Origin of the sequence: Pelagovum sp. HNIBRBA483 (genome assembly GCF_040931995.1) — a bacterium.
Taxonomy (GTDB): Bacteria; Pseudomonadota; Alphaproteobacteria; order Rhodobacterales; family Rhodobacteraceae; genus JAEPMR01.
Genome location: NZ_CP162412.1, coordinates 1,518,349 through 1,574,304 on the forward strand (window position 1 = coordinate 1,518,349; position 55,956 = coordinate 1,574,304).

Below are 55,956 nucleotides of genomic sequence, written 5' to 3' on the forward strand. Positions count from 1 at the left end.
CGGTTCAGGCCTTCGAGGGTCATCGGAACCATTCGTTCCGCGCCTATGATATTCTGAACCATAGCAATAGAGCGGGTATAGCCCCAGTGCTCTTCGCGGGTGGGGTTGATCCAGAGGAAATTGGGCCAGTTCTGCGCGATACGGTTGAGCCAGACCTCGCCGGCCTCTTCGTTCCAGTGCTCATTGGCGCCGCCGGCGAAGGCGATCTCGTAGGGGGACATCGAGGCGTCACCGACAAAAATGCAGGTGTAGTCCTGCCCGTAGGTCCGCAGCAGATCCCATGTGGACAGGCGCTCGTTCCAGCGGCGTGCGTTGTCCTTCCACATGAACTCATAAGGACAATTGTGGAAGTAGTGATGTTCGAGATGTTTGAACTCTGCGCGCGCGGCGGAAAAGAGTTCCTCGACAGCGCGGATGTGAGGGTCCATACTGCCACCAACATCCAGAAATAAAAGCACTTTTACCGCGTTGCGGCGCTCGGGGCGGGTCTGAACATCGAGGTAGCCATGTTCGGCGGTTGCGCGGATCGTGCCGTCGAGATCAAACTCCTCGGCCGCCCCATCGCGGGCCCAGCGGCGGAGGCGCTTGAGCGCGACCTTGATGTTGCGGGTTCCGAGCTCAACCTGATCATCGAGGTTGCGGAATTCGCGTTTGTCCCAGACCTTGACCGCGCGTTGATGGCGGCTGGTGTCCTGACCAATGCGCACACCCTCGGGATTATAGCCGTAAGCCCCAAAGGGAGAGGTTCCCGCAGTGCCGATCCATTTATTTCCACCTTGGTGGCGGCCCTGTTGCTCTTTGAGCCTCTCGCGCAGGGTTTCCATTAGTTTATCAAAGCCGCCAAGGGCTTCGATAGCGGCGCGCTGCTCGGCGGAGAGTGTCTTTTCAGCAAGTTTCTCAAGCCATTCGGCGGGGATGTCGAGGGACTCGATTACCTGATCGGTACTGATGGTTTCTATGCCTGAGAAGGTCGCTGAAAAGGCGCGGTCGAACCGATCGAGGTGGCGTTCGTCTTTTACCAGTGCGGTTTGCGCGAGGTGGTAGAAGGCGTCAATGTCGTAGGTGGCAAGGCCTGCCCTAAGCAGGGCCAGGAAGGACAGAAATTCCCGCAAGCTGGCCGGAACTCCTTGCTTTCGGAGGTTGCCGAAGAACGGGAGGAACATCGCCCTAGCTGTAGCTGCGCTCGATCAAGACGAGGGCGAAAAGTCCAAGAACGCCACCGATCATCGCACCGACGGCTGCCCATTGGGCCAGATCAAGTGCCTTTCCTTGGCGTCTGCGTGCGCCAAAGCCGCCGATGATCGCACCCAATAGCAGACCGGAGAGCGGATAGATCATGTCGCATGCCTCTAAATGGCCGGGTTCAGCGCAGAGATTTCTGCCAGCTTTCGCCGGACGGTGTCGTCACTGCCAAACCCGTACCGCGCCCAACCGAGACTGTCCAGTCGTTGTTCGGCCGCTTCTTGCGGACGGCCCAAGAGATCGAGGGCCTCGGCGCGGAGCATCATTAGCGAGGCAAGGATGGCTGCGTTTTGATGTGCATAGGCGACAGGGATCGCTTCGTCCGTGAGGCGCAACGTCGTCGTGGCATCACCGGCCGAAAGAGCAAAGCCTGCGAGTTGGACTTTCACATGTGCGCTTTGGATCGCGGTTGATTGCTGTTGGCTATATATCCCGTCCGCAGCGCGGAATGCGCCATAGGCAACGCCGGGATCGCTTCGTAATTTTAGTTGCCCCAGCGCGAAGAGTGAGAACGCGCGCGACTGCGCCGGCAGCGTGGTGCTGTTGGCAAGGCGGACCGCATTTTCGGAGGCGTTGGTGCGCCTTGAGAACGACAGCGAGCCAGTCATCGAGGCGTTGATCGCCGCCTCCCATGCGGAATTTCCGCCGATGATCGGGGTTGGCCTGAGAGCGGCACCGGCGGGGTTGAGTTGCGCAAAGATCGCGGGAAGGCGGGTGGCTACGTCGTCGCGCGTCATGCCATTTGCGAGAGATGGATGGTAGTATGCCCTGAGCATCAGCATGTCATAAGGGGTGAGAACGGAGTGGAAGTTATCGTCGTTGAAGACGCTGTTTTCCAACCGGAAGAGGTCATTGAGCGGGCCAAGACCTTGCGCCAGTTCCTCGTGTAGGCAGTCGCGCACCTCTTGTGGTGGTGCGTCGGAGGGGACGAAAACGGTAGCGGTGGTGCGGCTACGAAGGGTTGTCCAGTCGAGGCGACCGCTATTTTTTGCCTTTTGAAACTCGGCCCAGCCGCGCACATTGGGAACAACGAAACAAGCCGCGCCGGAGACGGTGGACTGAATGCGTGCACGGGGGATCGCCTCAATAACAATCCGTGCATCGGAGCTGCGTGATAGGGTGATGGACAGTCCTGCCTCTGAGCGGAAACGGGCGAGCAATTGCTGGAGATCGCGCTGGCCGATCTGGTTGAGGCTTGGTGCAGCGTAGACCGTAATCGGACCATCGAAGCGGGTGAAAAATGGGAGAGGTCGTCCGCTTTCCAGTTGAAAGGAGAGCTCTATGAAATCGCGGGTCAGATTGGCATTGGCGAGCACAGGGGTGGCAAGTTGCGGCGTGGCGCTGAAGAGCTTAACTGGGGGAAGCTCCAGCGTCATCGGCATGGCGCGCGTGGCTTGCATCATAGGTGGATCTTGCGGGGCGCAAGCAACAAGGGCGAGGAGTGAGCCACCCAAAAGAAAGCCGCTGCGAAACGCTGGGGCGTTGGGGCGCGTTAACCGTTTGTTATACTTTTCAGAGAGGAAATCTCGCCAATTTGCGCGAAAAATGCGCGCGGGCCTCATTTTCGAAACTTGGATTGGCCGCTGACGCAATGGACGTCCTGCCTTTTCAAAAGAATGAATCATTTCTCTTACCAAAATACTCTTACGCCGTGCAGCGTTGGTGGGAAATGTGGCGCCCTAGGGGGCGAATTAAGAAAAACTCCGGAATATTCAGCGGCGCGGCGCCCCCTCCCGCCGCGACATAAAGGCGAGGCGTTCGAAAAGCTGGACGTCTTGTTCATTCTTCAGTAGCGCGCCGTAGAGCTTGGGCAGGGCGTTTTGGGCGTCGGCGCGGAGGTCTTCGGCTTCAAGATCTTCTGCAAGCAGGAGTTTCAGCCAGTCGAGCACCTCGGATGTGGAGGGTTTCTTCTTGAGGCCCGGCGTTTCGCGAATGTCGTAAAAACGGGTGAGGGCGGTTGCGAGCAGCTCTGCTTTGATGCCGGGGTGGTGGACATCAATGATCTGTTTCAGCGTGTCGGTATCAGGAAAGCGGATGTAGTGAAAGAAACACCGCCGCAGGAAGGCATCGGGCAGTTCTTTTTCGTTGTTCGATGTGATGATGACGATGGGGCGGGTTTCGGCGCGGATGGTTTCGCCGGTTTCGTAGACATGGAATTCCATGCGGTCGAGCTCTTGCAAGAGGTCGTTGGGGAACTCGATGTCGGCCTTATCGATTTCGTCGATCAAAAGTACGCATTTGCCGGTATGGGAGAATGCCTCCCATAGTTTGCCTTTGCGGATATAGTTGCGCACGTCATTTACGCGCTCATCGCCGAGCTGGCTATCGCGCAGCCGGCTGACTGCATCATATTCATAGAGTCCCTGCTGCGCGCGGGTTGTGGATTTAACGTGCCATTCGATGATCGGCAGACCGAGTGCAGAGGCTACCTGCCGCGCCAGCTCTGTTTTGCCCGTGCCTGGCTCGCCCTTCACCAAGAGCGGCCGCTCAAGTGTGACGGCAGCGTCGACCGCGATTCTGAGTTCGTTGGAGGCGACATAGCTCTCGGTACCAGTGAATTTCACGCTTTCTCTCCGAAGTTTGATAACGCGGACAGTATGTTGTGCGACGTCGAGCTTCAACAATCTGTTTTAGGGTTTTTTGGGGGGTGACACTTCTCCCGCGTGGGAGTAAACGGACCGAAATGTGAGGGAGAGCCGTATGGTTGACGCTCAAGACGCCCTAACCGACGGCGCAGAGAAGGGTCACAAGATGAAAGCTGAAGTCTTTCTGCCGGACGACTACCGTCCTGCTGATGACGAACCATTTATGAACGAGCGGCAGCTTGAATATTTCCGCCGCAAACTGCTGGACTGGAAGGCTGATCTTCTGGAGGACAGCAGGGACACTATCGAACATATGAAAGACGGCACGCGCAATATCCCTGATATTGCCGACCGCGCCTCTGAAGAAACCGACCGCGCACTTGAACTGCGGACCCGCGACCGCCAGCGCAAGCTCGTCAACAAGATCGACGCCGCGCTGCGCCGGATCGATGAAGGCGAATACGGCTATTGCGAGATCAGCGGTGAGCCTATTAGCCTCAAGCGCCTCGATGCACGCCCGATCGCGACGATGACGCTGGAAGTGCAGGAGCGCCACGAGCGCCGCGAAAAAGTTCATCGCGACGACTGATCGTCCGATGCAGCAAAGTTTGAAGGGCCGCTCGGTTGCCGTCATTGGCGGAGGACTGGGCGGCCTTTCTGCGTCTTTGAGCCTGCGGGCCTTCGGCGCGGATGTCACCGTTTATGAGCAGGCCGAAGCGCTGCGCGAGGTTGGTGCGGGTATTCAGCTGACGCCGAACGCCGTGCGGGTGCTGAATGCGCTGGGGCTGGCGGGAGCATTGGAAGGTGTGTCCGTCCGCTCTAAGGCGCTGGTGCCGGTTGACGCGCATTCTGGGAGAGTGCTGGCGCGGTTCTCACTTGATAAGGTCAGTGCGGATGCGCCGTATCGCTTCATTCACCGCGGAGCGTTTCTGGCGCTTATGGCAGAGGCCGGGCGGGCACGGGGCGTGGTGATCAAGACGGGGCAGGCGGTGCAGGCTGAAGATCCCGCTTTGGCAGGGTATGATCTGGTCATCGGGGCGGAAGGACTGCATTCAAAGAGCCGAAGCCGCCTGAATGGTGCTGATGAGCCGTTTTTCACGGGTCAAGTTGCGTGGCGGGCGGTCTTGCCTATTGCAGCGGCACCTGAGGCGCGGGTCTGGATGGGCAAGGGCAAGCATGTTGTGAGCTATCCGTTATCATCCGACAGCCTCAATATCGTCGCGGTGCAGGAGCGCACAGATTGGGCCGCGGAGGGTTGGCATTATCGGGACGATCCTGCGCATTTGCGCGTGGCATTTGATGATTGTGGGACTGCGTTGCGCGAGCTGTTGGCGCAGGTGGAGAACGTGGCGCTGTGGGGCCTGTTCCGCCATCCTGTTGCGGCGCGGTGGCATGACGGGGCGCGGCTGGCACTGCTGGGCGATGCGGCGCACCCGACGCTGCCGTTTCTGGCGCAGGGGGCGAATCTGGCCATCGAGGATGGCCATGTTTTGGCACGGTGTCTGGCTGGGGAGGAGGCGCAAGACAAAGCGCTTGCCATCTATGAGGCGCAGCGGAAACCCCGTGTGAGCCGCGCCATTGCCGAGGCCAATGCCAATGCGAAACGCTATCACATGGGGCCTTTGATGGGGATGGGTCGCGCTGTGGTGATTGGCGCGTTCGGGGCGCTGGCACCGGAACGGTTTTTGGCGCGCTATGATTGGCTCTACGGCTTCGACGTCACTGCTTGATCAGGCGTCGAGATCGACCCAGACCGGCACGTGATCGGAGGGTTTCTCGCGGCCGCGCATTTCGCTTTCGATCCAGCAATCGCGCAAGAGGTCTGCGCATTGCGGTGTCAGCAGGAAATGGTCGATGCGGATGCCATCATTACGCTGCCACGCACCTGCCTGATAATCCCAGAAAGAGTAATGCCCGGGGCCGTGTGTGCAGGCGCGAAAAGCTTCCGTCATTCCAAGGTTCAAGATCTCTCGGAAGGCGGCGCGGCTGGCGGGGCGGAAAAGTGCATCTTCGCGCCATGCGTCAGGGCGGGCGGCGTCTTCGGCTTGGGGGATGATGTTGTAATCGCCCGCCATCAACGCGGGCATTTCGGCGGCCAGAAGCGCCTCGGCGCGGGCTTTCAGACGGGCCATCCACGCCAGTTTGTAATCGTATTTCGGACCCGGCACCGGATTGCCATTGGGCAGGTACAACCCGCAAATCCGCAGCGCCTGACGGTCTCCCGTGACGGTCGCCTCGATCCAGCGGGCCTGCTCATCCGTATCGTCCCCCGGAAGGCCACGGCTCACATCCTCGAGCGGATATTTGGACAGGATCGCCACGCCGTTGAAGCTCTTTTGTCCATGAGTTTCAACGTTGTAGCCCTTATCCTCGATCTCCTGACGGGGGAAGTTCTCGTCCACCGACTTGATCTCCTGCAACAGCGCAATGTCGGGCGCGGACTCGTCGAGCCAGCGCAGGAGTGTCTCGTAACGGGCCTTGATTCCGTTGATGTTGAAGGTCGCGATTTTCATCGGGGTCTCCGCCTGTTTGCCCCTTTGTGGACGGTCCCGCCGCGCGGCACAAGGGGGATGCGACGCGACGGGCTGACCGAGGGGCATCGGAGCACCACGCGCCCCGTGCCGCAGCGCAGAAAAAGAGGGGAATCTGCGGTGAAATTCGGGGGCACAAGTGATGCACAATCCATGCACATCCTATGCATATCGCACCCGCAGAAAGTTAACGGAAAATTTAGCTGCACTGCGGCGGGGCGATGCTGATACACATTCCAATATTGGAGAGGGCGGAAACCGGTCGTTCGCTGCGACTGCGAAACCCGCGATGACGGGACATCATAGCCGACCTTCAATTCCAACAGATTCAGCGTACATTTGTGCAATTCGAAGATGGTGACCGAGTTTTGTAATTCCGATAAGAAGTGGCATGCTAGATCAAACCGAGAAATCATCTTTGATGGCATCATTGAGCGCCTTGGGCCAAGATTTGATGCAGCAAGCGCATGACGCGCAGGGACAATTGTTGAGTAAGACCCAGCACGCGGTTTCAATTTCTGACCCGCAAGTTCGTCAAAGCGTGCAGTCCAAACTTGACCATTCAGTCAATCTGCTCGCCATTGCGAATATTATGGCAATTTTCGAATATCACTTTCCTCGAAAGTATTGGGTTAAGACTTACAACGACCCTAAGCTGACAAAGCAATTGAGGGCGTTCAAGCACATGCAACATTGTGCAATCTACGGCTTCACCGGTGTCCGCGCTACAAACAACCGGGTCGACTTCGACCGCGTATTCTCAGCGTCTTCAAAACCCAACTGGATAGCGAGCCTATCGGACGACGAATTGTTCCTTAGCAACGGAGCCGCCGCGCATGTATATCAGGTCGTTCGAACTGCATGGGAGCGTGCCATCGTGGCCGTCCACCAGATGTGATCATGACTGTCGACCGCAACATTACAAAGTACTTTGGATTTTGGCCGGCCCCACCAAATTACTTTGAACCTGCAGAACTCTCGACAAACAGTGAAGGGTACATTTCGGATTCGACCAAGTCTCAGCTTCTAGAAAAGATCGTCGAGATCGAAAGACCTGGCTGGAAAATTGCGGTGACGGGAGACTATCTTTGTATGCTTCACTTGGACGAAATTGAAAGTGCCCTGCGAGCAGAACGGGAACACAACCAATCAGCGGACATAGCAAACTTGCGGCTGGGCGTCTCTCGAAGCGCCAGATTTGAATACGTTGAAGCACTCAGCGCTCTGAACTTCCTATTGTTTTGTGCCCGCTTTACCGGTCGAGGCGACTACACAATCCATGACTACTTTGAGCTCACCACTTGGCTTATCAGTCGGTTTCACTATGGAAGTGACGGTCTGGCTATTAAAGGAGGTGCGTTTAGCAGACCTCCACAACAACAACTCAGGCGTATTCGCGCGCTGAAAGTTGAAGCGCCGCAAGATCGCTTCCCGATAGACCTGAATGTCTTTCGCGATGCAATTTCGTATTGGGAAGTCTTGTATGATGCTGATCTTTTGTCGACCGCATCTGTTGGTTCAAAGCTGATTTCGGAGCACAGAAAAGAAGATTTTCGGGCTTGCGTGGGCCTTACTTGGTTCGAAATTGAGAAATGGCTTACCCCATTTGCCGAACATGCTGGCCTGAACGTGTACCAGTATCGACAAGGCAATGTCCGTCGAGACCGCAGAACTGGTCAGCCAATGTACAAAATGATCTCGACAGTCATCGATGACTTCCCAGAAGGGACTTGGATTTATGCCAATGCCGATGACTTGCGGAATGTCGCGTGGCTCCGCAACCAAGTTGCGCACAAAGGTTACATGCCCTCTCGTCCAGAGTCTGCGAACGCGATCAACGTATTCATGAGAGTTTTGAACTTTCGATCGGGACTATGTTTGAGGGCCGATACGAACCCAACCCCCACATCTGGCGTCAGTTGAATTGACCAAGCAGTGAGCTTTATTTTCCGCTTCAGGGATGCTGCGCCGCCGAAATGTGATGCTTCGCAGAGTTCCGCATGGGGCCGTCCATGACCACAAGCTCAAACTAACGCCCGCAGCGCCCCCAACTCACCCCCCATCCCGAAACCCGCCATATCTCCCACCGTGGAACACCAGCCCGTTGCCTTCTCTCGTGCGCACGTCAGTCACCCGTCCGACGATGATCAGGTGATCTCCGGCGTCGTGGGTGGCTTCGCGGCTGCAGATAAACGTGGCGAGGCAGTTTTCGATGATGGGGGTTCCGTTGGCGCTTTCGTGCCACGCGAGCCCGTCGAAGGCATTCACGTGGCGTGTGAAGGCGGCAGCGATGTCGCGTTGGGCTTCGGACAGCACGTGGATGGCGTAGTGGGGGGCTTCCGCAAAAATCGGGAAGCGGCCCGCGCTTTTGGCCGGCGACCAGAGCACCAAGGGCGGGTCGAGTGACACCGAGGCGAAGCTGTTGGCGGTGATGCCGGCTGGCCCCTCCGGCCCTTGTGCCGTGATCACGGTGACGCCCGTTGCGAAACGGCCCAGCGCATGGCGGAAGGCCATCGGGTTCGTCGCCGGATCGAATGCGGTGTCGTCGGTCATCAGGGCGGTGTCCATCATTTAGGGAACGGGGTGGCCGAGGGCGGAGGTGTAGATATCGAACCATGCTTCGCGGTCCATCGGGACATCGAACGCTTGCGAGAAGCTTTTGATCCGAGAAATCTGGTTGCTGCCCATGATCGGCATGATTTTGGCGGGGTGGGCGAGGAGCCATGCAATTGCCACGGCACCGCTGTCAAATCCGGTGCGGACGGCGAATTTGCTGATGGCCTGACGGAGGCGCGCGGTGGCGGGATCATCGCCAAAGAGCGCGCCGCCAGCAAGGGGGGACCATGCCATGATCGGGGTGTCGTTCATCTGGTGGAAAGCGACATCGCCGTTGGTGAAGCCGTGATGGGCGACGACGCTCAGCTCGATCTGGTTGGTGGAGAGCGGGGTGCGCATGGCCGATTGCAGGAGCGACCAGTCATGCGGCTTGAAGTTGGAGACGCCGACTGCGCGGACCTTGCCGGAGAACACCAGAGCATCCAGAGTGGCGCCGGTTTCGTCATGGTTCATGAAGGGATCGGGGCGGTGGATGAGCAGCAGGTCGATGTAATCGGTGCGCATCGCCATCAGCGAATAATCCACCGACTCGAGGATATGGGCGCGGCTGCTATCGTAATGGGGCACGCGCACGCCGCTGTGACGGGCGGAAGGCGCGACGATGCCGCATTTGGTGACGATCTCGATCTTGTCGCGCAGGTGGGTGCCTTCGAGCGCGTCACCGAGCGCGGATTCGGCCTGATAGCCGCCATAGATCGCGGCTTGGTCGATGGTGGTGATTCCCTGATCGAGGCAGGCGTCCAGCTTGTTGCGGATACGTTCGGGCGAGGTGTCGCTGTCGTCCAGCACGCGCCACATCCCGTAAATCAGGCGCGAAAGGGCGAGGTCACGGGTGATATTTATGCGCTCCATCGAGGTCTCCTGCAGTTGCCGCCATTCGGACGCATCCTTGTAGCGCCTTGGGGGGCGCTGTTCAAAACCTCATTTAGGACTATGACTGGCGGCGGCAAACAGGCATTCTGCTGGAGAAATAAATGTCTGAAATTGTTGATGAGATGTCGCCAAGGGAACAGTTTTCGCGGGGGCTATCGCAAGGCTGGCGGAAACGGAGGAGATAACATGCATTACGGTTTTATCGGGCTGGGGAATTTAGGCGGTCATTTGGCGGCGAGCCTGCGGCGGGCGGGGTTCGCGGTGACGGCGTTCGATCTGGACGCATCGCATCGCGCGCGGATGGAAGAATGCGGCGCGGTGTGGGCCGAGAGCGGCCTTAGCGTGGCGCGGGCGGTGGATGCAGTAATCACCTGCCTGCCGTCGCCGCAGGTATCGGAAGCAGTGCTTGAGGAAATCCTGCCGGAAATGGAGGCGGGCAATCACTGGATCGAGATGTCCACCCTCAGCCGTGACGAGATGAAACGGCTCGCGGCGCGGGCAGCGGAATTTGGTGTGCGGGCGATGGAACTGCCGGTGACGGGCGGGGTGCATCTGGCGGCGCAAGGAAAGATCACCATGCTGGCTGGGGGTGATGACGACCTCTTTGAAGCGCATAAACCCGCGCTGGAGGCGATGGGCGACAAGATCTTCCACATGGGGCCATTGGGCAATGCGGCGATCATCAAGGTGATTACCAATATGCTGGCGTTTATCCATCTGAAGGCCTGCGGTGAGGCGTTGATGCTCGCCAAGCGTGGCGGGCTGGACCTTGGGCAGGCGTGGGAAGCAATTCGCGCGTCATCAGGCAATTCCTTCGTGCATGAAACCGAAGGTGCGCTGATCCTCAACGGCTCTTATGACATCGCGTTCAACATGGACTTGGCGCTGAAGGATCTGGGCTTTGCGATGGGCTTTGGCCGCGAGTTCGGGGTGCCGCTGGAACTGGCGGGTGCAACGCAGCAGACCTATGTGGCGGCGAAAGCGGCCTATGGCGGGGATGCGCAATCACCGATGATCGCGAAACTGTTGGAGGACTTGCTCGACACTGATCTGCGGGCGCCGGGATTCCCTGCGCGGCTTGAATAGCGGGTTGACGTGGCTGGGTCTGGGGTGTCCAACAGAGGAAACGGACAAACGGACGGACCCATGCCGAAACTGATAACGATCCTCAATGGCCCGAACCTCAACCTGCTGGGCAAGCGCCAGCCGGAGGTTTACGGCCATGAAACGCTCGACGATGTGAAGCGTGCTTGCACGGCGTTGGCCGCCGAGCTGGGCTATGACATCGACTTCCAGCAGAGCAATTACGAGGGCGGATTGGTCGAGATGATCCATGCGGCGCGGGAGACATCGGCCGCGATCGTGATCAACCCTGCGGCCTATACGCATACCTCTGTTGCCATTCTGGACGCGCTCAATGCGTTCGACGGGCCAGTGGGCGAGGTGCATATCTCTAACGTTCACAAGCGCGAGGCGTTCCGGCATCATTCCTATGTGTCGCAGCGCGCCGACTTCGTGATCGCGGGGGCGGGCACGGAAGGATATTTACTGGCGCTGCGGCGGGTGGCGAGCCTTGTGGGGGGCATGTGATGGAATTGCCGAAGAACGCATTCAAAGCCGCGCTGAAGGCAGGTGAGCAGCAGATCGGGCTATGGAACACGCTGGGCGGCAACACCGTGCCGGAAGCGCTGGCGGGGATCGGCTATGACTGGATCGTGGTTGATACCGAGCACGCTGCACGGGGCGTAATGGACGTGCTGCCCGCTTTGCAGGCGATGGCGGCCTATCCGCGCACGACGCCGGTGGTGCGGGTTGTCGAGAACAGTGCCGCAACCATCAAGCGGGTGCTGGATTTTGGCGCGCAGACGATCCTTGTTCCTTATGTGCAAAACGCCGAAGAGGCCGAAGCGGCTGTGCAAGCAGTGCGCTATCCGCCCGCAGGGATGCGCGGCGTGGCCGGTGGCACGCGGGCGGGGCGCTACGGACAGATCAAGGATTACCATGCGCGGGCCAATGAGGAGATTTGCTTGATCGTTCAGGTGGAAACGCTGGAAGCGGCCGATCATCTGGAAGACATCGCGCTGACGGACGGGGTTGATGGTGTGTTCATCGGGCCTGCCGACCTGTCGGCCAGCATGGGCTATCCGGGCCAGGCGGGGCATCCGACGGTAAAGGAAAAGATCGCCGAATTGATCGGGCGCTTGAACGCGGTGAAAGTGCCTGCGGGCATTCTTGCAACCGATCCGGCCTATGCGAAAACCTGTATCGAGCTGGGCACTGCCTTTACCGCTGTTGGTCTGGACCTGCCGTTGATGCTGAACGCGGCGCGTGGGCTCGCGGCGGAGTTTGGACGAGGGCCGGCGGATGGCACGGCTTAAGGACAGGATTGCCCAAGGGCGCGGTGATGCGCCTGCCGATTTGGTGCTTAGGGGTGGGCGGGTCTTTGACCTGATCACCGGCGCGTTCCTTGAAGGGGACGTGGCGATTTGTGGTGATACCATCGTTGGCACCTGTGGTGCCTATGAGGGCAAAGAGGTGGTGGATGTTACCGGCCTGACGCTGGTGCCGGGGTTCATCGACACGCATTTGCATGTGGAATCGAGCCTGATCACGCCGTTTGAATTTGACCGCTGCGTGACGCCACGCGGGATCACCACGGCGATATGTGATCCGCATGAGATTGCCAATGTGATCGGGACGGCGGGCATTCGCTACTTTCAGGAGGCGAGCCAGCATCTGTTGATGGATTTGCGGGTGCAGCTTTCCTCCTGTGTGCCATCGACCGATATGGAAACAGCTGGTGCGCGGATCGAGGCGGAGGATCTGGCGCCGTTGATGGGGCATCCCTCTGGCATCGGGTTGGCGGAGTTCATGAATTACCCGGGTGTGATCCACCGTGATCCGGCGGCGCTGGCGAAGCTGCGGCTGTTTGAGGGTGGGCATGTGGACGGGCATTGCCCGATGCTGAGCGGCAAAGACCTCAATGCCTATATCGCGGCGGGGATCAGCACCGAGCATGAGGCGACCACCGCCGAGGAAGCCCGCGAGAAGCTGCAAAAGGGGATACGCGTGCTGATCCGCGAGGGATCGGTGAGCAAGGATTTGGAAGCGCTGGCGGAGGTGCTGACCGAGACGACCGCGCCCTATATGTGCCTTTGTACCGATGACCGGAACCCGCTGGATATCGGAGAGCATGGGCATCTGGATTACATGATCCGGCGGTTGATCGAAAAGGGCGTGCCGCCTCTGGCGGCTTATCGCGCGGCGTCGCTTTCGGCGGCGGAGGCCTTTGGCCTAAAGGATCGCGGTGTGATCGCGCCCGGCAAGCGGGCGGATATTGTGGCGCTTGGGTCTTTGGAGGCCTGTGACGCGCAAATGGTCTTTGCTGGCGGCGTGAGGGCCGATGCGGCGGCGTTTGCGGCACGGGAGGTGATCCCCGTGGTGGGGCGCGGCTCGGTCCATGCGCCGAAGGTCAGCGCGCGGGAGTTCCGCCATGGTGGAAACCATGTGGATACGGATGTGATCGGGGTGATCGAGGGGAAGATCATCACCGATCACCTGTATGTCGATATCGAGATCGAGGATGGCGACAAGCGCCCTGACCGGACGCGCGATCTGGCGCGGATCGCGGTAATCGAGCGGCATGGCAAGAACGGCAACATTGCCACCGGCTTTGTGCGCGGCTTTGGGATCGAGGACGGGGCGATTGCCTCGACCGTGTGCCATGACCATCACAACATCGCCTGCGTGGGGATGAATTACGACGATATGGCGGTGGCGGCGAACCGGCTTTCGGAGATCGAGGGCGGGTTTGTCGTGGTGCAGAACGGTATGGTGTTGGCCGAGCTGGCGCTGCCGGTGGCAGGGTTGATGAGCCTTGAGAGCTTTGAGGTGGTGCGCGAGCGGCTGGTGGCGCTGCGCACCGGCGCGCGGCGGTTGGGGGTGCGGCTGGAGGAGCCGTTCTTGCAACTGGCGTTCCTCGCGCTGCCGGTGATTCCGCGGCTGAAGATCACGGATCGTGGTATGGTGGATGTGATGAAGTTCGAGATTATCGGATGAGTGGAATTCTCATCAGGGATGCGACCGAGGCGGATATTCCTGCGCTGACGGTGATCCATAACTGGGGCGTGCGGGAAACGACCGCGCTGTGGACCACGCAGGAGGTCGATGCGGGCGAGCGCCGCGCGTGGCTGGAAGAGCGCCGTCGCGCGGGATTGCCTGTGCTCGTCGCGGAATCGGAGGCGGGGGTCTTTGTGGGATATGCGGCCTATATGCCGTGGCGGGCGAAGGACGGCTACCGACTGACGGTGGAGCATTCGGTCTACGTCAGTCCCGGATATGCGGGGAAAGGAATCGGCCGGGCCTTGATGCGCGAGCTGGTCGAACGGGCGCGGGCGCAGGGCCTCCATGCGATGGTTGGGATGATCGAGGCGGAGAACGCGGCCTCTATCGCCTTGCACGAGCGCTTCGGATTTGAGATCGTTGGGCAGATGCCGCAAGTGGGCCAGAAATTCGGGCGGTGGCTCAACCTGACGATCATGCAGTTGACCTTGGATGGAAGAGAGACGCCAGAAACGCCTCTTTAATTATCCACAAAGTTGATTTATTACTTCCGCGCAAACAGAAAAGGAGAATGATCATGTCCGCGACTTACCGTTGTGACAAATGCGGGATGGGGGTGAATGCCACCTGTGCCGACTGTAACGAGCCGCTGGTGAATGACACGCTCACCAAGGATGATGGCAGCACGGTGCAGATTTCGCGCTGCCCAAAATGCGAGGGCAAGATCAAGTCTCCGATGTGCTGCGGGCAGGATATGACCTGCGCGATCTGAGCTTGCATTGAATAACCCCGGCGCGTGGGGTAGCACGCGCGTGTGCGCCGCCGGTGGGGCGGCGCAAGACCCCGGACAGGAGTAAGAGAATGGCCAGCAGCCTGAGCCAGTTGCGCGAAATGACAACCGTTGTGGCCGATACCGGCGATGTGGATGCGATCAGGGCGTTGAAGCCGATCGACTGCACCACCAACCCGAGTATCATCCTCAAGGCGTTGCAAAGCCCGGCTTTCGAGGCGCTTGTCACGAAGGAGATCGAGGCAGGCAAGGCGGCAGGCAAGAGCCCCGAGGACATCGCCTTCGCGCTGACGATTGGCGTGGGAACGGAGCTGGCAGGCTTGGTGCCGGGGAAGGTATCCACCGAAGTGGACGCGAACCTGTCGTTCAACACCGAAGCCTCTGTCGCCAAGGCGCGGGCGCTGGTGAAGGCGTATGAGGAAAACGGCGTTGGCCGTGAAAAGATCTTCATCAAGCTGGCCTCTACTTGGGAAGGCATCCGTGCCGCCGAGATCCTGCAAGGCGAGGGCATCGAATGTAACCTGACGCTGTTGTTCTGCATGGCGCAGGCAGTGGCCTGTGCGGACGCGGGCGCGTCGCTGATTTCGCCTTTTGTGGGCCGGATCACCGATTTCTATGCGGCACGCGATGGCAAGACCTTCGGGCCGGACGAAGATCCGGGCGTTTTGTCGGTGCGCAGCATTTATGACTACTACAAGTCCAACGGCATCAACACGATCGTGATGGGCGCGTCCTTCCGGAATATCGGGCAGGTCAAGGCGCTTGCGGGCTGCGACCGCCTGACGATTTCGCCCGCGCTGCTGGAAGAGCTGGACGCCGAAGACGCGCCGCTGGAGCGGGTGCTTGCGCCGGAGAACGCCTCTGGCGTGGCGAAAATTCCGATGAGCGAAGCTGATTTCCGCTGGGCGCTGAACGCTGATGAAATGGCGACGGAGAAGCTTTCGGGCGGTATTCGCCAGTTCGACGCGGACCATCAGAAGCTGCTTAAGCTGATCGCGGAGCGGCTGGCTTAAGCCTTGGCCTAAGCCAGACAAAGTAGACTGTTCAGGAGGCGCGCAGGCCAAGCAGGCTGCGCGCCTCTTTGCATGTAGCGACGGGCCTATCGTGCGCCGCGCAGAGTTCGGCGGCGCGGGCCACCAGCGCGGCGTTTGAGGGGGCGAGGGTGGTGCGGTCGAGCCTCACGTTATCCTCCAACCCCGTGCGGACATGACCGCCCGCAACTATGGCCCATTCATTCAATGTGATCTGATTCCGCCCGATGCCTGCGGCGCACCACGGCGTGCCGGGGGCGAGGCGGTTGAGGGTTTCGATATAAAAATCGAAGGTGGGGCGATCCACCGGCATGGCATTTTTCACGCCCATCACGAATTGCACATAGAGCTGGCCGTAGAGCTTGCCCGCCTTGTGGAGCGCAACCGCCTGATGGATGTGGGAGAGGTCAAACGCCTCGATCTCTGGCGTGACGTGGTAGCGCTGCATCTCGGCGGCGAGCCAGTACACCAGATCGGGTGGATTGTCATAGGTGCGGGTGGGGAAATTCACCGAGCCTACCGAGAGCGAGGCCATATCCGGCGCGAGGGGCAGCATTCCGCCGCGTTCCTTCCCTGCGCCGGAGCGCCCGCCGGTGGAGAACTGGATGATCATATCAGGGCAGTGCTGGTGGATGCCTTCCATCAAGCGGGCAAACTTTTCGGGCTCGGATGACGGGGTTTCATCATCATTGCGGACATGGGCGTGAACGATGCTGGCACCTGCCTCATAGGCGGCATGGGTGCTTTCGACCTGTTCGGTGACGGTGATCGGCACGGCGGGGTTATCGGACTTGTGCGGCAGGGAGCCGGTGATTGCGACGCAGATGATGCAAGGGGTGGTCATGGGAGCTCCGCTCGTTGTTGAAGCAAAGCTAGGGCAGGTGGCGGCGGCTGGCTAGGGGGAGGTGTGCGCCCGAGCCCGAGGGTGGGCGTGTGGCGGCTGGCTCGATGCGCGGAGCTTGGCGTTTGGTTGGCGGCGATGACAACGTGCGAGCGGAATGCGCCCGCCCTTGGGGGCGGGGTCGGGCGCATACCGGATCGCGGTGCGATTCGGTGGTGGTTATTGTGTTTTGCGCGGATGGGTTTCTTTCAATGCCGTGAGCACCCAAAGGCCGGACAGAACCATTGCGCCGCCGGTAAACCAGAAGCCTGCTGCAAGGGTGCCTGTGGCATCTGCAATCAGGCCAATGGCGAGCGCGCCGATGGCGTAGCCCAGATCACGCCAGAAGCGATAAGTGCCGAGCGCTGAGCCGCGCCATGCGGGGTGGGCGAGATCGCCCATCGCGGCGATCAGGGTCGGGTAGAGGAGCGCCATGCCAACGCCTGTGATCACGGCGGCGATGGCCCATGCGGTGACGGTGGCGAGGAGGGGAAAGGCAAAGACGCCAGCCGCACAAAGGAAGAAGCCTGTTACGATGGGGATTTTGCGGCCGATACGGTCTGACAGGGGGCCGGTCCAGAGCTGGCTCGCGCCCCAGACGAGGCCGTAGAGGCCGGTGATCCATCCGATCTGGATCAGGCTTGCGCCTTTGGAGATGAGGAACGCGGGCACCAGCGCCCACATCAGCGCATCGACGAATTTTTCAACGCTACCTGCCTGTGAGAGCGCCATGAAGCTGCGGTTGCGCCATGTGACGAGCGCGAAGATTTGCGCGGTGGTTGGGTTTGCTGGGCCTTGGGCATAGCTGCCGGTTGCGGTGGGGGTGGCGCTCAGGCGGGCGGCCTCGGCGCGGGCGAAGGGCAGCGTTTCGGTAAAAGCGAGGCGGGCGGCGATGAGGGCAAGCAAGATCACCGTCAGGCCGAAAACGAACAGGGTCATCCGCGGGGCGAAGCTGCTGGCAAGCGCGGCGGTAGCGAGCCCCGCCAGCGCGACGCCGCTATAGCCTGCGAACTCGTTGAAGCCCGTGGCGAGGCCGCGCTCGCGGGCGGTGACGATATCCATTTTCGCGGTGACGGTCATTGACCATGCAAAGCCCTGATTGACGCCCAAGAGCACATTCGCCGCGACGATCCAGCCCCATGAGGGCGCCAGAAGGATCATGAAAGGGATCGGGAGTGCCACGAGCCAGCCCCAGATCAGCACCGGCCTGCGGCCGACACGTTCAGACAGGCGGCCAGAGACGAAATTCATCGCGCCTTTCACCACGCCGAAGGACACCACGAAGGCCATCAGCGCGGTGACGGAGCCTTGCGCCACGCCGAACTCGCTTTCCGCCAGCGCGGGGATCACGGTGCGTTGCAGGCCGATGGTGAGGCCCACGAAGAGGACTTGCAGGAGTTGCTCGGCGAAGGGGCGGAGGTTGGCGCGCAGGCCGAGGGCATAGTCTTTTTCGGGCAAGGGGCCGTCTCCTCGGTTGCAAATATTGGCCTGCTTGATAACATTCAAGCAATTACTTGAATGATTATGGTGTGGAGGCGGGCGATGTCAACAGGGGCAAAAATGGCGCTGCTGGAGGAATATGCCTCCATCGCGCGGGTGCTTGGGACGCCGGCGCGGCTGCAAATGCTGGAAGCATTGGCGCAGACCGAGCGTGGGGTGGAGGCGCTGGCGGAGCGGACGGGATTAAGCGTGGCAAACTGCTCGCAGCATTTGCAGCAATTGCGGCGCGCGGGGCTTGTCACTGGGCGGCGCGACGGCAAGCAGGTGATCTACGCGCTTGCGGATGAGGCGGTGCTGGGCGTGATGGCAGGGCTGAAGGTGCTTGCCACGCGCAACAAGCAACAGGTGCGTGACATCCTTGCAGCGCTCGTGGGAGATACTGGCGAGACAGAAGCGGTGAGCCGCGCATGGTTGGAGCCGCGCTTGGCGGACGGGCGGGTGACGGTTCTGGATGTGCGCCCCGAGGACGAGTTCAATGCAGGACATATTTCCGGCGCCTACCGATTGCCGCCGGAGCAGATCGAAGCCGCTGCTGCGCATTTGCCCAAACTGGTGGAGGAGGTGATTGCGTATTGCCGTGGGCCATACTGCATTTACGCCGAGCAGGCAGCGGCGGCACTGCGGCGCACGGGGATACGCGCACGGGTGATGGAGGGGGGCTTCCCCGAGTGGCGGCGTGAGGGACGACCCGTAACGCACGAATTTGATAACGCCCCCTAGCGAGGCTGAATGCTTAACGTGACGTCAACGAAACGTTCTGTTTCGTTGACTTGTAGCGGTTTGGTCTGGTATCCTTTTTGGTGAATAATATAATAATAACTATCGCATAAATTGAATATATTGCGTTTCCTGCGAGTTGCATTTGACCGCGTGAACCATTTTTCAAAAGCCCGACGCGGGCGTGGTAGAGGCAGGTTTAAGACAGGCAATAAACCCCGCGCAGGGTGTTTGAGAGTATGCCTGTCGGTGTTGTTGGGATTTCTGACAGGCGCGTTTTAATTGAACCGCGGGGGGCTGGTTCGCATGGAAAAACGATCGTTTGATACGGTTTTGCGCCGACCTCCGAATAGGCTTTGGGGGAGGCTGCAATGGCAACGGATTCGACAAGTGAGGTCATTCTAAGCGACGAGGAACTGTTCCGCGTCAGCACGGATTTAGAAGATTACGCACCTGGATCGACCGCGATCATCACCGCCGAGGGCGTTGATGTGGGCGGGTCTGTCACGTTCGAGGTGGAGCATGTCACCGATGCGGGTGAGGACGGTGTTTACGGCACTGCCGATGATACCACTGTAGACCTTGGCGGTGACGGTCATGACAGTTGGACGGTCGTGGACGGCGGGGAAGGTGATCTGGATGGCGAGGCCAATGGGGCCATCGTCACCAGCTGGTATGTGAACCCCGACGACAGCCTCGACGAGACGTTCCTCCTCAGCGCGGATGACGGGACGGACGTGACCTATGATAGTTTTACGGATAGCCACACGCCGGAGCTTGAGGCTGTTGTGGATAACGATCCTGATGCTGATTACCTGCCGCTTTTGAACTGGAACGACCACGGCACGATTGGCGATGCATGGTTCGTTCAGGGGCATGTACACGATACAGACAGCACCGGAACCGGCAATATCCTGCCGTTCGTGCGGATTCAGAGCACGGAATCGGAGGAGGGATATAATTCTTCCTATCGTCCGACCGAGTTTGACGAAGATACCAATGACAACTGGAACCATGATCTCCTGTTAGAGCAGATCCCGATCGTCACTGGGATTGACGTCGACCTTGACGGGATCATTGATGTGGCGGAAGGCGAGGCTTTCTACCAGTTTCGGCTCGATCTGAACGAGAAGAACAGCACACAAGGCGTGCATGTGTCACTGGACGAGCTGCAAATCTACCTTGGCACCTCGGGCGGCTATCATGATTTTACCATTGATGAGGGGTTCTATAACGGCGACGACACGTTGGACTCTTTGTCGGTTTACAATCTCGATGCGACCTTTGGTGAGGATGTCTATATCCTGATCAACGACGTTGAGCCGGGGAGCGGTCGCTCGGATATGTATTTCTACCTGTCGGTGGATGATGTCGCAGCCGCGACGGGTGGCGATGATGAGTGGACGCATCTCTATCTCTATTCGAAATTCGGCGAGAACCATGCGTCTGATGCGACCTTCGAGGAATGGTCCGTCAGCAAATGGGCTGCCATTGATCTGGAGAAATACGTCAGCGTTGACGGGCAAACGTCGTGGCATGATGCTGACAGCGCTACGGGGCCGGAAACCTACGAGGGTGATGACGTCTGGTTCAAGTTCACCATCGAGAATACGGGCAACGTTGATCTGACGAATGTGTCCCTGACGGATGACATTTTTGGTGAGTTGCTGCCCGCAGGCTCCGTAGTGGGGATCACTGGCGATACCGACAGTGACGGCGTTCTGGATTTTGATGAGACATGGGAGCTGATCTACGGGCCGGAGGATGCGATCCTTGGGCAACATGTGAACATTGCGACGGTGACAGCCTCGGCCAGCGGGTTCGATGACCTGAGTGACAGTGATGCAGCGCACTATTTTGGTAATCCGAAGGTCAATATTTTCGGCTCGAAGTTCGAAGACGACGATGGCGACGGGGTGCAGGACGCGGGCGAGGATGCACCGGCGACCTCGTTCCAGATGGGGCTTTATATCGTCACCACGGCTGCTGATGGCAGTGAGAGCGTGAGCGCAGTACAGGCGACGGTTTGGACGGATACGAACGGGGATTTCGCGTTCAACGATCTGGCGCTGCTGGCGGACAATCAGGAATACCGCGTGCGTGAGCTGGGGTATGAGGATGCCGAAGGTGCCTTCGTCGCGATTGATGCGACGGAGAGCGATTGGGTCGCGACGACGGCGAACCCTGTGGACATTGATCCGAGCGCCAATGCGGACGGGATTTACAATATCAGCTTTGGGAATTTCGATCTCTTCGACCTGTCCGGCACGAAATACGAGGACATGGATGGCGACGGGGATATGACGGATGTTGATCCCGGCTGGGGCGGTGTGACCGTGTTCATTGACCAGAACGACAACCAGACGCTGGACGAAGGCGAGCTGTCGACCACCACGGCGGGTAATGGCTCGTGGTCCTTCACGGGGCTGGATGCGTCCTATGCGGGTGGCGTCGTGATGGAGGAGGTGCCGGATGGCTCCTACCAGACCTATGGCAACGCGGGCTATACGGTGACGGGCACTTCTGGCGCGGATCAGTCGGGGCTGGATTTTGCCAATACGAAATACGGCAAGATCACCGTCAAGAAATACATCGACGCGGATGGCGACCTTGGCACGACTGGCGACCAGACGGTGAAAGCGGGCTGGAGCATCGGGCTGTTTGACGCGAATGATGTGCAGATCGGTGCATCGGTGGATACGGATGCCAACGGCGTTGTTGTCTTCGATAACCTTGCCCCGGGCACCTATACGGTGAAGGAAGCAACGCCGGAGGGCTGGAAGGTTCTGGGCGATGCGGAAGTGACGCTGAGCGATCTGGAGTCGGGCTTCGACGAGACTGTGGACTTCTACAACTTCGAGCTCTTTGACCTGTCCGGCACGAAATACGAGGACATGGATGGCGACGGGGATATGACGGATGTTGATCCCGGCTGGGGCGGTGTGACCGTGTTCATTGACCAGAACGACAACCAGACGCTGGACGCAGGCGAGCTGTCGACCACCACGGCGGGTGATGGCTCGTGGTCCTTCACGGGGCTGGATGCGTCCTATGCGGGTGGCGTCGTGATGGAGGAGGTGCCGGATGGCTCCTACCAGACCTACGGCAACGCGGGCTACACGGTGACGGGCACCTCTGGCGCGGATCAGTCGGGGCTGGATTTTGCCAATACGAAATACGGCAAGATCACCGTCAAGAAATACATCGACGCGGATGGCGACCTTGGCACGACTGGCGACCAGACGGTGAAAGCGGGCTGGAGCATCGGGTTGTTTGACGCGGATGGCGTGCAGATCGGTGCATCGGTGGATACGGATGCCAACGGCGTTGTTGTCTTCGATAACCTTGCCCCGGGCACCTATACGGTGAAGGAAGCAACGCCAGAGGGCTGGAAGGTTCTGGGCGATGCGGAAGTGACGCTGAGCGATCTGGAGTCGGGCTTCGACGAGACTGTGGACTTCTACAACTTCGAGCTCTTTGACCTGTCCGGCATGAAGTATGAGGACATGAACGGCGACGGCGACACGACCGGCGATGGCGGCTGGGGCGGTGTGACCGTGTTCATTGACCAGAACGACAACCAGACGCTGGACGAAGGCGAGCTGTCGACCACCACGGCGGGTAATGGCTCGTGGTCCTTCACGGGGCTGGATGCGTCCTATGCGGGTGGCGTCGTGATGGAGGAGGTGCCGGATGGCTCCTACCAGACGCTCGGCAACGCGGGCTACACGGTGACGGGCACCTCTGGCGCGGATCAGTCGGGGCTGGATTTTGCCAATACGCGCTATGGCTCCATCGAGGGCTACAAGTTCTTTGATGTGAGCCGTGATGGGACGTGGGACGCTGACGAGAGCGGTGCGCTGGGGTGGACGATTGAGCTATACCTCGATGATGGCAACGGCACGTTTGGTGCCGAAGACGGTGCGGCGGTTCAAACGGATGTATCGGATGCCGACGGTTTCTGGACCTTCACGGGGCTGGAGATGGGCACCTATTACGTCAAAGAGGTTCTGAAATCGGGCTGGATCCAGACAACACCGGAGATGAATGGCGATGGCTATTTCAAGGTGGTGGTCGACGAGTCTGGTGAGGTGGTGATCTCGGCTGTTGATCAGGCTGGCGCGCTCCCGAATGATGGGCTTCTCTACTTCGGCAACGACATGATCGAGGGGCCGGGGGTGCGGACGCCGGGCTTCTGGAAATCCGACCTCGGCCAGACCTATTGGGACGGCGATGACACCAATGAAGGGATGGTCGAAGGCACGGGCGTTGATTTCCAGAAGGAGGGCGATGAGTTTGCGGAGAATGATCTCTTCGAGTTGAACTATCCGGCCTATTTCGACGGTTTAGATGCGGATGGCGGGATCAACTTTACGCCGGATGCAGGTGATCTTGGTGCCTACCCGACTTATAAGGAAAAGGGCGAGGATCTGCCCTATCTGCTGGTCGGGGATTGGGACTGGAGTGCTTCTGAGACTGGGGACGAAACGGTCCGCGAGTATACGCTTGCCGAAGCGCTTATCGCCCTTGAGGGCGGCGAAGACAGCAAGGGCAAGAACACCGATTATGCCAAGGTTTCGACCGTGGAGCGCGATCTGATTGCGTCGTGGCTCAACCATATGAGCGGGAATGCGGTTGATACGGAAGTCGAGGGACAAACCATCGGCTACTGGATCGATCAGGCCATTCTTTATGTCGAACACGCTGATGGCAAAACCCGCAAGGACGGTAAGACCGAGTGGAATGACGGCGTGGATATTGATGGCGATGACATCATTGATACCGCAGCCGGTTCTGACATCCATACGGCCCTCGACGGTTGGAACAATTGGGGTGTGCTTGCCGGTGAGCAGGTCACATTTGATGCCGATGACGGCCAAGATCTGACGTCACAGGCCTATTACGACGCGGTTGCCTAACGCCTCAGACCGGCCAACTGCGCGATGCTGCGTGGTTTGGCCGGTCGTTGCGATGGCCTTTCGGGCAGGTGGTTCCATGAAGCGACTGGTACGGGTCTAGGGGACGGGTGATGGCACGACGCAAAGCAAGCCCGCTCACGTCACTTTTGCGCGCAATGCGGGGGCAGTGGCCCGCGCTTTTCGTGCTCAGTTTTCTGTCCAACATCCTGTTACTGACAAGCTCAATATACATGTTGCAGGTGTTTGATCGCGTGCTCTCCTCCGGTTCGGTGGATACGCTTTTGTGGCTCACCGTCATCGCGCTGGTGGCTATCGCGACTTATGGCGTGCTAGAATACGCGCGTCGTATGGTGCTGAACCGCACCGGCGCGTGGCTGGAGGCGGAACTGGCGCCGCATGTGATCCGGCGGGCGATTGCGGCACGGCTGGCGCGGGGGCGGTCGGAGGCGGACCTGAATGACGTTGCGGATGTGCGCAATTTCGTGGCGGGTGATGCGATCCTCGCCTTCTTTGACGCGCCTTGGACGCCGGTGTTCATCGCGGTGATCTGGCTCATGCATCCGCTTTTGGGAGTGATTGCCATCGCGGGTGCGGTTGTCCTCCTTGCGGTCGCGTTGCTGAACGATGCGATGACGCGCAAACGCACGGCGGCGGCGGGGCAGCGGGTGCGCAGCGCACGGCGGGACGCGGGGCAATTCATTGGAAACGCCGAGACGCTGGCGGCGCTGGGGATGGTCGGCGCGGTGGTGCAGCGCTGGCGGGCGGGCCATGCGGCGGGTGAAACGCTGGGCCGCGCGGCGGGCGATATGACGGTGCTCCTGTTCAATATCTCGCGCGGGTTACGCTTGGGCTTGCAGGTTGCGATTTTGGGCGCAGCGGCGTGGCTCGTCTTGCAAGGAGAGATGACGGCGGGGGGGATGATCGCGGCGTCGATCATCCTGAGCCGCGCACTTTCGCCCGTGGAGCGGGCAATATCGGCCTGGCGTAGCTATGGCAGCTACCGTGCGGCGAAAGGGCGGCTGGCGCAGCTCTTTGCGGCGACCCGCGCGCCGGAGGAGCGGATCGAGTTGCCGCGCCCAAAGGGGCAGATCAGCCTGCATAATGTGAGCCTGATGGCACCCGCCACCGGAAACCCGATCTTGAAAGGGATCGGCTTCCAACTGGCGGCGGGGCAGGTGTGTGGCGTGCTCGGGCCATCTGGCTCGGGTAAGACGAGCCTTTGCAAGTTGTTGGTGGGCGCATGGGCGCCGTCGATGGGGGTGATCCGACTCGACGGGGCGGATGTGGCCGATTGGGACAGCGAGCGGCTTGGCGCGTATCTGGGCTACTTGCCACAATCGGTGGAATTGTTCAGTGGGACGGTTGCGGAAAACATCGCACGGTTGGGCGCGGTGGATGACCAAGACGTGCTGCGCGCGGCACAGGCGGCGGGCGCACATGAGATGATCCTCTCGCTGCCGGAGGGATACGAGACAGATATCGGCCAGTTTGCCGATCAGATCTCTGGCGGGCAGCGGCAGAGGATCGGCTTGGCGCGGGCGCTTTACGGTGATCCGGCGGTTATTGTGCTGGATGAGCCAAATTCCAACCTTGACGGTATGGGGGAGGCGGCGCTCCTCAAGGCTTTGCAGGGGGTCAAGGAACGTGGCGCGACGGTGATCATCGTCTCGCATCTGCCGCATTTGTTGCGGTTGACCGACCATATCCTTGTTCTGAAGGACGGCGCGATGGCGCGGTTTGGCGCGCGTGACGAGATTTTACAGGAAATGATGCAGGCGGGTAAGAAAGTGCAGCCTGTGCCCCCGACTGGCGCGCCGAATGTTGCGATGAAGGCGGGGGAGTGAGGCGATGGATTTCACCGTGATCTCCAGCAGTTTTGCGCAAGGGATGGAGGAACTGGCTTCGGGCCGCTTGGGACCAGCGGCGCTGTTTGTGATCGGGGCGGCGGCGCTGTGCGTTTCGCTTTTGTGGTTCCTTTTTCGCTTACAGGTGCCGGCATCCGTGGTGGCCTATGAGGGGGCGCCGCTGGCGCGTGTTACGCGGCGCGGGCGGGTGACGGGCGTATTGGCGGCAGTGGTTTTCTTTGGCCTGTTCGGTGTTTGGGCGTGGTATGCGCCGCTTTCCACGGCGGCGGTCGCGCCGGGGGTTGTGAACCCTGACGGCTCACGCAAGACGGTGCAGCACCTCGAAGGGGGGATCATCCGCCGTATCCATGTGCGCGAAGGGGATTACGTCGCGCAGGGGCAGGCGTTGGTCACGCTGGAGAATGTGCGGGCGCTGGCGCGGTTTGACGAGTTGCGCGAGCGGCAGGTTATCCTCCGTGCGACCGAGGCGCGGCTGGTCGCGGAACAGACGGAACAGGAAGCGCCCGATTTTACTTTCCCTGATGAATTGCAAAGCGAGCGGCCGGACCAGATCGCCGAGGCGGTTGCGGGCCAGCGGGCGTTGTTCGAGGACCGGCGGGCGACGCAGGAGGCGCGGGAGCGGATCCTTGCCAGCCGGATGGAGCAATTGCGAGCGGAGATTGCCGGCTTGCGGGAGGTGATTACGGCGCAGGACGGCCAGCAGGCGCTTTTAGCGCAGGAAATTGAGGCGATGCAGGGGCTATATGATCAAGGGCTGCAACGGCTGGCGCCGCTTCTGGCGCTGAAACGGCAGGAGGCGGAGCTGACCGCTGAGCGGGCGAGCCACCGTGCCAGCATCGCGCGGCTGGAACAGCAGATCGGTGAGACGGAGCTGCAACTGCACGCCACGAACCAGCAGAACCGTGAGGCGGTATCTTCGGAACTCGCGGATGTGCGGGCGGAGCTGTCCACAGTGCGCAGCCAAATCCCCGAACGGGCCGATGCGCTGGCGCGGACGCAGGTGACGGCGCCGATTGCAGGGCAGGTGCTGAATGTGCAGGTCACGACGGAGGCGGGTGGTATCTTGCGGCCGGGGGGAGAAATCCTTGATATCGTGCCGGATGACGGTGCGTTGATCATCGAGGCGCGGCTACGTCCGCAGGACATTGATACCGTCTCGCCGGGAATGCAGGCGCGGGTGTTGCTGACCGCCTACACGCAGCGGAACCTGCCGCAAATCTATGGGACTTTGAGGACGATATCAGCGGATAGGCTGGTGGATGAGCGCACGGGGGAGCCGTATTTCCTCGCGCGGGTGCATGTTTCGGCGGAGGCGATGGCGGCGCTTGCGGGGCAGGTGGAACTGATCGCGGGGATGCCTGCGGACGTGATGATCCTGACCGGCGAGCGCACGGTGTTCGATTTCCTGCTCAAGCCGTTTGCCGACAGTCTGCGGCTCAGTTTTCGGGAAAATTAGCGGGTTAGGGTGCGCAGGCGGCGACGGGCGAGTTGCTTGTTGAGAACCGGAACGTCGCTCTTTCGGGCCGCGTATTGCCGCAGGAAGCGGGCCTGTTGCTCAAGCGCGTCGATCTCGGTTTCGGTCAGGAAATAATCATAGCGGTCAAAGGGAAGCCCTTCGGCAAGGGCGGTGGCGATCTCGGCGCGGATACGGCCACCGCCGATCAGCACGACATCTTCGCCGATGAACAAGCGAAACACGCCGATATCACCGTCTGCGGCGGGTTCTTCGGCACCATCGCAGCAGAACGTCGGTTCGATTTTGCCGACGTAATAATTCCCCTCGTGGTGCAGACGAATGCGCGCGGAATCGCCGCCTTCGTTCAGGAGAGCGGCCAATTGACGGTTGCCCTTGATGATGTTCGGCGCGTCGATCCGGCGGGTACGGTCGGTGCTGCCGAGATCGGACATGGGAAAGGTCCAGTCTGAGCGGCGGCGGGAGAAACACAGCGCGACCTTCTTGTTGTCGGCGCTGATGAAGATCTCGGCATAACGGTCGCGGGCGCTCAATTCTGCGCTGAGTGTTTCGTTCAGTTGGAAGCCATAGCGGCGCAAGGTGATCCAGAATTCAGGCTGCACTTCTTCCACATGGGACTGACGGATCCATTTCGTTTCGGTCATCTGTGGTTGGCCTTGCTGCTCATGGTTTCGCGTTGTGCTGCAAGAGGTATGCCAGCAAAGGCGGGGGACAAGCCGGTGTTGCATCCTGACCGACACCGTCAGCCTTCGCGGAAGGCTTTGGCGAAATAGTCGGTGAGCGGTTTGGTCAGGTAGTGAAGGGGCGTGCGGTCACTGGTGCGAAAGTAGGCCTCAACCGGCATGCCGGGAAGGAGCGTCGCGCCGGCGGGGAGGCGGGACAGGGTGCCATCGTCCAGTGCGATTTCGGCGCGGTAATAGCCTTGTGCGGTGGTTTCATCACGAAAGGCATCGGCAGAGAGGTTGGTGACGTGGCCGAAAAGAACGGGCGTGTTGCGGGTATCAAAACTGGTGAGCCGGAGGGTGACAGGTTGATCAAGGTACAGCGCTTCAATGTGGATCGGGGGGATCTGTGCCATGATGACCAGCGGTTTATCCTGCGGGACGAGGTGGAGAAGGGGCTGGGCGGCGCGAATGACCGTGCCGTTGCCAAAAACCTGAAGTCCGTAAACCACCCCCGATACTGGCGCGCGGACATAGAGGCGGGAGAGGCGTTCTTGCAGGGCGCGGCGTTGCTCTGCGAGTTCAAGCTCTTGGTAGTGGAGATCGCGTAGGCGGGCGATTGCTTCCTCGCGGTGGCGGCTTTCGAGTTTGATGATTTCGAGGGTGATATCGGTGATGCGGCCTTCGGCCTGAGCCCGTTGAGCGTGCAATTCACCCATCGCGCCGCTGAGGCGAACGGATTGGCGCTGCAAAGTCAGCACCGATTGCGCCTGTGCGAGCCCCTTGCCAAGGAGGGTTTGCTGATCGGTCAGTTCGCGCGCGATCAGGGATGCCTCGGCCTCAAGCGCGGCGATCTGGGCGTGAATGCCGGTGATCTGGTCGGTGATTTGGGCGCTGCGGCGGTTCAATTGGGCAATCTCATTGGCACGAGAGGCGCGGCGGGCGGTAAAGAGCTGTTGCTGGCCGGTGAGCTGTTCCTGCACCTCGGGGCGGGTGGCGGCGGCTGCCAGCAGTGCGGGGGCGAAGGTAACTTCTGTTGCGGCGTCACGCTCGGCCTCAAGCCGGCCACGTCGGGCGATGATCTCGTGCAGTTTGCCTTCGATAATGTGCAGTTCGGACAGGAGCGCCTCTGGATCAAGGCGAAGCAAGACGTCACCCGCGGCAACAGTTTTGCCTTCGGTTACATGAATTTCGGCGATTATGCCGCCATCAGCATGTTGCACGAGCTGTCGGTTTTGAGCGATTTCGACCTGTGCAGGGACGATTATGGCACCTGAGATCTGCGCCAGCGTGACCCATGCGCCAAGGCCGCCCAACAGGATCAGAAGCGTTGCGAGGCCCAAAAGAACAGGGCGACGGGCAGACCACATGGCGCTGCTCATGGCGTGTTTCCTGCCGCTGTACCCTGTATGACCGCGTAGTTCTTTACATTGGTTTTGAGCACCTCGTCGCGCGGGCCGTAAGCGGTGGCTGCGCCGTCTTTGAGGATCAGGAGCGCATCGCATTCCTGAATCGCGGCGGGACGGTGGGCCATGATGATCACCGATTTGCCAGCGGCTTTCTGGTGACGGATGGCGGCATTCAAGGCGGCGCTGCCGTCATTGTCGAGGTTGGAATTGGGTTCGTCCAGCACCAGAAGAACTGGCCGGCCATAAAGGGCGCGGGCGAGGCCGATGCGCTGTAACTGGCCGCCGGAAAGCGTGCTGGATCGCGGGGTGATGCGGGTTTCGTACCCATCGGGAAGCTGGAGGATCATCTCATGCGCGGCGGCGGCTCGGGCGGCTGAGACGACCGTTTCGGGATCAGGATCGGGCGTGAGGCGGGCGATATTCTCGGCGATTGTTCCCTCGAAGAGCTGCATCCGTTGCGGCAGGTAGCCAATATACAGGCCGCGCTGGTCAGCGGCGTAATGATCCAATGCGGCGCCGTCGAGGCGCAGCTTGCCCGCGGTTGGCGCCCAATGGCCGGTGAGCGCGCTGGCGAGCGTGGTCTTGCCCGCGCCGGAGGGCCCGATGACGCCCAGCGCCTGACCGGGGTGCAGGTCAAAGCTGATGCTGCGCAGAGCGGGTTGCGTTGCGTTTGGAGGGATAACGGTGAGGTTTCGCACCTCCAACGCGGCCTTGGGCGCGGGCAGCGGCATACGCGGCGCGGCGGCGGGTATTTCGGAGAGCAGGTGCGCGAGGTTTTGCCAGCCTTTGATCCCGCGTTGCATAACCGGCCAGTGGGCGATGGAGTGTTCGATCGGGGCCAAGGCGCGGCCCATTAGGATCGAACCTGCCACCATCGCGCCTGCGGTCATTTCGTCCTGCAGCACAAGATAGGCACCCAAACCCAGCATCGCGGATTGCAGAAAGAGGCGCAGGCTCTTGCCGAGTGCGGCGAAGGTGCCGGCGGTGTCGCTTGCGGCGATCGTGGCGCGCAGGGCCATGCTGCGGGCGCTTTGCCAACGGTGAAAGGCGGCGCTGCGCATGCCGAGGCTTCGGATCATCTCCGCCTCGGTGTGCAGTTGGTCTGAGAGGGTATCTGCCTGCAAGCCTGCGCGGGTGGCATCAAGCAGCGGTACGCGGGAGAGCTGCTGATTGAGCAGTGAAAACAGGACAAGGACCCCGCCACCGGCAAGCGCGAGGGCGCCAAGCCACGGGTGGAAGAGCGCGATGCAAGCAAGGAAAAGCGGCGTCCACGGAAGGTCGAACAGTGCCAGCAGCGCAGGCGAGGACAGGAGACGCTGAATCGCCTCAAGATCCCGTTGGGCGGTGGCGGCCATGCCAGCGGTGGCGGGTCCGGATGTGCTTAGCGCGACTTCGAAAACGCGCTTGTCGAGCCGGTCCTGAAAGCGGGCGGCGACACGGGCCATGATGCGGCCGCGCGTGTAATCCAGCACCCCCATCGTGGCATAGAGAAAGGCCGCAAGGAGAGTGAGCGCAAGGAGGGTTGCCTCGGACCTGCTACCGAGGACGCGGTCATAGACCTGAAGCATATAGAGCGGGCCGGTGAGCAAGAGCAGGTTCACGAAGATGCTGAACAGCGCAACGAGCCAGAAGAGGCCGCGGCTTTCGCGACGGGCTGCGCGCAGTTCGGCGCGGCCGGCATCGGTGGTGGAGACATGCATTGGCGTGACCGGCGCTCGGGGCTCAAGGATGGCGGGTCAGGTCAAGGTAGCAATGCCGGCTCGCCCTACCAATCCCCATAAAACAGGGCATTTAGCGCAAGTTTTAGGGGCTGTGCGCCAGTGTGAGGGAGCCGAAATGTATCCATTAGGCGCAGAATGTCATCCTTGTTGTTTGCGCGGTGACACGTTCATATAACCCACAAATTGTGAGTAATAGGGCGGCCGTGATCCGAATCCGATGAGGGGATGCCCATGGAGGCTATGTGTCAGGAGAGAGCCTTTTGGGGATAGATATTCTTAATTTCCTCATTCCCGCTTTGATTGGCGGTAGTGTTAGCCTGCTGGGCACATACCTCGCTAATGTCAGGGTTGCGCGTGGATTTAACGAAGCACTGACCGATCTGGCGCGCCATATTGAGGCCTCGCTGAAGAGCCTTGACGAGGTTCACCCCGATCAACCGAAATACTTCATAGCCGCGCGTGTTCGGTATTGCCGTTTTTTGGAGGACGTTCAGGACATTCGGTCAGGCTGGTGGGTGAGGGGTGGGCTGCGCCGGTCGCATCGGAAGTTGCTCCTCGCGATCCGGAACAGCGACATCTTCATTGAGGAAGCCGCATCCCGATTGGACGGGATGAACGATGAGGAAATTCTCCAGTGTTTGAAGGAAGTGAAGGTTAATCTGGATTTCCTGAAGAAGGCCGTGCAGGAATTCAGACAAGAGTGATGAATTCTGAATAAGTTCTCATTGCATCGCGTTGTCTTGAGCAACGTTTTCAGACAAATGTTGGAAGCGAATATTGCGCGCTAGAGTGCTCGCGCCTGCTCGGCGGGCCATTTTGGCAGCCGTTCCTGATGTGAACCACAGCATTCATGCAGATGAAAAGTGGCGGAGAGACAGTCCGCCATTAATTCTTCTGGAGGAGTCTCAAGTGATCGATAGCACGGCTATTTTTACCATGATAAATGGTTTTTCGGCTCCAATTTCTTCTTGTAATGTGCTATACGTTCCATAAATGTTTGGGGGGCCAAATGGGGGGCCATATGGGGCTAAGTGCGAAATTCGTAGAGAGCGTAAGCGAAGCCGGCAAATACTATGACCTTCATGGTTTATTTCTCCATGTGCGACCCAGCGGAGCAAAGAAATGGCTTCAGCGTTACACATTCAAGGGACGCAGAAGAGAGATTGGGTTAGGTAGTGCAAAGATTGTTTCGGTTTCCAGCGCTCGTAAGAAAGCTCTCCAGAACTTATTGCTGATCCATGACGGCATTGACCCAATTGAGGCTAAGAAACAGGACGCTGCAATCCCAATATTCGAGGTCGTCGCTCGCAAAGTCCATGAGGAAAATCGCCCCACTTGGCGGAACGCAAAACATGCTGCGCAGTTCATTAAGACACTTGAGGTATATGCGTTTCCAATAATCGGAAGTAAGCCAGTGAACGAGGTAAATTCTAGCCACATTCTTCAAATACTCTCGCCTATATGGGTGACAAAGGCGGAAACAGCCAAGCGCGTCAGGCAAAGACTCTCAACCGTTTTCAAGTATTGCGTTGCGCAACAATGGCGCCCCGATGATCCCGCTAATATGGCTATAATTAAGGCGCTACCGAATGCGAAGAAAAAGGTGCAGCATAGAAAAAGCCTGAGCTACGATGACGTCTCCGCATTCATACAGAAAGTCAGAAAATCTTCGGCAGCGATCAGCACTAAACTGGCAATAGAGTTCCTAATCCTAACAGCAACGCGCTCAGGTGAGGTCAGAAACGCCCGGTGGTCCGAGATAGAAGGTTCTTTATGGACTATTCCATCAGAGCGTATGAAGGCCGGCATTGCACACCGTGTACCTTTGTCTTCCAGGTGTATGAAGATATTGGATGAAGCGAAACGGATAAACCAAGGTTCGGATTTTGTCTTCGAAGGCACGAAGCAGAATAGGCCGCTTTCCGAGAATACTTTCAACAAGCTGATGAAAGAGCTGGGGGTCGAGGTCCACGCTCATGGCTTCAGGACATCCTTCCGGACCTGGACGCAGGAGAAAACAAACTACCCCCGCGAGATTGCAGAAACAGCACTAGCCCATTCGATCAAGGATAAGGCTGAGGCGGCATATGCACGGTCTGATCTACTTGCGAAGAGGGCGGAAATGATGGAGGCGTGGGCACGATTCATCAGGTCAGAAGAGGCTGACGTAATTAATTTTCGAGCTTGAGGTGCAAGTTATGAATGACAATTTCAATCTAGCCATAAAGTTTGCGAAACAGGAGCTGCAGGGTTTCTATGACCGAGGTAATAGTTTCAGCGCGCTCAATCAAAAAGGCCGATCGGAAATACTGGGGGTGTTCTCGGATGATTTTGATTGGCAAGCCAACCTGAGAAACTCAGCTGAAGACTTTCATTCATTCGATAGCGTCAAGCGATATTGCGCTCATTTGATTAGGGCTGAGAAAAAGATACCGGACGAACTCAAGCTTTGGATTGCAGATGTGCTAGAAGGAATTCGGCCAACGCCTAGTCGTTCGCGAGGCCCGATGGAAACCGGCCTGGAAAACAACATGTTGATCCCTCGCTTGGTTGAAAAGGTTGCTGTACATTTTGGCCTGATGCGCACACGCAATGATGAATCTCCGCCGCTTAGCGCCTGTGACGCAGTACATCAAGCCATCGTTCAGACCTCCAAGGCGACGGACATCAAGTCCAGGCAGTATCGCACTATCAAACAGGCTTATTTGGCTGCAAAGCGTCGTGGCGCGTTCATGGACACTTAAATCGCTATTTACTTGTCCATGAAGTTATAGGGCAGCTGGGAAATACTTGTTTCATCTTGATACTCAAAGGAGGCTAAGATGATCAAGAAGATTTACCGACTTCCCGATGTGATTGAGATGACTGGGTTATCGCGCTCAAGTATCTACCTTCATATGTCCCAAGGCAACTTTCCAAAGCCAGTCAAAATTGGAAGGCGAGCCGTCGGCTGGACTGAAGATAGCATCATTGCGTGGCAATCGAAAATGATGGAGGGCGTCCAATGAAGCTACTGAAGGCAAAAGAAGTCGCCGAACGAACTTCAATGTCAGTCCCTCACATACGCCACATGTCTCGCGAAGGTAGATTTCCGAAGCCCATCCAAATCAGCGCTAACCGGTTTGCATGGAGCGAGCAGGACGTAGAGGACTGGATCGATGCCTGCATAGAGCGGCATAAGCACCCTTAACCCCAGAAAAAGAAAAGGCGCACAAGGATGCGCGCGGATCAGGGAGCCTAGCTACTTCCGAAGATCGGATGGTTGCGCGCAAAACAATGAGGAGTTGCATATGCAGCGTCCAGATTTCTTGTCACCCAAAGCGGTGGCCTATCGTGGCGGCTGGTTGGATATCTGTCCAGCGCATGACGATACGAACCCCTCCCTCTCAATTACGCTTGGAGATAATAGACAGTGGATTTTCCACTGCTTCTCCGGCTGTAATTATCAAGACATAAAAAGTGCGTATAAGGGCGACGGCGCTGTGGTATCTGGCCCCACTGCCTCGGGCTTACGTAAGCATAGTGTCACAAAAATTGCGGGCAACAGTGGAAAACTTGAGGTGGTTCAACGACTATTGCGGGAAAGCAAACCTGTTCCTGGAACGCTTGGTGAAGTATACCTCAAATCCAGAGGCATTACGTTCATCTCCGACACGATCCGCTTTCATCCTAAGTTGTGGTACACCGGCGAACACAGCCCTTATGCAGGGCTTCTAATCCCCATTCCGTCGCTTGGGCAGCCAATAGCACTTCATCGGACATATCTGAATTCCGATGGCAGGGTGAAGGATAGACGTAGGCTCGGCTCACCAAATAAGCATGGAGCTTACCTGTTAAACAAATCAGGGCCGCTAGTGGTCGGCGAAGGGCTAGAAAGCACAATGTCTTGGTGGCATTTGAATGGGACACTCTCGTGTACTTTGGTTACCGCTCTAGACGCCGCTACTCTCGGCAAGCTTGATTTGCCCGACATACCCAACCGGCGCCTCATTATCGCCCCCGACAATGACGATGTTGGAATGCGCAGTGCGTATGAGCTGCGCCGCCGCGCAATTAGCCGTGGATGGGAAGTCGAGGTGGATGCACCGCCGCCAAATAGAGATTGGAACGACATTCTGATGGAGCGTTCTAATGAGTGGTGGTGATTTACAAGCGCGCATACAAGAAATACGTGTTTCGATGCATTCGTGCAGTGCACTGCCAAGTCTTGAAGGGCAGTCGTATTTGATCAAAGGCTGGTTTAATCAAGGTACCATCTCGGTGGTCTATGGTGATAGCAATACAGGAAAGTCTTTCTTTGCGTTGGATTTGGCCACTCACGTAGCTGCTGGCCAGACTTGGTTCGAATGCCGGACTACGCAGACGCCTGCCCTATATATTGCCATGGAGGGTGGGCGTGGTTTTGCATCTCGTCTATGGGCCTTTCAGATTGAACGTGCAGCGCTGTTTGCAGTTGCTAAAGAGCACTTCACGTATTTGCCGCTACAACTCGACCTTCATGCAGGCGATGATGTCGAGGCTTTGTGCGCAGCCTTAGGAGATCAAACTTTTGGACTTGTGGTCATCGACACACTTGCCATGGCTATGGGGGATGGCTCGGAAAACGAAGGTCGTGACATGGCAGCGCTCCTAAGGGGCGTCACCAAGCTGCGCGATCATCTGCAATGTCATATCATGCTGGTCCATCACTCAGGCAAGGACAAGACGCGTGGTGCACGCGGCCATACCAGTTTGCGCGCCGCGATAGACACTGAGATCGAGGTCACAGTTGCGGGCTCAGTCTGCGTTGCCAAGGCTACGAAGCAACGCGATCTGATTAAGGGCGAAGAAGTTGGGTTCTGTCTACGTCCGGTTACGGTGGGTATTGATATTGACGGCGACCCGATCACAAGCTGCGTTCTCGAACCTGCTGATTTGGTCAGCGCAAAAAGAAAGAAAATGCTGAAAGGAAACACAGAGGTGGCGCACCAAGCACTGCAGGATGCGTTGGAGGCAGTAGGGCGTCGAATAGAGAACAACCCAGGATTTCCTTCTTCGTGCTACATTGTCAGTCTGGACGAGTGGAGGCAACAATATAGCCGTAAAAGAGCTGATCAAGACATCCAGCCAGAGTCGCTAACCAAAGACTTCAACCGGCAGGCCGACAAACTTCAAGCGCTAGATTACGTGCGGATACAGGACGGCGAAGTATGGCTTGTTGCCTCAGGCAGACAAGACAAATGACGGACATGTCCGACTTTTCCCGAACCCAATTCAAAACGGACAGACAGGACATCCCCCTAAGGGGGTGTCCGCTTGTCCGTGTCTGGGCCGCTAGCGTAGCGTCATCCCAATCACATTTAAGTCTATTAGGCAGGTTTGGGTTATGCGCGCCCGTGCGAAGGCTACAGTGGTAGCCTTTCGTGCTGTTCGAATGATAAGCTGAGTTGCACGCAGAATAACCTAATTCACGTGTGCAGCGCATCGGGCCATCCTCCGATTGGGTTCGAATCGACTGGCAAGCTAGATTGATTGCCCTCTATAAATATTTAAAGGTTGGCAATCAGCCGGGTTAACCTCAAAGCCAGCCGCAAAAAGTTGTGAGGCAGGATGTAATGAACGCTGTAGAAATCGAAGAAGCGATATCGGCTCTCGCCGAGCAGCCGTTCGACGCTGAAGAGTTCCCCTTCGCTTTCCTCGAAGCATTCGGCAACAAGGCCACGACCATCAAGCGACTTCGCAGCGGTGCGTCGAACAAGTCCGATCTTGGCGGGGTGCTTCAGACCAATAATATCCACCTGAAGGTCTGCGGCGAGGGTGAGGTGACTAATGCACTGGCGGAGCTCAGGGATAGCCCTGCAACCGCCAAGGCCAAAGCGAAATTCATCCTCGCGACAGACGGCAAGACCCTCGAAGCTGAAGACCTAACCTCAGGTGAGACGATCGCCTGCGCCTATGCCGATTTTCCTGACCACTTCGGCTTCTTCCTGCCGCTGGCGGGGATCAGTACTGTCAAGCAAATCCGTGAAAGTGCCTTTGACATCAAGGCAACCGGACGGTTGAACAGGCTTTACGTCGAACTTCTAAAAGACAACCCAGAGTGGGGCACTGCTGCTCGTCGGCACGACATGAACCACTTCATGGCGCGGCTGATCTTCTGCTTCTTTGCGGAGGACACCGACATCTTCACAGAAGCCGACCAGTTCACGGCAACGATCGAGCGGATGAGCGCGAAGGACAGCTCCAACACCCATGAGGTGATTAGCGAGCTTTTCCGGGCCATGAACACCAAGACGGAAGATCGCGCTGCTGCTGGCATCCCCCGCTGGGCAAACGTCTTTCCCTACGTGAACGGTGGGCTTTTCTCTGGAAGCACCGATGTCCCGCGCTTCAGCAAGATTGCCCGGTCATATCTTCTCCACATCGGCAATCTCGACTGGACCAAGATCAACCCGGACATCTTTGGTTCGATGATCCAGGCGGTGGCGGACGACGAAGAACGGGGCGCACTGGGGATGCACTACACGTCCGTACCGAACATCTTGAAAGTGCTAAACCCGCTCTTCCTCGATGACTTACGCGAGAAGTTGGAAGAGGCCGGGGACAACCCACGCAAGCTTCTGAACCTGCGCAACCGGATGGCCAAAATCAGGGTCTTCGATCCTGCTTGTGGATCGGGCAACTTCCTTGTGATCGCCTACAAAGAAATGCGGGCGATCGAAGCGGAGATTAACAAGAGACGCGGCGAGGAAGATCGCCGATCAGAAATCCCGCTAACGAACTTCCGAGGTATCGAACTCCGCGACTTCCCCGCCGAGATCGCGCGGTTGGCATTGATCATCGCAGAGTTTCAATGCGACGTGCTCTATCGCGGGCAGCGAGAGGCGCTGCGCGACTTTCTGCCGCTGGATGCGATGAACTGGATTACCTGCGGCAATGCCCTTCGGATCGACTGGCTGAGCATCTGTCCGCCTACAGGTACAGGCGTTAAAATGCGTGGAGATGACTTGTTTAGCACTCCACTCGACCAAGCAGAGATTGATTTCGAAAATGAAGGTGGAGAAACCTACATCTGCGGAAACCCTCCATTCAAAGGCACACGCAAACAAAGCACCCAAGAAAAGGAAGACCTACAGCAGGTCTTCTCAAATCTCACTTCCAAATGGAAGAATGTCGACTATGTAGGTGCTTGGCTAATGAAAGCGGCGATATACAATGATACATGTCGCGCCCCATTCGCGTTTGTGGCAACCAATAGCCTGTGCCAAGGTCAGCAAGTTCCAATCACTTGGGCCTTGTTATTGGAGCGTGGGTTCCGCATTAGATTTGCTCACACCTCGTTCAAATGGGCAAACTTGGCTTCAAACAAAGCAGGGGTGACAGTTGTGGTCACTGGGGTTGATCGTGATCAAAGTGGCCGAAGGTGGATCTATACAGACGGAAAGAGACGAGAAGTTCTCAACATAAACCCATACCTTACTGAACATGAAATAAGCGTCGTTCCAGCGCGAAAGCGACCGTTGTCTTCGGTAATCCCTATGGAATACGGTGTGTATTACTCGAAGTCGGCCGGTTTAATACTGGACGGTGGGGAAAAGGATGAGCTTTTCGATGCCGGCCTGCCATTAAAGTTTATTAAGAGGTTTCAAGGTTCGACTGAGTTCATAAACGGCAAAGAACGTTTTTGTCTTTGGATTTCCGACAACGAGGTGGATGAGGCCACTTCTTTTGAGCCTGTGCGGTCTAGGATCGACAGTGTTCGCCGCGATCGCATTGAGACGGACGATGCCGCGGTAAATAAACTTGCTTCAAAACCACATCAGTTTCGTGAGAGGAAGGGTGATGAAGCTTCGAAGATATTTGTCCCAATCGTGTCGTCAGAGAACCGAGAGTATTTCCCGGCAGGACTGGCTGACCGTTCAGTTATCGCGACGAACAAAGCTTTTTTCATTCCGAAAGGACCTCTTTGGGCTTTTTCCATTATTACATCAAAGCTCCACTTGGCTTGGATTGATACGATCTGTGGGCGATTAAGGACGGACTATTCGTATTCTAATACGTTAGGCTGGAATACCTTTCCAATTCCAACGTTCACGGACAAGAACAAGGATGATCTCACTCGCTGCGCCGAGGATATTATTTTGGCACGTGAGGCTCATTTTCCCGCTACTATTGCTGATCTCTACGACCCTGAGAAGATGCCCGCAGATTTGCGAGCCGCCCATGAGCACAACGACGAAACCCTTGAACGGATCTACATTGGTCGTCGCTTCCGTAACGATACCGAACGCCTCGAAAAGCTCTTCGAGCTGTACACGAAAATGACCAAGAAGGTGCCCGCATAATGAGCTCGACTTACGAACCGGGCGGGGACGCCAAGGCCATTTCGAGGATAGCCAAGGCGCATTTTGGCGGAAGCTATAAGGCCATGTTTGAAGCCCAAGGCTGGGAGCTGGAGGACGGGCAGCACTACATGCATCAAGCTTCTTCTCGGATCAAAGACACCTATGGTTCGATCGCTGCCTTCGAGGCTCATTTCGATAGCAAGGATGTTTCATGATTAAATCCGTCCCCTCAGTCTCCGTTACGTACGCCCGCAACGGTAGTTCTACGAAGTCCAACGAGCTTGGCATGCGGGCGATGCAAGAGCGTGCCTATGAAAAGAGGGGCGAGCAGTACCTGTTGATCAAGTCGCCGCCCGCCTCGGGCAAGAGCCGCGCCCTGATGTTCATCGCACTCGACAAGCTGCACAATCAAGGGCTCAAGCAGGCGATCGTCGTGGTTCCCGAGAAGTCGATCGGGGCTAGCTTCAATGACGAACCGCTGAGCAAGTTTGGTTTTTGGGCCGATTGGAACGTCGAGCCGAAATGGAACCTCTGCAACTCGCCGGGTACAGATGGTGGCAAGGTCAAGTCGGTAGGGGCCTTCCTTGAAAGCAGCGACAAGGTTCTGGTCTGCACCCACGCAACATTCCGGTTCACTGTTGAGAAGTTTGGGATCGAGGCGTTTGACGATCGGCTGATCGCAGTCGACGAGTTTCATCACGTCTCAGCTAGCGAAGACAGCATTCTCGGCACACAGTTGAACGAGTTCATTGCTCGGGACCGTGTGCACGTTGTTGCCATGACCGGAAGCTACTTCCGTGGTGACGCGGTGCCGATCCTGTTGCCCGAGAACGAGGCCAAGTTCGACACGATCACCTACACCTACTACGAGCAGTTGAACGGCTACAAATACCTGAAAACACTCGATATCGGGTACTTCTTCTACGCGGGCTCGTATGCCGATGACATCCTCAAGGTTCTTGATCCAAATGAGAAAACCATCGTCCACATCCCGCACGTGAACTCGCGGGAAAGTACCAAGGATAAGTATCGAGAGGTAGAAGATATTATCGACGCGTTAGGTGATTGGCAGGGGACAGATGCAAAGACTGGCTTTCAACTCGTAAAGACGCGAGAAGGGCGAGTGATAAAGATTGCCGACCTAGTTGATGACGCACCAGGAAAGCAGGCGAAGGTCTCGACAGCACTCAAAGACCCAAGTCACAAAAACGACCGCGATCATGTCGATATTATCATCGCTTTAGGCATGGCCAAAGAGGGCTTCGACTGGATTTGGTGTGAGCACGCTCTGACTGTGGGGTATCGGGCAAGCTTGGTGGAGATCGTGCAAATCATTGGCCGAGCAACTCGCGACGCAGAAGGCAAGACTCGCGCTCGCTTCACCAACCTAATAGCAGAACCCGATGCATCGGAGGCGATTGTTACTGAAGCCGTAAACGACACGCTGAAAGCCATCGCCGCAAGCTTGCTGATGGAACAGGTTCTCACCCCACGCTTTAATTTCGCGCCCAAGACACCCAATAGTGGACCTGTGGAGGGTTTCGACTATGGCGAAGGTGGCTACGATCCTGAGAAAGAGAATGTCGGCTTCAATGAGAAAAGTGGACAGCTTCAGATCGAGATCAAAGGGTTGGCACAGCCGAAAAGCAAGGAAGCAGAACGTATCTGCAAGGAAGACTTGAACGAGGTGATCACGGCCTTCGTGCAAGACAAAACGGCCATCGAACGGGGGTTGTTTGACGAAGAACTTGTTCCAGAAGAGCTTACGCAAGTTCGTATGGGCAAGATCGTCGGCGCAAAATTTCCCGAGCTTGATGCGGAGGACCAGGAGGCCGTGCGTCAACATGCGATTGCGGCGCTCAACCTTACGCAAAAAGCAAAAGAGGTTGCGCTCTCAGCTAGCGATGATGATGCGCAAGTCAGCGGAAACACTGCTCTGATCGACGGCGTGCGCAAATTTGCCATGGATGTGCGCGAGCTCGATATTGACCTAATCGATCGGATCAATCCTTTCGGAGGGGCGTACTCGATCCTCGCAAAAACGATGAGCGAGGAAAGCTTGAAGCAGGTTGCGGCAGTGATTTCCGCCAAGAAGGTGCAGCTTGCACCGGAGGAAGCGCGGGACTTGGCGCGGCGAGCCGTGAAATTCAAGCAAGAGCGTGGGCGACTGCCCTCAATCACGTCGCCGGACGCTTGGGAGAAGAAGATGGCCGAGGGAGTGGCCTATCTCGCTCGCATGAAGCAGCAGGCATCCAATGGCTAGAGAGTTCACGGAAGATGATGATGCTCTGTTGGCCGAACTGGGCGTTGAGGTTGAAGTAGAGAAGGCAGCGAGCCGAACTCCGCGCGAAGAGCGCATCATTGCGGGCTTTGAAGAGATACAACGCTTCACGGAGGAAAACGGTCGAGCGCCACAGCACGGAGAGGATCGCGACATCTTCGAACGCATCTATGCGGTCCGATTGGATCGCATTCGTGAGCTTCCTGAATTTCGAGAACTCGTTGAGCCACTGGATCATCAAGGGCTTCTGGCTGGTGCTGCCAAAGCTGACTTTGACGATGTGGAAGAGCTCGACGATGACGCACTGCTTGCAGAACTCGGGATCGAAGCCGAAGTCCCACCGATAACAGAGTTGAAACACGTTCGCTCAAGCGCAGAGAAGAAAGCCGCTGAAGAAGTAGCAAATCGGCAAATGTGTGAGGATTTCGCAAAGTTTAAACCCTTGTTCGAGCAAGTTCAGAAGGAACTTGACACCGGGCTTCGAGAGACGAGACCTTTCGAGATGAAGGCCGAGATAGAGAAGGGCCGCTTCTTCATTGTTGGAGGCCAAAAAGCCTACGTTGCTGAGAAAGGTGATACTACCATCACTGACCAAGGTCGTACCGACGCACGTCTTCGCGTGATCTTCGACAATGGCACTGAGAGCAACATGCTTATGCGATCACTTCAGCGGGCGCTCAACAAGGATGATGCGGGAAGGCGGATTATGGAACCGACCGCTGGCCCGCTTTTTTCCGATCAGACGATCGACGGGGATGAGGCAAGCGGGTCAATCTATGTTCTTCGCAGCAAGTCCGATCACCCACTTGTCGCTCAGAACCGAGAGCTAGTTCACAAGATAGGCGTAACAAATCTGAGCGTGGAGAAGCGTATTGCTGGAGCGCGCCTTCAGCCAACCTTCTTGATGGCAAATGTCGAAATTGTCGCGACCTATGAGCTCTACAATATCAACCGCACAAAGCTCGAGAACATGATCCATCGCATCTTCGAACCAGGGCGTCTTGAGATTAGAATCAAGGATCGGTTTGGACGCCCGATTGTGCCGCGCGAGTGGTTTCTAGTTCCGCTATTTGTGATCCAAGAAGCCGTGGAGCGCATCAAGGACGGGACTATTGCAGAATACCGTTACGAACCATCCGAAGCCAAATTAATAAAGCGCTCCAAAATCTAGGGTCAGGATGCATTGATTTCCTGCGCGCTGCATGATTCATGGCTTCGAAAACGGAGCTGTGACATGGGCAATTTTTTCTGGCTGACCGACGCACAGATGGCGGGTCTGAAACCCTACTTTCCAAAGTCGCACGGTTGGCCAAGGGCCGACGGCGGGCGGATTCTGAGCGGGATAATTTCATCAACCGCAATGGGTTAAGGTTGCGCGATGCTCCTGAAGCCTACGGCCCACACAACACGCTTTATAGCGATTTGAAGCGGTGGAGCGAAAAGGGCATATTCGCGCGGATTATGTTGGGGCTGGCTGCCGATCACGGCGAACAGAAAATAGTCATGATCGACGCGACCTACCTGAAGGCACATCGAACAGCGACCAGCATGGCCGCAAAAAAAGGGGGGGCGTGGTCGCCTGATTGGCTGGACCAAAGGTGGTATGAACACCAAGCTTCACGCCATCTGACAACAGTCCGGGACGCCCGCTCGACCGCTTCGTCACCGCCGGACAGGTCAGTGACTATATCGGTACACGGGCATTGCTAGGCGGTTTACCAAAGGTCGAATGGCTGCTCGGAGACCGAGGCTACGACGCCGACTAGTTCCGAGATGCGTTGAAAGACACAGGGATACGCGCCTCCATCCCTGGACTAAAACAGCGCAAGAAGACCGTGAAATACGACAAGCGCCGATACAAACGGCGCAACCGCATTGAGATCATGTTCGGCAGGCTCAATGAATGGAGACGCGTGGCAACCCGCTATGATAGGTGTCCCAAGGCCTTCCTCTCGGGCATCGCGCTCGCAGCCGTCGTCATCTTCTGGTTATGAATCCTGACCCTAGGGGGCATTTGCGGCCTGGCGGGCTGCTGGAAGAGTGGGGATCAATCAGTTTGGAATTTCACAGGCTCCCTATTACCGAATTGTAGCCTCCGCTTAATCGACAGATGTCCCGTCGTCGGGATATTTGAATAGATAGTAAAAGTAGCCTCTGGTAGGGGGGCTACTTAAGCGTGATAGGTCCGGCAGCACGTACTTTGGTCCTTTCAGATAATGAGCGAGAGAGCTGCGAGAGGTTGCTCTCCGACGTTGCTGCCAGAACTTCTGGTCCTCCGGCGCTTCGCTTGGCGTGGATATCTACTTCTTTTGGGTCTGGCTGGGATAGTCGCGCATTGGAAGCACCTGTCCTTCCTCATCAGCGTCTAACTCTTCCATCGCGTCCCAATCGATCTCCGCCAGCCATTGCTTTGCTCGTTTGGACAAGTTTTCTTGCGGCGATTGCGTAGTCCGGCGCTTAGTCATCAGGATATCCTTTGCGTTCTGGTACTTAAAGTGTGATCCACATTGCCTCATTAAGGCTCTTGACCGCTGCTAGGTCTTTGATGCTGTTCTCGAACGGGGTAACGTGCTCTCCGGCCTCGATCTTTAGAGCGATGTATTTAGCGGACAACTTTACTTTTTGAACTGTTGGAGGATTGCCCTTGCGCTTTTTGGCAATCTGATCTTCTGGTCCTCCGGCACTTCACTGGGCGAGAAGATCTTCTCCTGATTGTCGTGAGAGGCGAGGTTCCCTTCCTTGCGCTTCTGAGCCAGAGCCACTAGGCCATCGATGAAGTCTGTCATCAACTCTTCCGGCACCTGACTGACTATCGATTGCTCCGTTTCTTCCTGCATCGGAGAGTGCTTCTTGGATTTACTCATTCGAGATACCTTTGTTCAGTGCTAGTTCGCTTGCTGCGTCTTGATAGTCGTTAGCTGCTCTTCTTCAGGGCGCGACACCCAGGTGGGGGAGGATACGCTTGATAGTATCCTACAAAAATGCCTTTAGGCAATTTATGTTAGCGTTTGGTTGGAGCGAAGTGTCAACGAGGGTTCCTTGGTGAGGCGTTCTAATACCCGCTCGAAAACTGTGAAAATAAAGTTGAGTTCGTTTGTGCCGGCAGGAGCCTTAACTTGACCTTCGAGTTTCTTTGGCACAGCGTTTGAGGTCAACCTAATTTTTGGCACGATCATTCAGGTGTTTCATCTGCAAGTTTACAGGGTCTTGTGCACATACTTGGGCTTAGTTGTTCCATTGGAAATCGAAATGTATTTGATAATCAACCAGTTCGTGTCACACGATAAGTTAACGCAACCGACTACATCACCACTGCTCAAAGGGGCGACATGCTGTTAGTCAAGAAATTCCCGATGCTTCTAGGTTTGTCGTTGAGCGGTCCATTGATTGTAATGGCTGATGAGTTTCAGGTTCCCTACAACGATTTCCTGGCCCAAACTGAAATCTCAGTAGCCGCTTTGGCGGTCCTAGAAGACTACAGGATCAAGGGCTGTGAGCAGAATGATGGCGTCAGGGGGTATCGTCCGAATATTGATTACGTTCCGGAGTTTATGCTGGTGCAAGATAGCTATCGCCGTGTTGAATTAACGACCGATGGCGTTAGCGCAGAGTTTATTCAGTCGAGCGGCATGAAGTGTGGCCATCTATATCTAGAGTACTGTGGCTCAGGAGGCTGCCAGAGCCAGATCGTCGTTGACGACAAGGTTTATCCGATTAGCGGGCAGCCGTTCCTGCTGGTGCCGGAACCGTCTTATGAAAGCGCGTCTGAGAACCCTCTCAGTGCGATAATTGCATGGTGGGGGTATGGGGGATCATGCAGGACGCAAGAAGTTGAGGAAACCGACCCAATTCAGATAACTAACTCAGCCAGCTGTTTATTGACTGCTCAGTATGACCATCAGCTAAACAGGCTTGTGTTCCAGCATGATTACAATCAATGGCCAACAGGTCTTGATAAGCAATGATTGTGGACCCTGGAGCGCGGGATACATCCCGAGGATCGCTCCTGATCGAAACAATGGAACTCTGAAAGAGCAAAGAAAGTTGCGACACTCACAATAAGCTTACGTTTGAGCCCTAATCTTGGCGATTAGAGGCCGCGAGCCGTATTGATAGCCGTTCCCAGGCAATTTGAGATTTACATAAGAGTTTGCAGGGTCTTTCTTCTTTACCCCTTGCCGTAGTTCGTTGGTACAACGCCGTTCAAGGGTATAAGCTTAATGCGTCCTCATATTTTCTAGAACGTCCTCTGTTAATAAGCACCTAGGCTCCGGAAATGGTTCTTGATGAGCACGCTCGCTCCGTCGATCCCATAGCGGTAAGAGCATCAACATGATCGCTTCGGCATTAGTGCTTCAGCCGCAGTCAAGCTTATCCCCTACAATGTCCTCAGCGCGCGACTGTTTCATATCTTTGAGGGAGTTTCTCAAAGAGGGGTTCCCCGAAACAAGTTCGTCGGTCAGCAGCACTACCATTTGAAAAGAGCCGGACGTTGTGCAGCCATGGTGCAAGCTTCAGTTCTCGTGAACCCCGCGGGTGAGTTCTTCCTCTGGCTAATAGTGGTTGGAAGTTGGCATCACGACACCTTAAAAATCGTAATCTGCTTAACACTAGCCCTAACATTTGCGTTTAGCTGAACGAGCTTCGTACCTTTTGGGAAAAAATGCGAGGGCAAGACAAGTTTCAGCAAGACTTTACCGAATTTTTGCCCCCCCCTTATCTAGAATAACCGCATCAACGTTTTTTCATGGTCAGCTGTGGGGCCAGGTGTGGGGTCAGAGTTTGTTAATTTTCATAAGTTATTGGTATTAAATATTATTTAAGAAATTTGTGGCGGAGAGACAGGGATTCGAACCCTGGGTGGGCTTGCACCCACAACGGTTTTCGAGACCGCCCCGTTCGACCACTCCGGCACCTCTCCGCGGGGGTCTTGGCGGCGTTTAATGCGTGACGGTGAGAGGCGCAAGAGGCAAATCGGGGAATATTTGACTGCCGATTGATCACGCTCTGGTTAACAGGGTTGGAACTGCGCGGGCCGCGCCCTATCCTGAAAGAGTGACGCAAGATTTCATGGAAAAAAGGGCGATGATCATGATGGCATGGCGCGGGATGGCCTTTGGAGTGACGATAGCAGTCGCCTCGCTAACGGGCGGAGTGGCACAGGCGGCGGGGCACGGCGACGATATCGATGCTTTGAGCGCGGCGCTTTTGTTGCCTGAGATGGTGGATGTGATGCAGGAGGAGGGGCGCTCCTTCGGCACGCAGATCGGCGCGGATATGTTGGGCGACCGCGCAGGCGCGCGGTGGGAGAAGCTCGTTGCGGGGATTTATGACGCGGACTGGATGTATGCGCGCGTGATCGACACGCTCAGCGCGGAATTGAGCGCTGATGAGGCACAGGCGATTACGGCCTTTTTCACCACCGAACCCGGGCTGACGATCGTGGGGCTCGAGCTATCGGCGCGGCGGGCCATGCTGGACGAGGCCATTGACGAGATGGCGATCGAAGCTGCCGCGCTTGCGGCCGCAGATGAAACACCGCGCTTCAAGCAACTGGAATCCTATGTGGAGGCCAATGATCTGGTCGAACAGAATGTGGTCGGGGCGCTGAACTCCAACTATGCTTTCTTTATCGGCTTGCTGAACGGTGGCGCATTTGCCGGCGGGATGAGCGAGGACCAGATCTTGCAGGATGTTTGGGCGCAAGAGCCAGAGATCCGCGACAGCACGGAGGAATGGATTTATTCCTTCCTCAATCTGGCATATCAGCCGCTGAGCGATGCGGAACTGGAGACTTATATCGCGTTCTCAGAGACAGAGACGGGCAGGGCGTTTAACGCTGCGCTGTTCGCCGCGTTTGACCCGCTCTTCGAGGAGATCAGCATGCGGTTGGGATATGGTGCCGCGCAGATGATGCAAAGCTCCGATCTGTAAGCCGCGCAGGCTTGACAAGGGGGCGGTTCGTACTCATAAGGCGGCTTCCTTGGCGTTTTGCGCTGGGGTTATACGGTAATTCGTCCTCACATAGGGCGCGCTGTTCACGGGTGGCTTTGGCCGAAACGCTCCGCAAGGGGGACCCTAGAGACGCGGAAAATGAAGGAATAACATATGTTTGCGGTTCTTAAGACCGGTGGCAAGCAGTACCGGGTCGCTTCGGGCGACGTGCTGCGTGTCGAGAAACTGGCCGCCGATGCTGGCGACAAGATCCAGTTCAACGAGATTCTCATGGTTGGTTCCACGGTTGGCGCACCCTTCGTTGAAGGTGCTGGCGTTCAGGCCGAGGTCATCGACCAGATCAAAGGCGAGAAGCTGATCAACTTCGTTAAGCGTCGTCGTAAGCACTCGTCCAAGCGGACCAAGGGCCACCGTCAGAAGCTGACGCTGGTGCGCATCACGGACATCCTCGAAAAGGGTGCAGACAAGTCCGGCGTTAAAGCCGCTGTTGGTGCGGGTTCGGTTGCTGGCGTTGCTGCTGCTGCCGCTGCGCCGAAGAAAGCCGCGCCGGCGAAGGCCGCTGCTGCGCCGAAGGCAGAAGCTGCTGCATCCGCTGCTGACGACCTGAGCCAGATCACTGGTGTTGGTCCGGCAGCTGTGAAGAAGCTGAACGCCGCTGGCATCACCACCTTCGCACAATTGGCAGCTGCCGATGCGGAGACTGTGGAAAGCGCGAAAATCAAGCCCGAGTGGGTTGAACAGGCCAAAGAACTGGCCAAGTAAGCGAAGGCAAGGAGAGAGACTATGGCACATAAAAAAGCAGGCGGTTCCTCCCGTAACGGTCGCGACAGCGCAGGCCGTCGCCTTGGCGTGAAGAAGTTCGGCGGCGAAGCCGTTCTTCCGGGGAACATCATCATGCGTCAGCGCGGCACCAAGATGTGGCCGGGCGAGGGCGTTGGCATGGGCAAGGATCACACGATCTTTGCAACTGTCGAAGGCCAAGTGAAATTCCACAAAGGCCTCAAGCAGCGCACCTTTATTTCGGTTCTCCCAGTGGCGGAGGCCGCTGAGTAAGCCGAACCTTCACAAGGCATCACATTGGGGGGATCGGCGAGAGCCGGTCCCCCTATCTCGTTTTACGATACCTACATAAATTGTTGATGATGACCGTTTAGAGGAGAGCGGGCTTCATCCGGGGAAATTAAGAATCCCCGAAAAGTTGTTGAGGAGGAGCAACAATGTTGCAGGAACATATCATCGTGCAGCCGGTCATTGAAACGGCGCGCTTTGTCTTGCGGCCGCCGCGCGTTTCGGATGCAGGGCTGATCGCGACGCATAGCGGTGACGCGCGGGTGGCCAAAGGCACGCGGTCGATCCCCCATCCTCTGCCGCCGGGGGCGACGGAGGCGTTTATCGCCAAGGCGCTGGATGACAAGCGTGACGAGGATGTTTGGGTGATAGACGGTACCACCAAGGCGCATGCCGAGGTGATGGGCGTGATCAGCCTGCTGCGGCTCGACCGTGACCAATCGCAGATCGGCTATTGGGTGGCGCCGGCATTCTGGAACGCAGGTATCGCGACCGCTGCCGTGACCGCGCTGTTGGAGGCGAACCCGCATCAGGCGGACCGGACTTTTGCCGAAGTCTTCCAAGATAACCCGGGCTCGGCGCGTGTGCTGACCAATTGCGGTTTTGACTATCTGGGCGATGCAGAGGCGTTTTCGGTGGCGCGTAACAGCACTGTCCCAACCTGGACTTATACACGAAAGATGTGAGCAATGCGTGACACTCTGATCACCGGGCGCCTCACTCTCCGGCCCCCGGTGGCGGAGGATGCGGATGCTTTGACAGCAGCGATTAATGACTGGGAGGTCGTGCGCTGGCTGTCCGTGGTGCCTTACCCTTATACCCGTGAAGATGCTGTCTGGTTCCTCGGCGAATGCGTCGCGGGGCGGGAGGACAGCCTTGCCATTTGCGATGCGGATGGCCTGTGCGGGATGATCGGGACGACCGAGACTGGTCTTGGCTATTGGCTGGCGCGGCGCGTGTGGGGGCGTGGATATGCGGCAGAAGCGGCCCGGGCGGTATTGGGTGCGTATTTTGCCGACAGGGCGAATGACGCGATCCAGTCTGGTTATTTCATCGAAAATGAGCGCTCTGGCGCAGTTTTGCGGAAGGTGGGGTTCGTCGATGTTGGCGCGAAAACCTTGCCTTGCCGTGCGCAGGGGCGGGATATGGCGAGCCGCGACATGCTGCTGACCCGCGAGAGATGGGAGGCGCTTCAGCATGGAGATCAGGACTGAACGGCTGCGCTTTGCCCCGCATGGGCCGGAGACGGTTGCGCCGATGCATGAGATTGCGAACGACTTTGATGTGGTGCGGATGACATCAAGCTGGCCATGGCCCGCTGATCGTGCGTTTACCGAAAGCCGCTGCGGCATCATTGCGGAGGAGACGGGCTTCGTTGGGGCGATTTGGCGCGGGGATCGGGTCATCGGCGGCATGGGCGTGATTGCTGGCGAGATGGGCTACTTCCTGCATCGCGAGGCGTGGGGGAAGGGCTATGCCACGGAGATGGCGCAAGCGGTGATCGCGCGGGCGTTTGACCGTTATGACTGGGAAGAAATCACAGCGGCGGCTTGGGTCGATAATCCGGCCTCGGTGCGGGTGCTGCAAAAGCTGGGCTTTGAGAACCGCCCTGACAGCGTGGAGGAGTGCGCGGCGCGGGGCGAACGGGTTCTGGCGCGCAACTTTGCGCTGACACGGGTTCGCTACGAAAGCTTGAAGAACCGCGCGGCATAGAGTATCGCCTGCGCAACAGACAGAAAGCCAATGCTATGAAATTCCTCGACCTCGCAAAAGTTTACATCCGTTCCGGCGGTGGTGGGGCGGGCTGTGTCTCGTTTCGGCGGGAAAAGTTTATTGAATATGGCGGGCCGGATGGTGGCGATGGCGGCTGTGGCGGCGATGTGATCGTGGAGGCCGTTGAAGGGCTGAACACGCTTATTGATTTCCGGTATCAGCAGCATTTCTTTGCCAAGAGCGGCCAGCATGGCATGGGCAAGGGCCGGACGGGTGCCGACGGCGATGACATCGTGATGCGCGTGCCAGTGGGCACGGAAATCCTTGATGAGGATGAAGAAACGCTGATCGCGGATATGACCGAAGTGGGCCAGCGGGTCGTGCTTGCCAAGGGCGGCAACGGCGGCTGGGGCAACTTGCATTTTAAATCCGCCACCAACCAAGCGCCGCGCCGCGCCAATCCGGGGCAGGAAGGGATCGAGCGGACGATATGGCTGCGGCTGAAACTGATTGCGGATGTGGGCTTGTTGGGCCTGCCGAATGCGGGGAAATCCACTTTCCTTGCCGCGACATCGAACGCGCGGCCGAAGATCGCTGATTATCCGTTCACCACACTGGTGCCCAATCTGGGCGTGGTGGGCGTTGACGGTGCGGAATTCGTGGTGGCTGACATTCCGGGGCTGATCGCAGGTGCGTCCGAGGGGCGGGGCTTGGGTGATTTGTTCCTTGGACACGTCGAGCGCTGCGCGGCGCTGTTGCATCTGGTGGATGGCACATCGGGCGATCCAGCGGGCGATTGGCAGACGGTGATCGACGAGATCGAGGCCTATGGCGGGCATCTGTCGGAAAAGCCGCGGATCACCGCGCTCAACAAGATCGACGCGCTGGACGACGAAGAGCGCGCGTTTATCCGCGAGGAGCTGGAAGCAGCGACCGGCGAGACGGTGCTGATGCTGTCGGGGGCGTCGGGTGAGGGATTGCAAGACGTGCTGCGGACGCTGAGGGCGCATGTGAAAGAGCAGCGCCTTGCGGAAGCAGGGCCTGAGGAGGAAGAGCCTTGGCATCCCTAAGCGCCGCGCGGCGGCTTGTCGTCAAGATCGGCTCGGCGCTGTTGGTGGACCGCGCGAGCGGGGCGCTGAAATCGGACTGGTTGACCTCGCTTGCCGAGGATGTAGCGCGGTTGCGGGCGCGGGGCACGGATGTGGTGCTCGTCTCCTCTGGCTCGATTGCGCTGGGGCGGGGCATTCTGGGCCTGCCAATGGGCGAATTGGCGCTGGAACAATCGCAAGCGGCGGCATCGGTCGGGCAAATCCGGCTGGCGCGAGCCTATGAGGAAGCGCTTTCACCGCATGGGATCAAGACAGGTCAGGTACTTGTGACATTGGAGGATTCCGCCAATCGGCGGCGCTACCTCAACAGCCGCGCGACGATGGAAACATTGCTGGCCTTAGGCGTGACGCCGATCGTCAACGAAAACGACACGATTGCCACCGATGAAATCCGCTATGGTGATAATGACCGCTTGGCGGCGCAGGTGGCGGTGACGGTGGGTGCGGATCAGCTGGTGCTGTTGTCGGATGTGGACGGGTTCTATTCCGGCAATCCGAATGTGAACCCTGCGGCGCGGCGCTTTGATTTTATCGAGAAGATCACGCCCGAGATCGAGGCGATGGCGGGGGATGGTGTTTCTGGCCTCTCCAAAGGTGGGATGATCACCAAGCTGATGGCGGCGCGGATCGCGACCGAGGCAGGCTGCGCGATGGCGATTACCTTGGGCGCGGTGATGCACCCCCTGCGGGCGCTGGAAGAAGGCGCCGCAGCGACGTGGTTTGCCGCGCATAGCGACCCGCAAGCGGCGCGGAAGCGGTGGATCGCAGCGATGAAGCCAAAGGGCAAGCTGGTCGTGGATAATGGCGCGGAGCGGGCCTTGATGGGCGGCAAGAGCCTTTTGCCCGCGGGTGTGGCCGAGGTGCAGGGCAGTTTTGGGCGGGGTGATCCGGTGGAGATCGTGAGCGCGGCTGGAGCGCGTTTGGGGCTGGGATTGAGCCGGTACACGGCTGAGGAGGCGCGCCAGATCAAGGGCCGCCAAAGCGCGGAGATTGAAGATCTCCTTGGGTATAAGGGGCGCGCGGCGCTTGTCCATCGGGACGATATGGTGCTGTAGAAGACGGGGAGAGGCAGAATGAGCGACACAGATATTGCAGCGATGATGCAGGAAATTGGCGCGAAGGCGCGGGAGGCGGCGGCAGAGCTGGCCTTTGCCAGTGCCGAGCGCAAGCACGCGGCGCTGATCGGGGCGGCGGAGGCTGTTTGGAAGGCGCGGGCGCAGATCATCGAGGCGAATACGCTTGATCTGGACTATGGGCGGGAAAAGGGGCTGAGCCCCGCGATGATGGACCGCTTGATGCTGGATGAGGACCGCATTCGCGGCATCGTGGACGGGTTGCGTACGGTTGCCGAGCAGCGAGATCCCGTGGGCGAGACGATCACCGAATGGGATATGGCCTCGGGTCTGCATATTCAGCGGGTGCGGACGCCTTTGGGCGTGGTCGGCGTGATCTACGAGAGCCGCCCGAATGTCACCGCCGATGCGGGCGCGCTTTGCCTGAAATCAGGTAACGCGGTGATTTTGCGCGGGGGATCGGAGAGCTTCCATTCCTCCGGTGCGATCCATGCCTGCCTTGTGCAAGGGCTGAAATCTGCCGGCCTGCCGGAAGCGGCGATTCAGCTGGTGCCGACGCGGGACCGTGCGGCGGTGGCGGAGATGCTGCGCGCGGTGGAGCATATTGACGTGATCGTGCCGCGTGGCGGTAAAGGGCTTGTTGGCCTCGTGCAGCGGGAGGCGCGGGTGCCTGTTTTCGCGCATCTGGAAGGGATTTGCCATGTTTACGCGGATGGCGATGCCGATTTGGAGAAAGCGCGGCGCGTGGTGCTGAATGCCAAGACCCGCCGGACGGGGATTTGCGGTGCTGCGGAATGCCTGCTGATTGATCAGGACTTCTACGACAAGCATGGCGCGGTGTTGGTGCAAGACCTGCTCGATGCCGGTGTTGAGGTGCGGGGCGATGGCGCGTTGGCGGAGATCGTTGGCGTTGTTGCCGCCACTGACGATGATTTCGGCAAGGAGTTCCTCGACAAGATCATCGCGGCGAAGATCGTCGATGGTGTGGACGGGGCGATTGCGCATATCCGGCGTTATGGCTCGAACCATACTGAGGCGATCCTGACGGAGAATGACGCCACGGCGGCGCGGTTCTTCGAGCGGATTGATAGCGCGATCCTGATGCGCAATGCCTCGACCCAGTTCGCTGATGGTGGTGAGTTTGGCATGGGCGCTGAGATCGGTATTGCCACTGGCAAGATGCATGCGCGGGGGCCGGTTGGTGCGGAACAGCTGACGAGCTTCAAGTATCTTGTCACCGGCGACGGCACCTGCCGCCCGTAAACCTTAGAAGGTGAGCTGGATACCTCCGTCCTGCATGGTCAGGGTGGGGGTGATGCCTGCTGCCGCCAAGCTGAGGCCGAGTAGCAGGAAATGCACATCCGCGGCGCGTGGCGGGGGATCTGCGCTTTCTGGTGACAGGACATGGTGCCAAAGCGCGTCAATATCGCTGCGCAGGGGGCCGTCGGCTTGCAGATGGAACTGCCCGTGAGTGGCACTTGCGCTGACCGTGACCGTGCCGCCGCGTGGCAGGCATGTTTCGGCACAAAGCAGGGCGAGGCTGATCTTTTTTGCCGCGTCCATTGTGGCTGCCTCGATCTCAAGCGTTAGATTTATGCGGCGTTCTGCAAGGTGGGCGGCAAGGGTATTGTTCAGGCGCCCCATGGGGCATGGGGCCGCGCCGCCAGCGCCGAAAGCGAGGCGAAAAAGCTCGATCCGCGTCAAAGCGGCATTTGTCGATTGCCGGATAAGCCCCATCTCTGGTCCTGAGAGGCGCATTGTCATGGCGATCAGTTCCAACCCGTTATCGACGGCGCCGATGGGGCTGATAAGATCGTGGCAAATGCGCGAGGCAATAAGTGCGGGAAGTGTTTGGTAATCTGACATAAGCAATCTGAGGTAAAAAATGAATGAATTGAATGCGATCCTTGAGCCGGGGATGCTGGTGCGCCATCCGGACCGCCCAGATTGGGGGGTAGGACAGGTGCAATCCAATATCGGCGGCCGGATTACGGTGAATTTCAGGGAGGAGGGGAAAGTTGTGATTGAGGGATCTCGCGTGCTCCTCCTGCCGGTGATGGATGCCGGTTCAACCTAAAGTAGATATTGTGAATATTCTGTCAACGAAAGCATGCGGCAGCAGGGCTTGAACGCCGCAATGCAGCCGCCTATAGCGCTGTTCAGAAGGAAAACCCGATTATTATGACCGCGCATACCAGCACATATGTCGTTCGTTTCGCCCGTGATGAGGCGGATCTACGCGCGGCGCAACGGCTGCGCTATCGGGTTTTCGTTGAGGAACTGGGCGGAACGGGGCCACTTGTCGATCATGACGCGCGGCTTGAAGCGGATGCGCTTGATCCGTTCTTCGACCATTTGCTGCTGATCGATCCGACAAGGCCTACTGGTGATCATGTTGTGGGTGCCTACCGTTTGCTGCGTGGTGAACGCGCGGCCGAGGCGGGGGGGTTCTATTCAGGGTCGGAATACGATCTGTCGCCGCTCATTGCCGGCGGCCGTAAGCTGTTGGAATTGGGGCGGTCCTGCCTTGACCCAGCGCATCGGGGTGGATTGGCGATGTATCACCTGTGGTCCGCGCTTGCAGCTTATGTGACCGAACAGGAAATTGATATTTTGTTTGGGGTGGCGAGCTTTCGCGGGGCGGACATAATGGCTCATGCGCAGGCTTTGACGCTGTTGCACCAGCGGCATCTGGCGCCAGCGGACCTGCGGGTGCGGGCGCGCGATGAGGTCTATATGGCGATGGACTTGGTGCCTGGTGCACAACTGGAACCGCGCAAGGCGATGCTGGAGACGCCTGCGTTGATAAAAGCCTACCTAAAGCTGGGCGGCTTCGTCGGCGAGGGCGCGTTTGTTGATGCCGAGTTCAACACGACAGATGTGTGCCTCATCCTAGATACCGCGCGGATGAACGCGGCGCAGAAGGCGATCTACACACGGGAGCAGAGAGGATGAGCGTCACTTGGGACAAGGCGGAGGTGCCTGATCCGGTTAAAGTGGGGCCGATGGGATGGCTTCGGGCGGTGCTGAAAGGCATACCGCTGGGGATTGTGACCTTCGGCTGCTTGCTGATCCTGCTGCTGGTGCGTTTGATTGAGCAACCGCTCTATGGGGCGCGGCGCCCTGTGACGCCGTTTATCACGCAGTTCGTCTGTACTTCGGCCTTTCGTATCATGGGCATTCGACACCGGATTGAGGGCGATATCATGCGCGGGCCGGGGGCGATCGTGGCGAACCATTCGAGTTGGCTGGATATTTTCGCGCTGAATGCCCGCAAGCGGATTTACTTCGTATCCAAGGCCGAAGTGGCGAGCTGGCCGGGGATCGGCTGGCTGGCGCGGGCAACGGGGACAGTCTTCATCCGCCGGAACCCGAAGGAGGCGCATGAGCATGTGGATGTGTTCCGCAAGCGGCTGAAACTGGGGCATAAGCTGTTGTTCTTTCCTGAAGGGACATCGACGGACGGGCGGCGGGTGCTGCCGTTCAAGCCGACCCTTTTCGCGGCATTTTTCGATGATGATCTACGCGACACGCTGAGCATACAGCCTGTTTCGGT

General features: G+C 58.1%; 54 protein-coding genes, 1 tRNA gene and 1 pseudogene (2 of these 56 cut by a window edge). 40 read left to right on the plus strand and 16 right to left on the minus strand.

The features are described 5' to 3' along the window. The 4 genes from AB1E42_RS07525 to AB1E42_RS07540 form a co-directional block, all read right to left on the minus strand. Positions 1 to 1,163: the 5' portion of a VWA domain-containing protein gene (locus AB1E42_RS07525; RefSeq protein WP_368343636.1), read on the minus strand. 22 nt of this gene lie to the left of the window's left edge; 1,163 of the gene's 1,185 nt are visible here — the first part of the coding sequence; it begins with the start codon at positions 1,161 to 1,163; its stop codon lies off the left edge, out of view. Between the two features lie 4 nt (positions 1,164 to 1,167). After that, positions 1,168 to 1,338, minus strand: coding sequence for a hypothetical protein (locus AB1E42_RS07530; RefSeq protein ID WP_368343637.1), 171 nt, complete (start codon positions 1,336 to 1,338; stop codon positions 1,168 to 1,170). A gap of 11 nt (positions 1,339 to 1,349) precedes the next feature. Then, positions 1,350 to 2,645 (minus strand): DUF2927 domain-containing protein, encoded by a 1,296-nt coding sequence (locus AB1E42_RS07535; protein WP_368343638.1) that lies wholly within the window; start codon positions 2,643 to 2,645, stop codon positions 1,350 to 1,352. Between the two features lie 309 nt (positions 2,646 to 2,954). After that, a complete protein-coding gene (locus tag AB1E42_RS07540) occupies positions 2,955 to 3,806 on the minus strand; it encodes an AAA family ATPase (RefSeq protein ID WP_368343639.1) in 852 nt (283 codons plus the stop codon). 187 nt (positions 3,807 to 3,993) lie between these two features. On the opposite strand from AB1E42_RS07540, the gene dksA reads away from it, so the two are divergent. Both dksA and AB1E42_RS07550 read left to right on the plus strand, forming a co-directional pair. Further along, complete coding sequence (gene dksA, locus AB1E42_RS07545; RefSeq protein ID WP_368346389.1) at positions 3,994 to 4,416, plus strand: RNA polymerase-binding protein DksA; 423 nt, start codon at positions 3,994 to 3,996, stop codon at positions 4,414 to 4,416. Between the two features lie 7 nt (positions 4,417 to 4,423). Next, entirely contained in the window at positions 4,424 to 5,557 is a 1,134-nt protein-coding gene (locus AB1E42_RS07550; RefSeq protein ID WP_368343640.1) for an FAD-dependent monooxygenase, read from the plus strand. On the opposite strand, the gene xth is transcribed toward AB1E42_RS07550, so the two are convergent. Beyond that, complete coding sequence (gene xth, locus AB1E42_RS07555; RefSeq protein ID WP_368343641.1) at positions 5,558 to 6,340, minus strand: exodeoxyribonuclease III; 783 nt, start codon at positions 6,338 to 6,340, stop codon at positions 5,558 to 5,560. A gap of 409 nt (positions 6,341 to 6,749) precedes the next feature. On the opposite strand from xth, the gene AB1E42_RS07560 reads away from it, so the two are divergent. Further along, positions 6,750 to 7,256: a hypothetical protein gene (locus tag AB1E42_RS07560; RefSeq protein WP_368343642.1), complete on the plus strand. Its 507-nt coding sequence runs from the start codon at positions 6,750 to 6,752 to the stop codon at positions 7,254 to 7,256. Positions 7,257 to 7,258: 2 nt separating this feature from the next. After that, complete coding sequence (locus tag AB1E42_RS07565; protein ID WP_368343643.1) at positions 7,259 to 8,281, plus strand: hypothetical protein; 1,023 nt, start codon at positions 7,259 to 7,261, stop codon at positions 8,279 to 8,281. A gap of 129 nt (positions 8,282 to 8,410) precedes the next feature. Here AB1E42_RS07565 and AB1E42_RS07570 read toward each other — a convergent pair whose 3' ends face one another. Beyond that, positions 8,411 to 8,911 (minus strand): flavin reductase family protein, encoded by a 501-nt coding sequence (locus tag AB1E42_RS07570; protein WP_368343644.1) that lies wholly within the window; start codon positions 8,909 to 8,911, stop codon positions 8,411 to 8,413. 18 nt (positions 8,912 to 8,929) lie between these two features. Further along, the gene (locus AB1E42_RS07575; RefSeq protein ID WP_368343645.1) at positions 8,930 to 9,826 is read right to left on the minus strand and encodes an aldo/keto reductase family oxidoreductase; all 897 of its coding nucleotides are present in this window, start codon (positions 9,824 to 9,826) and stop codon (positions 8,930 to 8,932) included. Between the two features lie 207 nt (positions 9,827 to 10,033). On the opposite strand from AB1E42_RS07575, the gene AB1E42_RS07580 reads away from it, so the two are divergent. The 7 genes from AB1E42_RS07580 (at position 10,034) to tal (ending at position 15,712) form a co-directional block, all read left to right on the plus strand. After that, positions 10,034 to 10,933 (plus strand): NAD(P)-dependent oxidoreductase, encoded by a 900-nt coding sequence (locus AB1E42_RS07580; protein ID WP_368343646.1) that lies wholly within the window; start codon positions 10,034 to 10,036, stop codon positions 10,931 to 10,933. A 60-nt stretch (positions 10,934 to 10,993) separates the two neighbouring features. Further along, entirely contained in the window at positions 10,994 to 11,437 is a 444-nt protein-coding gene (aroQ, locus tag AB1E42_RS07585; RefSeq protein WP_368343647.1) for a type II 3-dehydroquinate dehydratase, read from the plus strand. Next, entirely contained in the window at positions 11,437 to 12,225 is a 789-nt protein-coding gene (locus AB1E42_RS07590; RefSeq protein WP_368343648.1) for an HpcH/HpaI aldolase/citrate lyase family protein, read from the plus strand. Before aroQ ends, AB1E42_RS07590 begins: the two co-directional genes overlap by 1 nt. Next, complete coding sequence (gene ade, locus AB1E42_RS07595; RefSeq protein WP_368343649.1) at positions 12,212 to 13,906, plus strand: adenine deaminase; 1,695 nt, start codon at positions 12,212 to 12,214, stop codon at positions 13,904 to 13,906. The genes AB1E42_RS07590 and ade overlap by 14 nt, the downstream gene beginning before the upstream one ends. Further along, entirely contained in the window at positions 13,903 to 14,433 is a 531-nt protein-coding gene (locus tag AB1E42_RS07600; RefSeq protein ID WP_368343650.1) for an N-acetyltransferase family protein, read from the plus strand. The genes ade and AB1E42_RS07600 overlap by 4 nt, the downstream gene beginning before the upstream one ends. A gap of 53 nt (positions 14,434 to 14,486) precedes the next feature. Further along, the gene (locus AB1E42_RS07605) at positions 14,487 to 14,681 is read left to right on the plus strand and encodes a hypothetical protein (protein ID WP_368343651.1); all 195 of its coding nucleotides are present in this window, start codon (positions 14,487 to 14,489) and stop codon (positions 14,679 to 14,681) included. 89 nt (positions 14,682 to 14,770) lie between these two features. Beyond that, positions 14,771 to 15,712 (plus strand): transaldolase, encoded by a 942-nt coding sequence (tal, locus tag AB1E42_RS07610; protein WP_368343652.1) that lies wholly within the window; start codon positions 14,771 to 14,773, stop codon positions 15,710 to 15,712. A 31-nt stretch (positions 15,713 to 15,743) separates the two neighbouring features. Here tal and AB1E42_RS07615 read toward each other — a convergent pair whose 3' ends face one another. Next, positions 15,744 to 16,574: a 3-keto-5-aminohexanoate cleavage protein gene (locus AB1E42_RS07615; RefSeq protein WP_368343653.1), complete on the minus strand. Its 831-nt coding sequence runs from the start codon at positions 16,572 to 16,574 to the stop codon at positions 15,744 to 15,746. 216 nt (positions 16,575 to 16,790) lie between these two features. Next, positions 16,791 to 18,068 carry an MFS transporter gene (locus AB1E42_RS07620; protein ID WP_368343654.1) on the minus strand — a complete coding sequence of 426 codons (1,278 nt, stop codon included), beginning with the start codon at positions 18,066 to 18,068 and terminating at the stop codon, positions 16,791 to 16,793. Between the two features lie 84 nt (positions 18,069 to 18,152). On the opposite strand from AB1E42_RS07620, the gene AB1E42_RS07625 reads away from it, so the two are divergent. From AB1E42_RS07625 to AB1E42_RS07640, 4 genes are all read left to right on the plus strand, one after another. Continuing rightward, the gene (locus tag AB1E42_RS07625) at positions 18,153 to 18,830 is read left to right on the plus strand and encodes an ArsR/SmtB family transcription factor (RefSeq protein ID WP_368343655.1); all 678 of its coding nucleotides are present in this window, start codon (positions 18,153 to 18,155) and stop codon (positions 18,828 to 18,830) included. 368 nt (positions 18,831 to 19,198) lie between these two features. Next, positions 19,199 to 23,746, plus strand: coding sequence for an SdrD B-like domain-containing protein (locus AB1E42_RS07630; RefSeq protein ID WP_368343656.1), 4,548 nt, complete (start codon positions 19,199 to 19,201; stop codon positions 23,744 to 23,746). Positions 23,747 to 23,856: 110 nt separating this feature from the next. Next, complete coding sequence (locus AB1E42_RS07635) at positions 23,857 to 25,590, plus strand: type I secretion system permease/ATPase (RefSeq protein ID WP_368343657.1); 1,734 nt, start codon at positions 23,857 to 23,859, stop codon at positions 25,588 to 25,590. A gap of 4 nt (positions 25,591 to 25,594) precedes the next feature. Beyond that, a complete protein-coding gene (locus AB1E42_RS07640; RefSeq protein WP_368343658.1) occupies positions 25,595 to 27,067 on the plus strand; it encodes an HlyD family type I secretion periplasmic adaptor subunit in 1,473 nt (490 codons plus the stop codon). On the opposite strand, the gene AB1E42_RS07645 is transcribed toward AB1E42_RS07640, so the two are convergent. The 3 genes from AB1E42_RS07645 to AB1E42_RS07655 form a co-directional block, all read right to left on the minus strand. Beyond that, positions 27,064 to 27,729 carry a hypothetical protein gene (locus tag AB1E42_RS07645; protein WP_368343659.1) on the minus strand — a complete coding sequence of 222 codons (666 nt, stop codon included), beginning with the start codon at positions 27,727 to 27,729 and terminating at the stop codon, positions 27,064 to 27,066. The two genes, AB1E42_RS07640 and AB1E42_RS07645, sit on opposite strands and share 4 nt — an antisense overlap. Positions 27,730 to 27,827: 98 nt before the next feature. Then, positions 27,828 to 29,129, minus strand: coding sequence for an HlyD family type I secretion periplasmic adaptor subunit (locus AB1E42_RS07650; RefSeq protein WP_368343660.1), 1,302 nt, complete (start codon positions 29,127 to 29,129; stop codon positions 27,828 to 27,830). Beyond that, positions 29,126 to 30,856 (minus strand): type I secretion system permease/ATPase, encoded by a 1,731-nt coding sequence (locus AB1E42_RS07655; RefSeq protein WP_368343661.1) that lies wholly within the window; start codon positions 30,854 to 30,856, stop codon positions 29,126 to 29,128. Before AB1E42_RS07655 ends, AB1E42_RS07650 begins: the two co-directional genes overlap by 4 nt. A 281-nt stretch (positions 30,857 to 31,137) precedes the next feature. Between AB1E42_RS07655 and AB1E42_RS07660 the strand changes: the two genes are divergently transcribed. The 12 genes and pseudogenes from AB1E42_RS07660 (at position 31,138) to AB1E42_RS07715 (ending at position 43,476) form a co-directional block, all read left to right on the plus strand. Beyond that, on the plus strand, positions 31,138 to 31,581 hold the full coding sequence (locus tag AB1E42_RS07660) for a hypothetical protein (protein ID WP_368343662.1): 444 nt from the start codon (positions 31,138 to 31,140) through the stop codon (positions 31,579 to 31,581). Between the two features lie 317 nt (positions 31,582 to 31,898). Further along, positions 31,899 to 33,065: a tyrosine-type recombinase/integrase gene (locus AB1E42_RS07665; RefSeq protein ID WP_368343663.1), complete on the plus strand. Its 1,167-nt coding sequence runs from the start codon at positions 31,899 to 31,901 to the stop codon at positions 33,063 to 33,065. Between the two features lie 10 nt (positions 33,066 to 33,075). Next, entirely contained in the window at positions 33,076 to 33,621 is a 546-nt protein-coding gene (locus AB1E42_RS07670) for a hypothetical protein (protein ID WP_368343664.1), read from the plus strand. Positions 33,622 to 33,699: 78 nt separating this feature from the next. Then, positions 33,700 to 33,885 carry a helix-turn-helix transcriptional regulator gene (locus AB1E42_RS07675; protein WP_368343665.1) on the plus strand — a complete coding sequence of 62 codons (186 nt, stop codon included), beginning with the start codon at positions 33,700 to 33,702 and terminating at the stop codon, positions 33,883 to 33,885. Between the two features lie 38 nt (positions 33,886 to 33,923). Then, a complete protein-coding gene (locus AB1E42_RS07680; RefSeq protein WP_368346390.1) occupies positions 33,924 to 34,067 on the plus strand; it encodes a helix-turn-helix transcriptional regulator in 144 nt (47 codons plus the stop codon). Positions 34,068 to 34,167: 100 nt separating this feature from the next. Beyond that, positions 34,168 to 35,022, plus strand: coding sequence for a toprim domain-containing protein (locus tag AB1E42_RS07685; protein WP_368343666.1), 855 nt, complete (start codon positions 34,168 to 34,170; stop codon positions 35,020 to 35,022). Further along, on the plus strand, positions 35,009 to 36,100 hold the full coding sequence (locus AB1E42_RS07690) for an AAA family ATPase (protein WP_368343667.1): 1,092 nt from the start codon (positions 35,009 to 35,011) through the stop codon (positions 36,098 to 36,100). The genes AB1E42_RS07685 and AB1E42_RS07690 overlap by 14 nt, the downstream gene beginning before the upstream one ends. A 371-nt stretch (positions 36,101 to 36,471) precedes the next feature. Further along, the gene (locus tag AB1E42_RS07695) at positions 36,472 to 39,201 is read left to right on the plus strand and encodes a class I SAM-dependent DNA methyltransferase (RefSeq protein ID WP_368343668.1); all 2,730 of its coding nucleotides are present in this window, start codon (positions 36,472 to 36,474) and stop codon (positions 39,199 to 39,201) included. Next, positions 39,201 to 39,416, plus strand: a complete 216-nt coding sequence (locus tag AB1E42_RS07700; protein WP_368343669.1) for a hypothetical protein — start codon at positions 39,201 to 39,203, stop codon at positions 39,414 to 39,416. The genes AB1E42_RS07695 and AB1E42_RS07700 overlap by 1 nt, the downstream gene beginning before the upstream one ends. Further along, complete coding sequence (locus AB1E42_RS07705; protein ID WP_368343670.1) at positions 39,413 to 41,464, plus strand: DEAD/DEAH box helicase; 2,052 nt, start codon at positions 39,413 to 39,415, stop codon at positions 41,462 to 41,464. Before AB1E42_RS07700 ends, AB1E42_RS07705 begins: the two co-directional genes overlap by 4 nt. Next, positions 41,457 to 42,653: a GIY-YIG nuclease family protein gene (locus AB1E42_RS07710; RefSeq protein ID WP_368343671.1), complete on the plus strand. Its 1,197-nt coding sequence runs from the start codon at positions 41,457 to 41,459 to the stop codon at positions 42,651 to 42,653. The genes AB1E42_RS07705 and AB1E42_RS07710 overlap by 8 nt, the downstream gene beginning before the upstream one ends. Before the next feature lie 63 nt (positions 42,654 to 42,716). Beyond that, positions 42,717 to 43,476: pseudogene (locus tag AB1E42_RS07715) on the plus strand (IS5 family transposase). A 306-nt stretch (positions 43,477 to 43,782) separates the two neighbouring features. On the opposite strand, the gene AB1E42_RS07720 reads toward AB1E42_RS07715, so the two are convergent. Then, positions 43,783 to 43,947: a hypothetical protein gene (locus AB1E42_RS07720; RefSeq protein WP_368343672.1), complete on the minus strand. Its 165-nt coding sequence runs from the start codon at positions 43,945 to 43,947 to the stop codon at positions 43,783 to 43,785. A gap of 150 nt (positions 43,948 to 44,097) precedes the next feature. Then, positions 44,098 to 44,346: a hypothetical protein gene (locus AB1E42_RS07725; RefSeq protein ID WP_368343673.1), complete on the minus strand. Its 249-nt coding sequence runs from the start codon at positions 44,344 to 44,346 to the stop codon at positions 44,098 to 44,100. A 465-nt stretch (positions 44,347 to 44,811) separates the two neighbouring features. Here AB1E42_RS07725 and AB1E42_RS07730 point away from each other — a divergent pair, with 465 nt between their 5' ends. Beyond that, positions 44,812 to 45,447 carry a hypothetical protein gene (locus AB1E42_RS07730; RefSeq protein ID WP_368343674.1) on the plus strand — a complete coding sequence of 212 codons (636 nt, stop codon included), beginning with the start codon at positions 44,812 to 44,814 and terminating at the stop codon, positions 45,445 to 45,447. Positions 45,448 to 46,313: 866 nt separating this feature from the next. On the opposite strand, the gene AB1E42_RS07735 is transcribed toward AB1E42_RS07730, so the two are convergent. Next, positions 46,314 to 46,403, minus strand: a tRNA-Ser gene (locus AB1E42_RS07735). Positions 46,404 to 46,552: 149 nt separating this feature from the next. Between AB1E42_RS07735 and AB1E42_RS07740 the strand changes: the two genes are divergently transcribed. The 9 genes from AB1E42_RS07740 to AB1E42_RS07780 all read left to right on the plus strand — a co-directional run bounded on the left by AB1E42_RS07740 (position 46,553) and on the right by AB1E42_RS07780 (position 53,663). Then, a complete protein-coding gene (locus tag AB1E42_RS07740) occupies positions 46,553 to 47,416 on the plus strand; it encodes a DUF2059 domain-containing protein (RefSeq protein WP_368343675.1) in 864 nt (287 codons plus the stop codon). A 174-nt stretch (positions 47,417 to 47,590) separates the two neighbouring features. Further along, positions 47,591 to 48,199, plus strand: a complete 609-nt coding sequence (locus tag AB1E42_RS07745; RefSeq protein WP_368343676.1) for a 50S ribosomal protein L21 — start codon at positions 47,591 to 47,593, stop codon at positions 48,197 to 48,199. Between the two features lie 21 nt (positions 48,200 to 48,220). Next, positions 48,221 to 48,490, plus strand: coding sequence for a 50S ribosomal protein L27 (gene rpmA / locus AB1E42_RS07750; RefSeq protein WP_368343677.1), 270 nt, complete (start codon positions 48,221 to 48,223; stop codon positions 48,488 to 48,490). 164 nt (positions 48,491 to 48,654) lie between these two features. Then, entirely contained in the window at positions 48,655 to 49,191 is a 537-nt protein-coding gene (locus AB1E42_RS07755; protein ID WP_368343678.1) for a GNAT family N-acetyltransferase, read from the plus strand. Positions 49,192 to 49,194: 3 nt separating this feature from the next. Continuing rightward, positions 49,195 to 49,719 (plus strand): GNAT family N-acetyltransferase, encoded by a 525-nt coding sequence (locus AB1E42_RS07760; RefSeq protein ID WP_368343679.1) that lies wholly within the window; start codon positions 49,195 to 49,197, stop codon positions 49,717 to 49,719. Beyond that, positions 49,703 to 50,218 carry a GNAT family N-acetyltransferase gene (locus tag AB1E42_RS07765; protein ID WP_368343680.1) on the plus strand — a complete coding sequence of 172 codons (516 nt, stop codon included), beginning with the start codon at positions 49,703 to 49,705 and terminating at the stop codon, positions 50,216 to 50,218. Before AB1E42_RS07760 ends, AB1E42_RS07765 begins: the two co-directional genes overlap by 17 nt. Positions 50,219 to 50,253: 35 nt before the next feature. Further along, the gene (obgE, locus tag AB1E42_RS07770) at positions 50,254 to 51,288 is read left to right on the plus strand and encodes a GTPase ObgE (RefSeq protein ID WP_368343681.1); all 1,035 of its coding nucleotides are present in this window, start codon (positions 50,254 to 50,256) and stop codon (positions 51,286 to 51,288) included. Then, a complete protein-coding gene (gene proB / locus AB1E42_RS07775; RefSeq protein WP_368343682.1) occupies positions 51,276 to 52,382 on the plus strand; it encodes a glutamate 5-kinase in 1,107 nt (368 codons plus the stop codon). The genes obgE and proB overlap by 13 nt, the downstream gene beginning before the upstream one ends. Before the next feature lie 18 nt (positions 52,383 to 52,400). Further along, positions 52,401 to 53,663 (plus strand): glutamate-5-semialdehyde dehydrogenase, encoded by a 1,263-nt coding sequence (locus tag AB1E42_RS07780; RefSeq protein ID WP_368343683.1) that lies wholly within the window; start codon positions 52,401 to 52,403, stop codon positions 53,661 to 53,663. Between the two features lie 3 nt (positions 53,664 to 53,666). Here AB1E42_RS07780 and AB1E42_RS07785 read toward each other — a convergent pair whose 3' ends face one another. Beyond that, the gene (locus tag AB1E42_RS07785) at positions 53,667 to 54,266 is read right to left on the minus strand and encodes a histidine phosphotransferase family protein (protein ID WP_368343684.1); all 600 of its coding nucleotides are present in this window, start codon (positions 54,264 to 54,266) and stop codon (positions 53,667 to 53,669) included. Between the two features lie 19 nt (positions 54,267 to 54,285). Between AB1E42_RS07785 and AB1E42_RS07790 the strand changes: the two genes are divergently transcribed. The 3 genes from AB1E42_RS07790 to AB1E42_RS07800 form a co-directional block, all read left to right on the plus strand. Continuing rightward, entirely contained in the window at positions 54,286 to 54,477 is a 192-nt protein-coding gene (locus AB1E42_RS07790) for a DUF3553 domain-containing protein (protein ID WP_368343685.1), read from the plus strand. Positions 54,478 to 54,581: 104 nt separating this feature from the next. After that, the gene (locus tag AB1E42_RS07795; protein ID WP_368343686.1) at positions 54,582 to 55,355 is read left to right on the plus strand and encodes a GNAT family N-acetyltransferase; all 774 of its coding nucleotides are present in this window, start codon (positions 54,582 to 54,584) and stop codon (positions 55,353 to 55,355) included. Then, positions 55,352 to 55,956: the 5' portion of a lysophospholipid acyltransferase family protein gene (locus tag AB1E42_RS07800; RefSeq protein WP_368343687.1), read on the plus strand. 235 nt of this gene lie beyond the right edge of the window; the window shows 605 of its 840 coding nt (coding positions 1-605); it begins with the start codon at positions 55,352 to 55,354; the stop codon falls past the right edge of the window. Before AB1E42_RS07795 ends, AB1E42_RS07800 begins: the two co-directional genes overlap by 4 nt.

What these genes read in the sequence shown, in the direction of transcription:
- AB1E42_RS07705 (WP_368343670.1), top strand. Translation starts at nt 39,413, where the DNA reads ATGATTAAATCCGTCCCCTCAGTCTCCGTTACGTACGCCCGCAACGGT.
- AB1E42_RS07680 (WP_368346390.1), top strand. Translation starts at nt 33,924, where the DNA reads ATGTCAGTCCCTCACATACGCCACATGTCTCGCGAAGGTAGATTTCCG.
- AB1E42_RS07670 (WP_368343664.1), top strand. Translation starts at nt 33,076, where the DNA reads ATGAATGACAATTTCAATCTAGCCATAAAGTTTGCGAAACAGGAGCTG.
- AB1E42_RS07710 (WP_368343671.1), top strand. Translation starts at nt 41,457, where the DNA reads ATGGCTAGAGAGTTCACGGAAGATGATGATGCTCTGTTGGCCGAACTG.
- AB1E42_RS07645 (WP_368343659.1), bottom strand. Translation starts at nt 27,729, where the DNA reads ATGACCGAAACGAAATGGATCCGTCAGTCCCATGTGGAAGAAGTGCAG.
- AB1E42_RS07640 (WP_368343658.1), top strand. Translation starts at nt 25,595, where the DNA reads ATGGATTTCACCGTGATCTCCAGCAGTTTTGCGCAAGGGATGGAGGAA.
- AB1E42_RS07580 (WP_368343646.1), top strand. Translation starts at nt 10,034, where the DNA reads ATGCATTACGGTTTTATCGGGCTGGGGAATTTAGGCGGTCATTTGGCG.
- ade (WP_368343649.1), top strand. Translation starts at nt 12,212, where the DNA reads ATGGCACGGCTTAAGGACAGGATTGCCCAAGGGCGCGGTGATGCGCCT.
- AB1E42_RS07605 (WP_368343651.1), top strand. Translation starts at nt 14,487, where the DNA reads ATGTCCGCGACTTACCGTTGTGACAAATGCGGGATGGGGGTGAATGCC.
- AB1E42_RS07570 (WP_368343644.1), bottom strand. Translation starts at nt 8,911, where the DNA reads ATGACCGACGACACCGCATTCGATCCGGCGACGAACCCGATGGCCTTC.
- xth (WP_368343641.1), bottom strand. Translation starts at nt 6,340, where the DNA reads ATGAAAATCGCGACCTTCAACATCAACGGAATCAAGGCCCGTTACGAG.
- AB1E42_RS07755 (WP_368343678.1), top strand. Translation starts at nt 48,655, where the DNA reads ATGTTGCAGGAACATATCATCGTGCAGCCGGTCATTGAAACGGCGCGC.
- obgE (WP_368343681.1), top strand. Translation starts at nt 50,254, where the DNA reads ATGAAATTCCTCGACCTCGCAAAAGTTTACATCCGTTCCGGCGGTGGT.
- AB1E42_RS07535 (WP_368343638.1), bottom strand. Translation starts at nt 2,645, where the DNA reads ATGATGCAAGCCACGCGCGCCATGCCGATGACGCTGGAGCTTCCCCCA.
- AB1E42_RS07695 (WP_368343668.1), top strand. Translation starts at nt 36,472, where the DNA reads ATGAACGCTGTAGAAATCGAAGAAGCGATATCGGCTCTCGCCGAGCAG.
- AB1E42_RS07625 (WP_368343655.1), top strand. Translation starts at nt 18,153, where the DNA reads ATGTCAACAGGGGCAAAAATGGCGCTGCTGGAGGAATATGCCTCCATC.
- AB1E42_RS07685 (WP_368343666.1), top strand. Translation starts at nt 34,168, where the DNA reads ATGCAGCGTCCAGATTTCTTGTCACCCAAAGCGGTGGCCTATCGTGGC.
- AB1E42_RS07550 (WP_368343640.1), top strand. Translation starts at nt 4,424, where the DNA reads ATGCAGCAAAGTTTGAAGGGCCGCTCGGTTGCCGTCATTGGCGGAGGA.
- AB1E42_RS07690 (WP_368343667.1), top strand. Translation starts at nt 35,009, where the DNA reads ATGAGTGGTGGTGATTTACAAGCGCGCATACAAGAAATACGTGTTTCG.
- AB1E42_RS07785 (WP_368343684.1), bottom strand. Translation starts at nt 54,266, where the DNA reads ATGTCAGATTACCAAACACTTCCCGCACTTATTGCCTCGCGCATTTGC.
- AB1E42_RS07760 (WP_368343679.1), top strand. Translation starts at nt 49,195, where the DNA reads ATGCGTGACACTCTGATCACCGGGCGCCTCACTCTCCGGCCCCCGGTG.
- AB1E42_RS07665 (WP_368343663.1), top strand. Translation starts at nt 31,899, where the DNA reads ATGGGGCTAAGTGCGAAATTCGTAGAGAGCGTAAGCGAAGCCGGCAAA.
- AB1E42_RS07635 (WP_368343657.1), top strand. Translation starts at nt 23,857, where the DNA reads ATGGCACGACGCAAAGCAAGCCCGCTCACGTCACTTTTGCGCGCAATG.
- AB1E42_RS07655 (WP_368343661.1), bottom strand. Translation starts at nt 30,856, where the DNA reads ATGCATGTCTCCACCACCGATGCCGGCCGCGCCGAACTGCGCGCAGCC.
- AB1E42_RS07590 (WP_368343648.1), top strand. Translation starts at nt 11,437, where the DNA reads ATGGAATTGCCGAAGAACGCATTCAAAGCCGCGCTGAAGGCAGGTGAG.
- AB1E42_RS07765 (WP_368343680.1), top strand. Translation starts at nt 49,703, where the DNA reads ATGGAGATCAGGACTGAACGGCTGCGCTTTGCCCCGCATGGGCCGGAG.
- AB1E42_RS07745 (WP_368343676.1), top strand. Translation starts at nt 47,591, where the DNA reads ATGTTTGCGGTTCTTAAGACCGGTGGCAAGCAGTACCGGGTCGCTTCG.
- AB1E42_RS07600 (WP_368343650.1), top strand. Translation starts at nt 13,903, where the DNA reads ATGAGTGGAATTCTCATCAGGGATGCGACCGAGGCGGATATTCCTGCG.
- rpmA (WP_368343677.1), top strand. Translation starts at nt 48,221, where the DNA reads ATGGCACATAAAAAAGCAGGCGGTTCCTCCCGTAACGGTCGCGACAGC.
- AB1E42_RS07650 (WP_368343660.1), bottom strand. Translation starts at nt 29,129, where the DNA reads ATGAGCAGCGCCATGTGGTCTGCCCGTCGCCCTGTTCTTTTGGGCCTC.
- AB1E42_RS07575 (WP_368343645.1), bottom strand. Translation starts at nt 9,826, where the DNA reads ATGGAGCGCATAAATATCACCCGTGACCTCGCCCTTTCGCGCCTGATT.
- AB1E42_RS07720 (WP_368343672.1), bottom strand. Translation starts at nt 43,947, where the DNA reads ATGACTAAGCGCCGGACTACGCAATCGCCGCAAGAAAACTTGTCCAAA.
- AB1E42_RS07740 (WP_368343675.1), top strand. Translation starts at nt 46,553, where the DNA reads ATGGAAAAAAGGGCGATGATCATGATGGCATGGCGCGGGATGGCCTTT.
- AB1E42_RS07790 (WP_368343685.1), top strand. Translation starts at nt 54,286, where the DNA reads ATGAATGAATTGAATGCGATCCTTGAGCCGGGGATGCTGGTGCGCCAT.
- AB1E42_RS07725 (WP_368343673.1), bottom strand. Translation starts at nt 44,346, where the DNA reads ATGAGTAAATCCAAGAAGCACTCTCCGATGCAGGAAGAAACGGAGCAA.
- AB1E42_RS07675 (WP_368343665.1), top strand. Translation starts at nt 33,700, where the DNA reads ATGATCAAGAAGATTTACCGACTTCCCGATGTGATTGAGATGACTGGG.
- AB1E42_RS07615 (WP_368343653.1), bottom strand. Translation starts at nt 16,574, where the DNA reads ATGACCACCCCTTGCATCATCTGCGTCGCAATCACCGGCTCCCTGCCG.
- aroQ (WP_368343647.1), top strand. Translation starts at nt 10,994, where the DNA reads ATGCCGAAACTGATAACGATCCTCAATGGCCCGAACCTCAACCTGCTG.
- dksA (WP_368346389.1), top strand. Translation starts at nt 3,994, where the DNA reads ATGAAAGCTGAAGTCTTTCTGCCGGACGACTACCGTCCTGCTGATGAC.
- AB1E42_RS07530 (WP_368343637.1), bottom strand. Translation starts at nt 1,338, where the DNA reads ATGATCTATCCGCTCTCCGGTCTGCTATTGGGTGCGATCATCGGCGGC.
- AB1E42_RS07630 (WP_368343656.1), top strand. Translation starts at nt 19,199, where the DNA reads ATGGCAACGGATTCGACAAGTGAGGTCATTCTAAGCGACGAGGAACTG.
- AB1E42_RS07560 (WP_368343642.1), top strand. Translation starts at nt 6,750, where the DNA reads ATGCTAGATCAAACCGAGAAATCATCTTTGATGGCATCATTGAGCGCC.
- AB1E42_RS07565 (WP_368343643.1), top strand. Translation starts at nt 7,259, where the DNA reads ATGACTGTCGACCGCAACATTACAAAGTACTTTGGATTTTGGCCGGCC.
- AB1E42_RS07730 (WP_368343674.1), top strand. Translation starts at nt 44,812, where the DNA reads ATGCTGTTAGTCAAGAAATTCCCGATGCTTCTAGGTTTGTCGTTGAGC.
- AB1E42_RS07700 (WP_368343669.1), top strand. Translation starts at nt 39,201, where the DNA reads ATGAGCTCGACTTACGAACCGGGCGGGGACGCCAAGGCCATTTCGAGG.
- AB1E42_RS07795 (WP_368343686.1), top strand. Translation starts at nt 54,582, where the DNA reads ATGACCGCGCATACCAGCACATATGTCGTTCGTTTCGCCCGTGATGAG.
- tal (WP_368343652.1), top strand. Translation starts at nt 14,771, where the DNA reads ATGGCCAGCAGCCTGAGCCAGTTGCGCGAAATGACAACCGTTGTGGCC.
- AB1E42_RS07780 (WP_368343683.1), top strand. Translation starts at nt 52,401, where the DNA reads ATGAGCGACACAGATATTGCAGCGATGATGCAGGAAATTGGCGCGAAG.